Annotated in this window: 48 protein-coding genes and 1 tRNA gene (2 of these 49 running past the window's edge); 27 read left to right on the top strand and 22 right to left on the bottom strand. The window is 62.6% G+C overall.

The features are described from left to right. Both GXH28_RS01010 and GXH28_RS01005 read left to right on the top strand, forming a co-directional pair. On the top strand, positions 1 to 368 hold the 3' portion of the coding sequence (locus GXH28_RS01010) for a Fur family transcriptional regulator (protein ID WP_169237134.1). The gene continues 64 nt to the left of window position 1, outside the view; the window shows 368 of its 432 coding nt (coding positions 65-432); the start codon falls outside the window, past its left edge; its stop codon occupies positions 366 to 368. A gap of 18 nt (positions 369 to 386) precedes the next feature. Further along, positions 387 to 1,325, top strand: a complete 939-nt coding sequence (locus tag GXH28_RS01005; protein ID WP_169237133.1) for an NAD-dependent epimerase/dehydratase family protein — start codon at positions 387 to 389, stop codon at positions 1,323 to 1,325. Between the two features lie 3 nt (positions 1,326 to 1,328). Here GXH28_RS01005 and GXH28_RS01000 read toward each other — a convergent pair whose 3' ends face one another. Further along, positions 1,329 to 1,721 (bottom strand): VOC family protein, encoded by a 393-nt coding sequence (locus GXH28_RS01000; protein WP_169237132.1) that lies wholly within the window; start codon positions 1,719 to 1,721, stop codon positions 1,329 to 1,331. A 96-nt stretch (positions 1,722 to 1,817) separates the two neighbouring features. On the opposite strand from GXH28_RS01000, the gene GXH28_RS00995 reads away from it, so the two are divergent. Further along, entirely contained in the window at positions 1,818 to 2,807 is a 990-nt protein-coding gene (locus tag GXH28_RS00995; protein ID WP_169237131.1) for a Gfo/Idh/MocA family protein, read from the top strand. Between the two features lie 90 nt (positions 2,808 to 2,897). Continuing rightward, a complete protein-coding gene (locus tag GXH28_RS00990) occupies positions 2,898 to 3,290 on the top strand; it encodes a carboxymuconolactone decarboxylase family protein (protein WP_169237130.1) in 393 nt (130 codons plus the stop codon). Between the two features lie 3 nt (positions 3,291 to 3,293). Here GXH28_RS00990 and GXH28_RS00985 read toward each other — a convergent pair whose 3' ends face one another. The 4 genes from GXH28_RS00985 to GXH28_RS00970 form a co-directional block, all read right to left on the bottom strand. Further along, a complete protein-coding gene (locus tag GXH28_RS00985; RefSeq protein ID WP_206156659.1) occupies positions 3,294 to 4,022 on the bottom strand; it encodes an SDR family oxidoreductase in 729 nt (242 codons plus the stop codon). Next, complete coding sequence (locus GXH28_RS00980) at positions 4,019 to 5,875, bottom strand: ABC transporter ATP-binding protein (protein ID WP_169237129.1); 1,857 nt, start codon at positions 5,873 to 5,875, stop codon at positions 4,019 to 4,021. The genes GXH28_RS00985 and GXH28_RS00980 overlap by 4 nt, the downstream gene beginning before the upstream one ends. A gap of 75 nt (positions 5,876 to 5,950) precedes the next feature. Then, positions 5,951 to 7,066: a tetratricopeptide repeat protein gene (locus tag GXH28_RS00975; protein WP_169237128.1), complete on the bottom strand. Its 1,116-nt coding sequence runs from the start codon at positions 7,064 to 7,066 to the stop codon at positions 5,951 to 5,953. 149 nt (positions 7,067 to 7,215) lie between these two features. Further along, on the bottom strand, positions 7,216 to 7,461 hold the full coding sequence (locus GXH28_RS00970; RefSeq protein ID WP_240550097.1) for a hypothetical protein: 246 nt from the start codon (positions 7,459 to 7,461) through the stop codon (positions 7,216 to 7,218). A 365-nt stretch (positions 7,462 to 7,826) separates the two neighbouring features. Between GXH28_RS00970 and GXH28_RS00965 the strand changes: the two genes are divergently transcribed. Both GXH28_RS00965 and GXH28_RS00960 read left to right on the top strand, forming a co-directional pair. After that, positions 7,827 to 8,780, top strand: coding sequence for a phytoene/squalene synthase family protein (locus tag GXH28_RS00965; RefSeq protein WP_169237127.1), 954 nt, complete (start codon positions 7,827 to 7,829; stop codon positions 8,778 to 8,780). Beyond that, positions 8,777 to 9,691 carry a carotenoid biosynthesis protein gene (locus GXH28_RS00960; protein ID WP_169237126.1) on the top strand — a complete coding sequence of 305 codons (915 nt, stop codon included), beginning with the start codon at positions 8,777 to 8,779 and terminating at the stop codon, positions 9,689 to 9,691. Before GXH28_RS00965 ends, GXH28_RS00960 begins: the two co-directional genes overlap by 4 nt. Here GXH28_RS00960 and GXH28_RS00955 read toward each other — a convergent pair. The 10 genes from GXH28_RS00955 to GXH28_RS00910 form a co-directional block, all read right to left on the bottom strand. Next, positions 9,688 to 10,206: a hypothetical protein gene (locus GXH28_RS00955; protein ID WP_169237125.1), complete on the bottom strand. Its 519-nt coding sequence runs from the start codon at positions 10,204 to 10,206 to the stop codon at positions 9,688 to 9,690. The two genes, GXH28_RS00960 and GXH28_RS00955, sit on opposite strands and share 4 nt — an antisense overlap. A gap of 94 nt (positions 10,207 to 10,300) precedes the next feature. Further along, positions 10,301 to 13,033 (bottom strand): leucine--tRNA ligase, encoded by a 2,733-nt coding sequence (gene leuS / locus GXH28_RS00950; protein ID WP_169237124.1) that lies wholly within the window; start codon positions 13,031 to 13,033, stop codon positions 10,301 to 10,303. Between the two features lie 365 nt (positions 13,034 to 13,398). Next, positions 13,399 to 13,471, bottom strand: a tRNA-Ala gene (locus tag GXH28_RS00945). A 310-nt stretch (positions 13,472 to 13,781) separates the two neighbouring features. Continuing rightward, positions 13,782 to 14,417, bottom strand: coding sequence for a DAK2 domain-containing protein (locus GXH28_RS00940; protein WP_169237123.1), 636 nt, complete (start codon positions 14,415 to 14,417; stop codon positions 13,782 to 13,784). Between the two features lie 3 nt (positions 14,418 to 14,420). After that, positions 14,421 to 15,416: a dihydroxyacetone kinase subunit DhaK gene (dhaK, locus tag GXH28_RS00935; RefSeq protein WP_169237122.1), complete on the bottom strand. Its 996-nt coding sequence runs from the start codon at positions 15,414 to 15,416 to the stop codon at positions 14,421 to 14,423. Positions 15,417 to 15,436: 20 nt separating this feature from the next. Beyond that, a complete protein-coding gene (locus GXH28_RS00930; protein ID WP_169237121.1) occupies positions 15,437 to 16,972 on the bottom strand; it encodes an FGGY-family carbohydrate kinase in 1,536 nt (511 codons plus the stop codon). 72 nt (positions 16,973 to 17,044) lie between these two features. Then, entirely contained in the window at positions 17,045 to 18,070 is a 1,026-nt protein-coding gene (locus tag GXH28_RS00925; RefSeq protein WP_169237120.1) for an ABC transporter permease, read from the bottom strand. Beyond that, a complete protein-coding gene (locus tag GXH28_RS00920) occupies positions 18,067 to 19,101 on the bottom strand; it encodes an ABC transporter permease (RefSeq protein WP_169237119.1) in 1,035 nt (344 codons plus the stop codon). The genes GXH28_RS00925 and GXH28_RS00920 overlap by 4 nt, the downstream gene beginning before the upstream one ends. 15 nt (positions 19,102 to 19,116) lie before the next feature. Next, on the bottom strand, positions 19,117 to 20,637 hold the full coding sequence (locus tag GXH28_RS00915) for a sugar ABC transporter ATP-binding protein (protein WP_320447887.1): 1,521 nt from the start codon (positions 20,635 to 20,637) through the stop codon (positions 19,117 to 19,119). Positions 20,638 to 20,680: 43 nt separating this feature from the next. Next, the gene (locus tag GXH28_RS00910; protein WP_240550096.1) at positions 20,681 to 21,790 is read right to left on the bottom strand and encodes an autoinducer 2 ABC transporter substrate-binding protein; all 1,110 of its coding nucleotides are present in this window, start codon (positions 21,788 to 21,790) and stop codon (positions 20,681 to 20,683) included. A gap of 281 nt (positions 21,791 to 22,071) precedes the next feature. Here GXH28_RS00910 and GXH28_RS00905 point away from each other — a divergent pair, with 281 nt between their 5' ends. Further along, on the top strand, positions 22,072 to 23,211 hold the full coding sequence (locus GXH28_RS00905; RefSeq protein ID WP_169237118.1) for a RuBisCO large subunit C-terminal-like domain-containing protein: 1,140 nt from the start codon (positions 22,072 to 22,074) through the stop codon (positions 23,209 to 23,211). Positions 23,212 to 23,230: 19 nt separating this feature from the next. Here GXH28_RS00905 and GXH28_RS00900 read toward each other — a convergent pair whose 3' ends face one another. After that, on the bottom strand, positions 23,231 to 24,448 hold the full coding sequence (locus tag GXH28_RS00900) for an iron-containing alcohol dehydrogenase (protein ID WP_169237117.1): 1,218 nt from the start codon (positions 24,446 to 24,448) through the stop codon (positions 23,231 to 23,233). Positions 24,449 to 24,529: 81 nt separating this feature from the next. Between GXH28_RS00900 and GXH28_RS00895 the strand changes: the two genes are divergently transcribed. From GXH28_RS00895 to GXH28_RS00850, 10 genes are all read left to right on the top strand, one after another. Next, a complete protein-coding gene (locus GXH28_RS00895) occupies positions 24,530 to 25,729 on the top strand; it encodes a DUF4185 domain-containing protein (protein ID WP_169237116.1) in 1,200 nt (399 codons plus the stop codon). A 13-nt stretch (positions 25,730 to 25,742) separates the two neighbouring features. Further along, positions 25,743 to 26,483, top strand: coding sequence for a GntR family transcriptional regulator (locus tag GXH28_RS00890; RefSeq protein ID WP_169237115.1), 741 nt, complete (start codon positions 25,743 to 25,745; stop codon positions 26,481 to 26,483). A 12-nt stretch (positions 26,484 to 26,495) separates the two neighbouring features. Further along, positions 26,496 to 27,650, top strand: coding sequence for a LacI family DNA-binding transcriptional regulator (locus GXH28_RS00885; protein WP_169237114.1), 1,155 nt, complete (start codon positions 26,496 to 26,498; stop codon positions 27,648 to 27,650). A 160-nt stretch (positions 27,651 to 27,810) separates the two neighbouring features. Next, a complete protein-coding gene (locus GXH28_RS00880) occupies positions 27,811 to 28,005 on the top strand; it encodes an ABC transporter permease subunit (protein WP_169237113.1) in 195 nt (64 codons plus the stop codon). Next, positions 28,006 to 28,266, top strand: a complete 261-nt coding sequence (locus GXH28_RS00875) for a hypothetical protein (protein ID WP_169237112.1) — start codon at positions 28,006 to 28,008, stop codon at positions 28,264 to 28,266. 20 nt (positions 28,267 to 28,286) lie between these two features. Beyond that, positions 28,287 to 30,347: a glycoside hydrolase family 31 protein gene (locus GXH28_RS00870; RefSeq protein WP_169237111.1), complete on the top strand. Its 2,061-nt coding sequence runs from the start codon at positions 28,287 to 28,289 to the stop codon at positions 30,345 to 30,347. Further along, positions 30,344 to 31,522: a galactonate dehydratase gene (gene dgoD / locus GXH28_RS00865; protein ID WP_169237110.1), complete on the top strand. Its 1,179-nt coding sequence runs from the start codon at positions 30,344 to 30,346 to the stop codon at positions 31,520 to 31,522. The genes GXH28_RS00870 and dgoD overlap by 4 nt, the downstream gene beginning before the upstream one ends. A 51-nt stretch (positions 31,523 to 31,573) precedes the next feature. Then, positions 31,574 to 33,115 (top strand): SH3 domain-containing protein, encoded by a 1,542-nt coding sequence (locus tag GXH28_RS00860; protein WP_169237109.1) that lies wholly within the window; start codon positions 31,574 to 31,576, stop codon positions 33,113 to 33,115. An 11-nt stretch (positions 33,116 to 33,126) separates the two neighbouring features. Beyond that, a complete protein-coding gene (locus GXH28_RS00855) occupies positions 33,127 to 33,891 on the top strand; it encodes an SDR family NAD(P)-dependent oxidoreductase (RefSeq protein WP_169237108.1) in 765 nt (254 codons plus the stop codon). A gap of 19 nt (positions 33,892 to 33,910) precedes the next feature. Beyond that, complete coding sequence (locus GXH28_RS00850) at positions 33,911 to 34,735, top strand: fumarylacetoacetate hydrolase family protein (RefSeq protein ID WP_169237107.1); 825 nt, start codon at positions 33,911 to 33,913, stop codon at positions 34,733 to 34,735. A gap of 54 nt (positions 34,736 to 34,789) precedes the next feature. Here GXH28_RS00850 and GXH28_RS00845 read toward each other — a convergent pair whose 3' ends face one another. From GXH28_RS00845 to ruvB, 5 genes are read right to left on the bottom strand one after another with little or no spacing between them, the layout of a single operon-like run. Further along, the gene (locus GXH28_RS00845; protein ID WP_169237106.1) at positions 34,790 to 36,208 is read right to left on the bottom strand and encodes a hypothetical protein; all 1,419 of its coding nucleotides are present in this window, start codon (positions 36,206 to 36,208) and stop codon (positions 34,790 to 34,792) included. Between the two features lie 42 nt (positions 36,209 to 36,250). Then, entirely contained in the window at positions 36,251 to 36,919 is a 669-nt protein-coding gene (locus tag GXH28_RS00840; protein ID WP_169237105.1) for a YesL family protein, read from the bottom strand. A 45-nt stretch (positions 36,920 to 36,964) separates the two neighbouring features. Next, on the bottom strand, positions 36,965 to 39,565 hold the full coding sequence (priA, locus tag GXH28_RS00835) for a replication restart helicase PriA (protein ID WP_169237104.1): 2,601 nt from the start codon (positions 39,563 to 39,565) through the stop codon (positions 36,965 to 36,967). A gap of 10 nt (positions 39,566 to 39,575) precedes the next feature. Continuing rightward, positions 39,576 to 40,643: a formylglycine-generating enzyme family protein gene (locus tag GXH28_RS00830; RefSeq protein ID WP_169237103.1), complete on the bottom strand. Its 1,068-nt coding sequence runs from the start codon at positions 40,641 to 40,643 to the stop codon at positions 39,576 to 39,578. 56 nt (positions 40,644 to 40,699) lie between these two features. Beyond that, the gene (gene ruvB / locus GXH28_RS00825) at positions 40,700 to 41,743 is read right to left on the bottom strand and encodes a Holliday junction branch migration DNA helicase RuvB (protein WP_169237102.1); all 1,044 of its coding nucleotides are present in this window, start codon (positions 41,741 to 41,743) and stop codon (positions 40,700 to 40,702) included. Positions 41,744 to 41,853: 110 nt separating this feature from the next. Here ruvB and GXH28_RS00820 point away from each other — a divergent pair, with 110 nt between their 5' ends. The 4 genes from GXH28_RS00820 (at position 41,854) to GXH28_RS00805 (ending at position 46,601) form a co-directional block, all read left to right on the top strand. Then, positions 41,854 to 42,441: an NYN domain-containing protein gene (locus GXH28_RS00820; RefSeq protein ID WP_169237101.1), complete on the top strand. Its 588-nt coding sequence runs from the start codon at positions 41,854 to 41,856 to the stop codon at positions 42,439 to 42,441. 179 nt (positions 42,442 to 42,620) lie between these two features. Further along, a complete protein-coding gene (locus GXH28_RS00815; protein WP_169237100.1) occupies positions 42,621 to 45,281 on the top strand; it encodes a C39 family peptidase in 2,661 nt (886 codons plus the stop codon). Between the two features lie 2 nt (positions 45,282 to 45,283). Beyond that, the gene (locus tag GXH28_RS00810) at positions 45,284 to 45,832 is read left to right on the top strand and encodes a hypothetical protein (protein ID WP_169237099.1); all 549 of its coding nucleotides are present in this window, start codon (positions 45,284 to 45,286) and stop codon (positions 45,830 to 45,832) included. A 67-nt stretch (positions 45,833 to 45,899) separates the two neighbouring features. Then, on the top strand, positions 45,900 to 46,601 hold the full coding sequence (locus tag GXH28_RS00805; RefSeq protein WP_169237098.1) for a hypothetical protein: 702 nt from the start codon (positions 45,900 to 45,902) through the stop codon (positions 46,599 to 46,601). Here the strand turns inward: GXH28_RS00805 and GXH28_RS00800 are convergent. Then, a complete protein-coding gene (locus GXH28_RS00800) occupies positions 46,594 to 47,895 on the bottom strand; it encodes an alpha-glucosidase/alpha-galactosidase (RefSeq protein WP_169237097.1) in 1,302 nt (433 codons plus the stop codon). The two genes, GXH28_RS00805 and GXH28_RS00800, sit on opposite strands and share 8 nt — an antisense overlap. A 100-nt stretch (positions 47,896 to 47,995) precedes the next feature. Between GXH28_RS00800 and thrC the strand changes: the two genes are divergently transcribed. From thrC to GXH28_RS00770, 6 genes are all read left to right on the top strand, one after another. Continuing rightward, positions 47,996 to 49,249: a threonine synthase gene (thrC, locus tag GXH28_RS00795; RefSeq protein ID WP_169237096.1), complete on the top strand. Its 1,254-nt coding sequence runs from the start codon at positions 47,996 to 47,998 to the stop codon at positions 49,247 to 49,249. Beyond that, positions 49,230 to 51,788, top strand: coding sequence for a DUF2298 domain-containing protein (locus tag GXH28_RS00790; protein ID WP_169237095.1), 2,559 nt, complete (start codon positions 49,230 to 49,232; stop codon positions 51,786 to 51,788). Before thrC ends, GXH28_RS00790 begins: the two co-directional genes overlap by 20 nt. Positions 51,789 to 51,907: 119 nt before the next feature. After that, a complete protein-coding gene (locus GXH28_RS00785; protein WP_169237094.1) occupies positions 51,908 to 52,876 on the top strand; it encodes an acetylxylan esterase in 969 nt (322 codons plus the stop codon). A 90-nt stretch (positions 52,877 to 52,966) separates the two neighbouring features. Further along, positions 52,967 to 56,590, top strand: coding sequence for a pyruvate:ferredoxin (flavodoxin) oxidoreductase (gene nifJ / locus GXH28_RS00780; protein ID WP_169237093.1), 3,624 nt, complete (start codon positions 52,967 to 52,969; stop codon positions 56,588 to 56,590). Between the two features lies 1 nt (position 56,591). Continuing rightward, positions 56,592 to 56,741: a flavodoxin domain-containing protein gene (locus GXH28_RS00775; RefSeq protein ID WP_169237092.1), complete on the top strand. Its 150-nt coding sequence runs from the start codon at positions 56,592 to 56,594 to the stop codon at positions 56,739 to 56,741. A 291-nt stretch (positions 56,742 to 57,032) separates the two neighbouring features. Continuing rightward, positions 57,033 to 57,671, top strand: partial view of a glycosyltransferase family 39 protein gene (locus GXH28_RS00770; protein ID WP_169237091.1) — the start only. Its footprint extends 1,014 nt past the window's final position; 639 of the gene's 1,653 nt are visible here — the first part of the coding sequence; the start codon lies at positions 57,033 to 57,035; its stop codon lies beyond the right edge, outside the window.

Here is a 57,671-nt window from a genome sequence, read left to right as displayed (position 1 = left end):
CCCGCCGGGCGGTGATCGAGGCGATCATGCGCGCTCGCCATTCACTCAGCCCAGAGGAAATCCTGGCGCGCGCGCGAAAGATAGAACCCAGCGTTGGCCTAGCCACGGTGTACCGAACGCTGGACATGTTGCATGCGGAGGGTTACCTTGAGCGTGTGCGCATCGGCAACAAAGGGTACACGCTGGCGTGCAAGGAGAAGTCGTTGCACTTCCATCTGATCTGCGAGCGCTGCCGGACGGTGATCGAGCTACAACCCGACCGCTTCTCCCGCGCGCTGTCGGCGCAACTGCGCGCTGCCGGTTTCGAATCGCAGAAGAATGCTGTCGAAATCATCGGCCGATGTGCCAGGTGTCAATTGTCGGAATGAGATACGCGGGGCGGCGCTATGGCTGAACTCCACGCGGTCTTCGGCGCGTCCGGCGCGTTAGGCTCGGCGGTTGTCCATCACCTGATGGAAGCCGAGGGACTGCCAGTCCGCGCCATCGCGCGCGACCCGGCTCAGGCCGCTGACACGCTGCCGGATGGCGTAGAAATCCTCGCCTGTGACGCGACAGATCCAGAGAGCGTCAGCGCAGCCTGCAAGGGCGCAAGCGTGATCTACAACTGCATCTACGCAGGCGATGAGTTAGAGCAGGTCACGCGCAACCTGCTCGCCGGCGCGCGGGCCGCCGGCGCCCGGCTGGTGTATCCAAGTAACGGACTGGTGTACGGCCCGCTGCAGCACATACCGGCCAAGGAAGACCACCCCTTGGCTGCAAACAGCCGCCGCGGATTAATTCGCCGGGTCGCCGAATCATCGGTGATGGAAGCGCACGCCCGAGGCGAAGTGCCCGCTGTGATCGTGCGCTTGGCCACGTTCTATGGCGCGCATCTGCGCGGCACATTCATGAGCATGATCTTCGAGGCAGCCTATTGGGGACAAAAGGCAATGTGGTTCGGCCGGCTCGACGTGCCGCACGATTTGCTCTATTTGCCCGACGCCGCAGCCGCGTGCGTTCTGTTGGCGCTCAACGACGAGGCCTACGGCCAAACCTGGCACGTGCCCGGCGCAGGCCCGCTCACAGGCGAGGAGTTCATCCGCCGCGTCTTTGAGGCTTACGGCAAAACGCCGAAGATCGGCGCGAGAGGGCGCGCCTTCTTTCGATTAGCCGGCCTGGTCGCGCCGCGCATCCGCGAAGTGGCCGAAGTGCTCTACCAGTTTGAGCAACCGTTCGTGCTGGATGGCGCAAAGTTCGCCGCCGCGTATCCCGACTTCGAGTACACGCCGCACGACGTGGCCATCCAAGACACGGTGAACTGGTATCGGGCGTATTTCGGCGCGTGAGCGTCAGCGCAGCATGGGTTGGGCACGCATGACGAGCTGCAACGTCATGCCCCATGGATCGCGCAGGAAGCACAATTTGTCCCCAGCCGGCGTCGTCGTCACCTCGCCTTCGGCTGTCGCGCCGGCGGCGATCAGCCGCGCCCGCGTCGCCTCGATATCATCCACAGCGAAGGCGATGTGAAAGGCCACAGGATGCAAGCGCGCGTAGTCGGCCTCGCCCACTGGTTGCTGGTAGAACTCGAACATCATGTTGCGCCCCTGATCGGCCAAAAAGGTCATGTAGGGCGGCTCGTTCGTCCCGCGCACCACCACGAGGTCGAGGTTGCTGACATACCAAGCGACCACCTGCCGCGCGTCACTCACGTTGATCGCGATGTGTTCAAATCGGATGCTCATCAGTTTGCCTTTGCAGCGTTTCGCGCAAGTCAGTATACTCACGATGCGCGCGTCGCGCATTCCGTATCACACGACCAGCGACGCCCGACGCATCTGATGACCAACCGCATCCTGCGCTGGGGACTGCTCAGCACAGCTCGCATCAACCGCTCCCTGATTCCGCCGCTGCGCGCATCGCCGCGCAATCGGCTGGTCGGCGTCGCCAGCCGCGATCCAGCCAGAGCCGAAGCCTACGCGCGAGAATGGAACATCGAGCGCGCTTTCGGCAGCTACGAGGCCATGCTGGAAAGCCCAGACATTGACGTCGTTTACATCTCCCTGCCCAACAGCCTGCACGCCCAATGGACGATCCAGGCGCTGCGCGCCGGCAAGCACGTGCTATGCGAGAAGCCCCTTGCCACGCGCGTCGAGGACGTGGACGCCATCACGGCAACGGCAGCAGCCGCCGGCCGGGTCGTCGCCGAGGCATTCATGTACCGCCATCATCCGCAAACGCTCCAGGTAAAGTCGCTGATCGAGCGCGGCGCGATCGGCGAGGTGCGCTTGGCGCGCGGCGCGTTCACCTTCACCTTGACCGACCACGCCAACGTTCGCATGAACGCCGGCTTGGACGGCGGCAGCATCTGGGATGTCGGCTGCTACCCGATCAACTATGCGCGCACGATGATCGGCGCCGAGCCGGTGGAGGCGTTCGGCATGCAATTCACCGGCCCAAGCGGTGTGGATGAGACATTCGTCGGGACGCTGCGGTTCGGCGAAGACGTCTACGCGCAGTTCGACTGCGGCTTCCGCGCCCCATTTCGCATGCACATGGAAATCGTCGGCAGCGAAGGGTTGATCGTCGTCCCACGCCCGTTCAAACCCACGGCGCGCGAGACGATCTACATCGGCAAAGCCGGCGACCGGCTCGAGCCGCTCACCATCGAGGGGCCGGAGTGGCTCTACCTCGGCGAAGTCGAAGACATGGCCGACGCCATCTTGGAGGGCGCAGCGCCGCGCGTCAGCCTGAAGGATAGCCGCGGCAACGTCGCTGCGATCCTCGCGCTGTTGCGTTCGGCGCACGCGGGCAGACCGGTCGAGGTGTGAGCCGGCAGTCACCCGTAACTCCCCACTCCCCAACTGAGTCGGACATGAGGAGTTGAAATAGAAACACAAGCCACCGATGGAGATTCAGCCATGAGCAAGATGATCGAATACGGAGACGCCAGCGACGAAGTGCGCGCGGTGTATGACGACATCCGCGCCACGCGCAAGACCGAATACATCAACAACTTCTGGAAGGTCCTCGCGCAACATCCCCCCACCCTGCGCCGCACCTGGCAGATGGTGAAGGAAGTGATGACCAGCCCGGGCGAACTCGACCCCTTGACGCGCGAGCTGATCTACGTGGCCGTGAGCGTGACGAACGGCTGCGAATACTGCATCGCTTCACACACGGCCGCTGCGCGCGCCAAGGGCATGACCGACGCGATGTTCGGCGAGCTGATGGCCATCGTCGGCGCGGCTAATATGACCAACCGGCTGGCCAACGGCTTTCAAGTCGAGGTAGATGAGGTCTTCAAACGCTGACTGCTAGCGCGCCAGCCAGCCACCGTCCACGACCAGCGTATGGCCATGCACATAGCTGGAAGCAGCGCTGGCCAGGAAGATCACCGCGCCGACCAGTTCGCCCGGCTCGCCCAGCCGGCCGGCAGGAATGCGGCTCAGGATGGCCGGCCCGCGATCGGGGTCGTTCATCAACGGCGCGACCATCTCGGTGTTCATGTAGCCCGGCGCGATGGCGTTGACGTTCACCCCCCGGCCTGCCCATTCGTTGGCCAGCGCGCGGACCAGCCCAACCACCGCATGCTTGGCGGCGCTATAGGCCGGCACGGTGATGCCGCCTTGGAAGCCGAGCACGCTGCTGACGAAGATGATCTTGCCGGAGCCGCGCGGCAGCATATAGCGCGCAGCCTGCTGACACAGGTCCATGCCGGCGACGACGTGCAATTGATAGATCTCCTCGAATGTGTCCAGCGGGTACTCGGCAGCCGGCCGGCGATGCTGCTGGCCGGCGCAGTGGACGAGCACGTCAATCGCGCCCAGATCGGCAACGACGCGCTCTATCAATCCCGCGCGCGCATCGGCATTCATCAAGTCACACGGCACAAAGTGCACCCCCTCAACCGGCGGCGCCGTGCGCGCTGCGACAGCGACTTTCGCTCCGGCAAAGAATAGACCTTGGGCGATGGCCAGACCTAACCCGCGCGATCCCCCCGTGACTAGAGCGGCTTTGCCTTCGACGCTGAACAGATCCTTCATGACGCTCCGGCATCCAGCATAGCGAAAGGATTGAAGCCGCGCCGGCGCGGCCGTGGCCCAGGGGCATCTTCGCCGGAGGGCTGAGCCATCACAACCTGCTGCGCCGAATCATCCACTTCCTCGACTTCGAACTGCAAGCTATACAGCTTGTAGTACAAGCCGCGCGCGGCCAGTAGCTCATCGTGCGTGCCCAGCTCCACCAGCCGTCCCTTATCCAGCACAGCGATGCGATGGGCCACCTGCACCGTGCTCAGACGGTGCGCGATGATGATCGTGGTGCGGCCCTGCATCAGCCGCCCCAGCGCCTCTTGCACCAAACCTTCACTTTCGCTGTCCAGCGAGGAAGTGGCCTCGTCGAGCAGCAAGATGCGCGGGTTCCTCAAAACGGCGCGAGCGATAGCGATGCGCTGGCGCTGGCCGCCGCTCAGTTTTATTCCACGCTCGCCGACGAGCGTATCGTATCCTTTGGGCAACGCGAGGATGAAATCGTGCGCGTTGGCCGCCTGAGCTGCAGCGATCATCGCCTCCTCGCTGGCGTTCAGGTCGCCGTACAGGATATTCTCGCGCACAGTGCCGCTAAACAGCATCGTGTCTTGCGGCACCATGGCGATGGTCGAACGAAGGCTCGCAACCTTCAAGCGGCGCAGATCAACGCCATCCAGCAACACCGCCCCTCTGGTCGGGTCGTAGAAGCGCGGAATCAGGTTGAACAAGGTGGATTTGCCGGCGCCGCTCGGTCCGACGAGCGCTAGAATCTCACCGGGGGCGATATCGAGCGAGACATCGCGCAACACCTCGCGATTGTCCTCGTAGGCAAAAGAGACGCCATCAAAGGTGATCTGCCCCCGCACAGCACCGACATCGCGCGCGTCCGGCGCGTCGCGCACCTCAGGCTGTGTGTCGAGAATCTCGAACAACCGGCGCGTTGCCCCAACGGCCTCCTGGAACTGCGCAAAGATGCTCGCCAGCCCAGAGATGCCGCCGGCAATCACCGCGCCATACAGCAGGAAGGCGACTAAGTCGCCGGCGCGCAACCGCCCGGCGCTCACTTCCTGCGAACCCAACCACAGCACGCCAACCAGCGCAAAGAAGAACATCAACCCGATCAACGGGCCGAACGTCGCGCGAATGCGCGAGAGCTTGAGCGAGGCCCGAAAGACCTCCTGCGACGCCTGGTTGAAGCGCTGAACTTCATACAACTCGCGGCCGAAGGCCTTGACCACGCGCACGCCGCTGATAGCTTCCTCGGCAATCGCATTAGCCTCGGCCAAACGATCTTGCGCCTTTGTCGCCAGCGGGCGCAACGAGCGACTGTAGAGCCGCGCCACGATCGTCGCCAGCGGGAAGATCAACAACACAATGCCCGTTAATCGCCAGTTGATGGTGACGACGAGCGCTGCCGAGCCGACCACGGTCAGGACGCTGCTGAGCAGGGTGGCGACGTTGTTCACCAGCGCGACGCGCACGACGGTGACATCGGACGACAAGCGCGAGGTCAACTCGCCTGTGCGCCGGTTGGCGAAGAACCCCAGGCCCAGATGCTGCAGATGGGCATAGACGCTCTGGCGCAAATCGCGCGTGACCGATTCGCCGGCCTCGGCGATCAAAAACTGGGCGCCGATGTCCACCACCGCGCGCGCGACGAAAACGGCGATGAGCATGCCGATGATCTGCCCGACGCTCAGCCCAACGGAAACGCCGGTCACCGCATTGACCAACTGGCCGCTCACCAACGGGAAGGCCAGGTTCAGCGCCGTGCTGATGATAAACAGGACGGCGGCGGCGGTGATCACGGCGCGATAAGGTTTGACGTAGCGTATCAGCCGCCATGTGATGTTGCTTGATTTGAACAACGCGACTCCTCACTTCCGCCCAGGCGCGCACCCCGCTGCGCTATGGCGGGAATGCGCCCGGTGGCCTCTGCACGCTCAGCGGCCGCTGCACGCGGCCAGGCCGGCTTCCACATTGGCGCGGATTTCCTGATCCCCCGGAGCAAGCTCGAGTGACTTAGCCCACATCGCGCGGGCGTTATCGCACTCCTGAATCCAACGATAAGCAAAGCCGTAGTACAGATAGTCTATCGCGCTCAGCGATGTGCCGGACTGCTGCGTGAGGGTGAGCGCGCGCGTGTAATCTTCGACCGCGCCGAAGTAGTTGCGCACCTGAAAGTTGAGCAGGGCGCGTTCGGTCAACGCGCGCAGCCGCGTCGGCTCCAATTCAATCGCCTTGTCCAGCGCCTCGCGCGCTTTCTGGCGCTCGCCGATGAACCGATACACCATCCCCAATTGCTGATATGCCTCCGCATGCTGAGGGTCTATCTCGATGATGCGCTGAAACGTTCGGATCGCATCAGCCGTCCGGCCGGTGACATAGAAGATCCGCCCGATGGCGCTTAACACGTGGGGCATGTTTGGCTCACGCTCCAGCGCCCGTTCGTAGTGATAGCGCGCTATGTCGTAGCGACCGAAGACATCGTAGACATAGCCGAGGTTGCGCAGCGCGTCGGGATTATTCGGCTCTAGGTCCACAGCCCGCTGCGCGGCGGAGCGCGCCGCGTTGAAGTCGCCGCTATCGGCCAGAGCTTCGGCCAAATAAGCGTGACCGGTGGCATAGTTCGGGTCAGCGGCGACGACGGCCTGACACTCGGCCACTGCCTCAGCGATGCGCTTCTGCCAATCCAGCGCCATGCACAGCACCGCGCGCGACGGCAGGTGATTGGGATCGATCTCCAGCGCTCTGCGGATGCGCTGCTCGGCCTTCTCCGGCTGGCCGATGAACACCATCAGGCGAGCAGCGCGGCGATGCAAGTCGGGATCATTAGGCCGGCGGCGACTGGCGCGGTCATAGGCGTCAATCGCCGCGCGATAATCGCCCCGCGCTGCCGCCTCCTCGGCAGCGCGAATCAGAGAGTCCACGCTGCGCGTCGGTGTAGGGGTCAGCGCAGGCGTTGGAGTTCGCGCATCCCGACCAAGCTGAACTCCATCATTGAGCCGGACTTGCACCAGCAAGTAGCCGCCGGCGACGAGGATAACAATAGACCACAAAACCAGCCAAGCGCAACCGTTGCCACTGCGCTGGCGGGGGGGCTGGACATATCTTCGATCGCGCAACCGCACAGCGTGATGTTAGCACGCGCGCGACTTGCGTGAAGCATCCAGGGGGCGCCTAGTAGCGCCCCCATCAGCGCTCTGGGTCAGACCTTCTCCGGCTCGTAGAGCATGCCTTCCAACAAACGCTCCACGGCCATCGTATGGCTGTCTACGCCGTGGTTCTTGAAGTACTCGGAGTTGCAATGCCACCGTCCATGATCGTAGGTGACGAGGTACTCTCCGTTATCCCCGCGCACCATCACCTGGAATGTCAAGAACTGAAATCGGTCACGTTCCTGAGCGTAGCGATGCGCCTTTTCGACCTTGCCGATCAAGCTTGAATCCATCATGTGCTTTGCCTCCTAAGATTGAATGCAAACAAAAAGGCACGCAGTGTAGTCGTATGCGTGCCTTCTTCTCGTTGTTGGGCTTACCAGTGACGACAGCAAACGCGCTTCCCTGTGCACTTCCGCTTCCATTTCTACGGATTTTATTAAAACGCCGGGCGATGTCAACTCGTACACAGCTTAAACAATCGTGAGAAAAGGGCGAGCAACGCCCTCCTAGGCGCCTCCTGAGAGCGCATATACTGTCCTCCAAGCGCGCCAGTCGGTGAAACGCCGTTGACACAGGATTCGTGCTCTGTTACGCTTCAACTCGTCGAACCGGTTGGCGCTATGATTGTTCTAACTGCCAACCGGTTCACCGAACAATGATGATTCGCTCACTGAAGCTGCGCACTCCCTCGCCTGAACCCGAAAGCAAGCTCGACCTCGATCGCGCGTTCGCGCTATGCAGCGAAATCACCCGCGATCACTCCAAGTCGTTCTATTTCAGCACCGCGTTTCTCCCAAAAGACAAGCGACGCGCCATCCGCGCCTTCTACGCCTTCTGCCGCACCACCGATGACACGGTAGATGTGCTGAGCAAGAGCGACGCCGAAGCGCGTCCCTTCCTCGACGAATGGCGCCGTGCGTCGCGCCTCTCACCCAGCGAACAAGTCAATCCGGTGTTAGCGGCTTGGACGTCCATTCGCGATCGCTACGCCGTGCCGCAGGTGTACGTCGAGGAGTTAATTGATGGCTGCGAGATGGATCTGAGCATCAAACGGTATAAAACCTGGCAAGAGTTAGAGCGTTACTGCTACTGCGTCGCCAGCACCGTCGGCCTGATCTCGATGCACATCATCGGCGTGAACGACGACGACCCCCACCTTTTCGAGCGCAGCCGACAGTCGGCGATAGACCTCGGCATTGCGCTTCAATTGACGAACATCCTGCGGGATGTCGGCGAGGACCTGGCCCGCGGGCGAATCTATCTGCCACAGGAAGATTTACGACGTTTCGATTACACGGAAGCGGATCTGCACCATGGCGTGATTGACGATCGGTTTCGCGCATTGATGCGCTTCGAGATTCAGCGAGCGCATGATTACTACGCGCGCAGCATCCCGTCCATCTCTGCGCTGAAGTCAGACGGCCGAGTGGCGGTTGCCGCAGCCGCCATGCTTTACCGCGGCATCCTGGACAAAATCATCGCCAATGATTTCGACGTGTTTAACAAGCGCGCGCACCTCACCTTCTGGGAGAAACTGCAGCACATGCCGGGCATCGTCTGGATGGTGAGGCAACTGCCACGGGAAAGTAAGGAGGGCCGGGCAAGCGCATGAGCAGCGCCCAGACGCAGTCGTTGAGCGGCGCCGACGCTGCGCGCGTGTGGCACCTTTCGCCGATTCTCTTCGCCCTCTACTTGCTCTCCATGCCGGTTTACTGCCTGGTGCGCCTCTCCGGCCAGCAGGCGCTAACCGGGCTAAGCACGGCGTTCACCGCCATCAGCCTGTTTTCCTTCTCGCTGGCGCATTGCAGCGAGACGCGCGGCATCCGGCATTCGTCGCTCATGTTGCTGGCCAGTTTTGCCATCGCGCTGACGATGGAATATCTGGGTAGCACCTACGGCCTAATCTTCGGCAACTACGACTACACCGATAACCTCGGCCCCAAGGCACTCGGCAAGGTGCCGATCATCATTCCGGTGGCCTGGTTCATGATGCTATACCCGGCGTGGAGCGTCGCCGAGGTACTGGTTGCGCGCCGACGCAATGCGCGACACGACACAGCCGCCCGGCATCTCGTCCTGCCTATTGTGCCCATTGGCATCGCCGCGCTGGCGATGACGGCATGGGACCTCAGCCTCGATCCACGCATGGTGGCCGACGGGAACTGGGTGTGGCGCGATGGGGGCGCATATTTCGGCATTCCGCTTAGCAACTACGTCGGCTGGTTCCTCACGTCTGCGCTCATCTACGGCGCTTGGCACGGCATCGAGCGGTCCCTTTTGCGGTGGCCGAAGACCGAGCGCATCGCACAGACTCCGCGTGCCTCCCATCGCTCGCCTCTCGACTTTCGACTGCTGCCGGTATGGGCCTACGTGGTCACTTGGTTGGGCGAAAGCTTAGCCAACGCACTTTTCTGGGGCGGGCCGGCCATCGCCGCAGCAGTGTTCGCAGGGATGGGACTGTTCGGCGGGCCGGCGTTGTGGACGATGCTGCGCATGTCGCGCCGCGTCCCACCGGTCGCCTAGCCAGCCTGGAACTCGTAGCCGGCTGCCTGAGCAGGTTGAGCCAGGCCCACCACTGCGCCGACGGCGCGATTGATCGCCTCGGCCCACTTCTCCGGCGCGTCCATCTGAAAGCCGGTCAGGTCGCCGACCTTGCGCTGGATGATGAGAAAGGGCTTAGCGCCCCGGCGGCCGTTGAAACGTCTGAGCAAGAACGCCCGTTCGACATCGCGCAGGGGGATGACGATCTCGCGCTCCGGCGCGACCTGCGCAAAATGGATAGCCGTGTCGCTCAGCACCAGCGTGCCGTTGCCGCCTACCCCAAACGAGCGCGGCTCGTTCAGGAAGTTCGCCTGCACTGGCCCAAGCGAAAACTGCACGCCGCGCGCCTTCCAATCTTTAATCGCCTGGGCGCGCCGCTTGCGAACGGCCATCGTCACAGATGACACGGCATAGGTGAGCAGGATCAGCGCGATCACTAGGCTACCCGCAAAAATCACGATCGGGTAGATAAGCGGGTTCACACCTGGCGAGTTCATCGTGATGTCATTTTGCACCATCGCCGGCGATGTGACAAATCGCGCTCCGGTGTGTCGGCGCGGGCTCCGGTCCGCGCCCGACTGTCATCAGCCATCAGACGACGATGTTGACGAGTCGCCCTTTCACGTAATGCACCTGTCTAGGCGGTGCGCCGTTGATGAAGCGCCGTGCGCCTTCGCTGGCCAGCGCCGCCTGGGTGATCGCCTCCTCACTGGCGTCCACCGGCACCACAATTCGGTCTCGCACTTTGCCGTTGACCTGGACGACGATGGTGATTTCTTCCGCGCGCGCTGCGGCCTCGTCAACGACGGGGAAGGGCTGGCGATGGATGCTGTAAGGGCGGCCCAGCCTGTGCCACAGCTCTTCGGCCATGTGCGGCGCGATCGGCGCCAGCAGCCGCAACAGGATATCCACCGCCTCGCGCCATTCCGGCGTGCCGGCCAGCCCGGCGTCACGCGCCCGATACAGTGCGTTGGTGAATTCCATCATCGCCGCGACGACCGTGTTGAAGCTGAACGCCTTTAAGTCACGTTCATAGCGCTGGATGGTCCGATGCGCGACGCGGCGCAACTCGCGCGCGCTCATCTGAACAGGCGCGCCTTTATCCTCCTCCGGCGCCAGCACGATGCGCCACACGCGGTCCAGCCAACGCCGTACGCCCGGCACACCTTGCGTGCTCCACGGCACGGTCTGTTCGAAGTCGCTGATGAACATCTCATAGCCTCGCAGGGCGTCTGCGCCGTGCTCGGCGATGACCTCGTCGGGCGTGATCACGTTGCCCTTGGACTTGCTCATCTTCTCGTAGTACTCGCGCCCCTTCTCGTCCACGCGCTTCTGCGGCGAGAGGATCAGCCCCTGGTTGCGCAGGGCGCTGAACGGCTCTTTGAACTTGACCACGCCCAGGTCATACAGCACCTTCGTCCACATGCGCGAATACAGCAGGTGGAGCACCGCGTGCTCGGCGCCGCCGACGTACATATCCACCGGCAACCAGTAATCAATCTCCTTCGGGTCGCCGATGGCCTTGTCGTTGTGCGGGTCGGCGAAGCGGATGTAATACCAGGACGAGCACGCCCAGGTGGCCATCGTGTCGGTCTCGCGCCGGCCGTTCGGCGCGTTGACGAACTCCGGGATGCTCTCCAGCGGCGATTCACCGTTTGGCCCAGGTTGGTATTCCTTCACCTTGGGCAACAGCAACGGCAGCTCATCCTCACGCATGGCGACCGGGCCATCGGGCGTATGCACGATGGGGATCGGCGTGCCCCAGTAGCGCTGGCGGCTAATCAACCAGGGGCGAATCTTGTAATTCACGCGGCGCTTGCCAAAGCCCATGCGCTGGCAGTGCTCGGTCGCCGCGCGGATGCATGCCTTGCCGTCGGGGCCGGTGTGCATGCCGGTGAGCGGACCGCTGTTCACCATCACGCCGGCTTTATCTTCGTAGGCAGCGGTCATGCGCGACTCATACTCGGCAATCAGAGCAGGAGTGATCTGTTGAGCGTCCTGGATCCCCTGTCGCTTCAGTTCTGCTTCGGGGAAAACCACCACCTTGATCGGCAGACCGAACTTGCGGGCGAACTCGAAGTCGCGCTGGTCGTGCGCCGGCACGGCCATAATTGCGCCGGCGCCATAGCTCATCAGCACGTAGTCGGCAATCCAGATCGGGATGCGCGCGTCGTTTACTGGATTGATGGCGTATGCGCCGGTGAACACGCCGGTCTTCTCCTTGTTCTCGGCGGTGCGCTGCTCCTCGGTCTCGCCTTTGGCGAAGGCGATGTAGCGCTCGACCTCGGCGCGCTGCTCCGGCGTGGCGATTTCGGGCGCCAGCGGGTGTTCGGGCGAGAGCACCATGAACGTCGCGCCCCACAGCGTATCCGGCCGCGTGGTGAAGATGGGGATGGGGTGACCGCTGTCGGCGACGCGGAAGACGACCTCGGCGCCTTCGCTCTTGCCGATCCAGTTGCGCTGCATCAGCACAATGCGCTCCGGCCAGTCCACGCTATCCAGATCGTTGATCAGCCGCTCGGCATACGCAGTGATGCGGAAGAACCATTGCTTTAAGGTGCGCTTGATCACCAGCGCCCCGCTGCGCCAGGCGCGCCCATGCTCCACCTCTTCATCGGCCACCACGACTTTATCCACCGGATCCCAATTGACCGTGCTCTCAGCTTGAAAGGCGAGACGGAAGTTGTTCAGGTAGTCATTTTGCTGGCGCCGGCTCATAGCGCGCCACCCTTCCGCCGTGATCACCGGCGCGCCTTTGGTGACGACACCGATGTGCTCTGGGTGCGCGTCAATGTAGTCGAAGATGGCCTGCGAGCCGCGCTCGGCCAGCTCGGCCTCTAACTCGGCAATCGGGCACGCTTTGTCTTTGCGCGGGTCGTACCACGCATTGAACATCTGGATGAAAATCCATTGCGTCCATCGGTAATAATCGGGGTGGGCGCTGTTGATCAGGCGTGACCAGTCGTAGCTCAGCCCCATGAGCTTGTACTGGCGCACGTAGTTGGCGGAGTACTTTTCATTCAGCTCATGGGGATCCACCTTGAGCTTGATCGCAGCGTTCTCGGTCGGCAGGCCGAAGGCGTCAAAACCCATCGGATGTAGCACGTTGTAGCCCTTCATGCGGTAGTAGCGGGCGATCACATCTGTGGGCACATAGTTGCGCGCGTGACCCACCGACATTCCTTCGCCGGAGGGATACGGGTAAAAGTCCAGCACGTAGTATTTCGGCTTATCGCAGGCCGGCTCGGTCTTGTAGAGCTGATCTGTCTCCCAGCGCGCTTGCCATTTCGGCTCGATTTCTTGAGGATTGTATCTATCCACCATACGCGTTCTGCTCTCGCTCCTCAGCATAGCAAAGGCCCACCCGTCCGCTCAGGGACGAGTGGGCCCGTGGTACCACCCTGATTCGTCTGGTTCAGAAGTCAGATGTCGGATAACCAGAATTTAGACTACTATCTGATTTCTGATCTCTGACCTTCTGACTTCTGACACTCAAAGACCTCAATTGCGCGATAACGGGCGCACCCGTGTTGTTCACGCTCGCGGACGAGTTCGGTCTCACGCGCTCCCTGTGGGCGCTGCGCCGGGCTTCCACCTTGCTCCCCCGACTCGCTGCAGGGATGACCTACTACTTCCGGTCGTCGCTTTGTGCGCGAGCAGGCAGTTGACCCAATCGCGCAGGATTGTCATGGACCAGAGGGGACTTGAACCCCTGACCTTCTCAATGCCATTGAGACGCGCTCCCAACTGCGCCACTGGCCCTTGAACGAAAGGGATTATACACGAACGCGCTAGATTGCCGAAGTCCACGATCTGGCTTGTTCGATAACAGGGGGTTGAACGATGATCGAACGCAAGACGCCGGCACGCAGGTTGGCGCACACAGCAACGGCAGAGGCAGTGAAGCGATGGAGCGTTGTGGCCGGTCTCACACAGGCCGCGTGCGCGCCGGCCACCCAACCTGCCGTTCGCATCCCGGAGCAGGCGAGTATGTTCGACGCCATGGCGCGCATTGCGCCATGGGCGCGCCTGGGCAAACGCATCTGGACCCCATCCCACCACAAACGAGCGCTCAGGCGGCAATTAGAGACTCGAGTATCTCGACGCACAACACCGCGCCTGGGTCCGGCCGACCTACAGTGCGCTCACCGACCCAACTTGCACGCCCGACGTTACTGCGCAGCGGCGTAGCCGCATCACAGCCGCGTCGAGCCGCCTCGAGCATCGTTTGGGCAGCACGGTTTAGATCTTCACCCCGCTCAATGGCTGCCGCAAATGCCTCCGCTGCCGGATGCAATGCATCAACGATGGTTTTGTCGCCCGGCTTGGCCTTGCCGCGCTCTTGAATGGCGGTATCAGCAGCAACGATCATCCGCGCCAGCAAGTGCGCGTCAAGCGTCGTCGCGCCTTTGGCCTCTTTGCCCATACGCATGAGCGCTGTGGCCAGCAGTGTGCCCATCGTGCTCGGTGCAGCGCGATTGAGCGCCATTCCGGCATTAGCCAAGTACTTGCCGATGTCATCACCGTCGTTCAGCGGGTTGGCGTCAGCGAATTCCGCAAGCGCCGCACCGCCTTTGCTTATGCTGATGCCGGTATCACCATCGCCCATCGCTGCGTCGAGTTCATTCAACCTGTCACGCAAGGCGACCATCCGCTCGCCTACGCGTCGGAGCGCCTTGCGCACACATGCCGCAGTGAATGTGGACATCGGTCAAACCTGAACGAAGAATGGCGTCCGGGCCGGATGATCCAAAAGGGTCGTCAGTTCATCGTCAAGACGAAAGAGCGTCAACGAACATCCGGCCATCTCCATGCTGGTGGCGTATTCGCCCACGTAAGCGCGGTGGATCTTCACGCCCTCGCCGGTGAGCACGTCGTGTACACGACGATAGACGATGTATAACTCTTCGGGAGGAGTAGCGCCAAGGCCGTTCACCATGACCGCTACGCGATCACCGGCACCAACGGGCATATCGCCCGTGATGGCGCGCAGCATCCGCTCGGCGATTTCGTCGGCTGGTTTCAACGTCTCACGGCTGATGCCTGGTTCGCCGTGGATGCCCATGCCCATCTCCATCTCGTCTTCGCCCAACGTGAAGGTCGGCTTGCCGACCTGCGGGACAATGCAAGGGGTCAGCGCCATGCCCATGGTGCGCACATTGGCCAGGGTTTTGCGCGCAATCGCTTCCACTTCGTCTAGCGAACCGCCCAAGTCAGCCTTGGCGCCGGCGCATTTGAAGGCAAACACCATACCCGCCACGCCGCGCCGCTTTTCGGGGTCGCGATTGGAGGCGACGTCGTCTTTCACGAGCACGGTGCGCACTTCAATATCCTCCATGCCGGCCATCTCAGCCGCCATGTCAAAGTTCATCACATCGCCACCGTAGTTGCCGTAGATATAAAGCACGCCACGCCCGCCATGGATGCGACGCGTCACCTCGAGCATCTGGTCAGCGCTCGGCGACTGGAAGACATCCCCGACAGCGCAACCGTCCAGCATGCCCCGGCCAACATATCCCAGAAACACGGGCAAGTGGCCTGAGCCGCCCCCAGTAGCTAACGCCACCTTGCCGGACACAGGGGCATCGGCGCGAACGATGCAACGCAGGTCATTGGCCGCGTAGCTAAGTTGATCGGCGTGAGCCTTCAACAATCCATCGAGCATTTCAGGCACGAAATTTTTGGGGTCATTCAAGATCTTCTTCATGATCAGCACCTTGGGTTCATCTACAAAGTTTGATGGCGAACCACCGCGTGAATGAGATCTCGCAAGCGCGGATAGGTCTCGATATAGCGATCGGCGTAGAAGCGATAGGCTTCGTGACGCTCTTGGTCCGGTTCGATTCGATCCCGAACGTGCACCATCGCGCCGGAAGCAGCGGGGACATTCGGGTAAAGCCCGCCGGCTACGGCGGCGAGCACTGCCGAGCCGAGGCAGGTTGCATCAGGGACGCGCGTGAGGGTGATCGGGATACCGCTCACGTCAGCGTGAATTTGCATCCACAACCGGCTTTTGGTCGGACCACCCGCGGCGACAATCTCATTGACCACGTAGCCACTGGCGCGGAAGGTGCGGAAGATGTGCTCTGAACCGTAGGCAATGCCCTCGAGGATGGCGCGGAAGATATGCGCGGTGGTATGTCTGAGTGACAGGCCCAAGAATACGCCGCGCGCCAGCGAATCCACATACGGGGTGCGATTGCCTTGGAAGTAGTCCAGGACGATCAACCCTTCCGAGCCAACCGGCACCTGGCCGGCGCTTTCGTTCAACACATCGTAAGTGGAGACGCCGCGTTGCCGCGCGAGTTCTGCTTCGGCGGCACAAAAGTGATCACGGAACCAGCGCACAACCGAGCCGGTAGAAACTTGCCCGCCTTCGACGGTGTATTGGCCGGGTAAGACGGCGTCTGTGTAGGTGCCGAATAAGCCTTTGGCGTGAAAAGGCCGGTCGCTCTGGCCCAACATGAGGTGCGAGGAACCGACAATAAACGCCATCTTGCCCGGCGAGACGACGTTCAAGCCAAACATGGCCACAAACGCATCGGCACCGCCCTGAGCCACGGGGATCCCGGCCGGTAAGCCCAGCGCCTCGGCAACATCGCTGCGAAGTTGCCCGGCCACTTGTCCCATGTCGAGCACGCGCGAAGGGAAGCGCTCGATTAAATCGCCTAAGCCGATCATTTGATAGAACGAGGGCGACCAGCCCCCTTCATTGCGGTCGTAGTACCAGCGAATGCTGACATTGTTGATGCTGGCCGTCCATTCACCGGTAAGGCGATAGGTCACCCAATCAATGAACTCGCCAACATGACGGGAGCGGGCATAGATCTCCGGCTCATTTTCTTTTAGCCACAGCATCTTGCAGGGCATCCACTCTGCGGAGACGTTGCCGAAGCCGTTGTATTTCAGCATCGGGTGGCCCGAAGCAGCGATTCGGTCGGCCTGCGCTGCGGCGCGCACATCCATCCAAATGATGGCCGGGCGCAGTGGCTGAAAGCGCTCGTCCATGACTACGACGGTGCAACTGGTGCAATCCACGCCGATAGCAGCGATAGATGCCGCAGGCACGTTGCCCTCACTTATCGCTCGGCGCGTCGCTTTGACAAACGCCGTCCACCACTGATTAGGGTCTTGCTCTGCCCAACCCACGCGCGGGTAATCGGTCGGATAAGCTTCGGCAGCAAAAGCCACCGGCGTGCCGTCGGGGGTGAAGATACCCACGCGTACCCCCTCTGTGCCGAAATCAACGCCTAAGACAAACATCGCTCTGTGTAACTATATTGCTCGCTCGAGAATTGCGCGGCATCTCGCTACTGATGATCCCGCTCAAGCCTTTCACTTGCGCCGTTCGCTGAAGTAATTGATGACCATGATGATCAGCAGCAACGCCCCCCAGGCAAATTCCTTGAAGAATTGCCCTCCGCTCACCGCCAAGAGCAGCATGTTGAGGCCGGTGGAGACAAATTGCAAGGCCAAGATAGCCAGCACGATCCCCAATAAGCGTCCGGAGCCGCCGGCAGGATTCACGCCAGCCAACACGGCGACGAGAATCGCCTGAAGCACATACGAAGGGGCAAAATCCCATTTGGCGGAATTGTTGCGCCCCAGAAAGATCATGGCGACCACGGCCGCTAGCAGGCCGCTCAACACATACGCCCCAATCAGTGTGCGTGGGACATCAATGCCGGAGAAGCGCGCGGCCTTTTCGTTTGTGCCGATGAGATACAGCTTGAGCCCAAACGCAGTGCGGTTGAGGATCACCGAGAAGACAGCCACTACGACGGCAAAGATCAGCATCGGAATGGGGATGACGCCGAACAGGTAGGTGTTGCCGATAAAGGTCAGACGATTCTCGGCGAACACCGCATTGCCGCGCGTAATGACCACGGTGATACCCGTATAGAGGGTCATCGTCCCCAACGTCGCCAGGATCGGCGTCAAGTTGACGCGCGCGACCAGCAGACCGTTCAACAAGCCGCACAACATGCCGACAGCAAAGGCGATGACCACAGCGCCAATCAGCCCGATGACCACCTGTACATCGGACGCTTCAGCAGGAATGAATGTGCGAATGAAGAGCGCAGCCAAAACGCCGGACAGATTCGCGATACTGACTACCGAGAGATCAATCCCTCCCGTGAGCATTGCGATCATGATGGCAACCGCCAAAACACCTACCTCAGGGAACTGGCTGCCCATCGAGCGGAAGTTCTCCACAGTCGGGAAGACCTCCGGGCGCAGCAGCGTCATGACGACAAAAATCAAGACGCAAGCGATGAACAGCCGCAGCAGATTGCCGTCACGGACGACCAGGCGCACCCAAGGCGCAGCAGATTGGCGGGCAGTCTCCTGAGAGGTCATGTTCGTCCTCCTACCGGCGCCAGGGTCTCAGGTTCCACATTGACCGAGCGGCGTTGTCGGCGGAGTGTGCGCAGCGCAGGCACAGCCGTGCCGATAATGATGATGGCCCCGACGACCACGCGCTGCCAAGTGGCCGGGATGCCCATCAGCACCAGGCTATTGCTCATCACAACGACAAGCATCACGCCGAGCAGCGTACCGATCACGCTGCCCCGCCCCCCCATGATCGAAGCGCCGCCGAGGACGGTCGCCGCGATGACGTCCAGCTCCTGCCCGACGATGTCTTGTGCATTGGCTTGACGATTCAAGCCACCGTAGATCATGCCGGCGATGCCCGCCAATACACCGACGAATGCGTAGATGAACACCTGCGTGCGCGCGATGTTGAAACCCGCACGCTCGGCTGCTTCGCGCGAGCCCCCTAGCGCGTAGATACCGCGCCCAAGCATGGTGTAGCGCAGGATGACGAATGCCAAGATGGCAATTGCGACCAGCCATAGCACAGCGGAGTGCAACCCCACCGTCACGCCGCGATCATCGGTCACGGTAAATAGGAAGGCTTTCGAGTAATCCGCCATGCCGGGGGGAATATCGCGAATGATCTTGCTGCCGATAACGAATAGCAAGAAGCCGCGAAACATGCTTTGCGTCCCCAACGTGACGATCAGCGTTGGCAGACGGAATCGCGCGATGAAGAACGCGTTGATCAGACCTAAACCTAAACCGATGAGCGCAGCGATCACGAAGAACAACCACATCCCACCGGTGTACTGAGCGTCCTTCAACAAAACGGTGGTGGTGTACATGGCGAACACGGCGATCGCGGTAAACGATACGTCAATGCCGCCGGAGATAAGCACGATCAACACCCCGATGGCGAAGATGCCGGTCACCGTCGCGCTGCGCGCCAGGTCGAACCAATTACCCGCCGTCCAGAAGACGGGATTGATGAACCCGATGACGAGACATAGACCGAACAGCGTGAGCGCCACAAGCGTTTCTTGCTTAGCGAAGAGCTTTTTGACCTGCATGCCGCACCTCATGGATCACACCGCCACCAGCCGCTGGGTCAGATCCATCTCCGTAATCTGACGGCGGTCGAAGTGCTCAACGATGCGACCACGGCGCATCAGCAATATGCGATTGCAGGTTTGCATCAACTCGGGCACATCGTCGGAGATGATGATCACCCCTAGGCCTTCACGGGCAAGTTGTTTGATGATCTCGTGCAACTCCATCTTCGACCCTACATCCACGCCCATCGTCGGACCGTTCAAAATCAGAACACGCGGCTTGCTCGCCAACCATTTGGCCAGCACCACGCGCTGCTGATTGCCCCCCGACAGGCTTTTGACGGGCAGCTCGGCGTGCGGCGCCTTGATGCTCAGCCGGCCAATCCATTCTTGCGTCGTCGCTTTCATCAAGGCGCGATCCAGCAATTGACCGGAGCCTTTCAATCCATCCAAAACGCGCGCCAGGATGTTGTTGCCGACCGAGCTTTCCAGAAATAAGCCCTCGGTCAGGCGATCTTCCGGCACATAGCCGATCCTGTGGGTAATCGCATCTTGGATGCTGCGGAGGACAATCGGCTGACCATCGAGGGCGATCTCGCCGGCGTCAATAGGGATTGCCCCGAATAGGGCAAGTGCCAGTTCGGTGCGTCCGCTACCCAACAGACCGGTAACGCCTAGAATCTCACCTGCATGGAGTTGAAATGTCACGTCCTCGAAGTTACCCCGCGAGGAGAGATGGCGCACCTCTAACAACGGAGGCTTGTCAGAATCGCCTTGCCATTCGTACACCGTCTCTTCGATATTGCGGCCGGTCATGTAGTAAGTTAACTTGCTACGATCCAACTCGCGGGCATCCACATCAAGCACGACCTTACCGTTGCGAATGATTAACGCTTTATCGGCAATCTCCAGCACCTCGTCAAGCTTGTGACTCACGAATAACACCGCCACATTCTCACGCTGGACATTGTGAATCACATCAAAGAGCGAGCGGATCTCTCTTTCGGTGAGCGCGGTCGTTGCCTCATCCATGATGATCAACTTGGCGTTCTGCAGCAACGCGCGACAAATAGCAACCAATTGCTTATCCGCTACCGGTATTTCGCTCACGGTCGCATCCAGATCAAGCTGGATATTAATCTTGCGCATTGCTTGCCGTGCAATCTCGCGCACCTCGCGCCAGTTCACCCAGCGCTTCTGCCGAGACAGTTCGTGATTGATGGCGATGTTCTCTGCGACCGTGAGATTGGGGAAGAGAGAGAAGTCCTGGTAGATGACCTGAATCCCCTCGCGGATCGCATCAATGGGATGCAGGCGATGCATGGTCTTGCCGTTGATGACGATCTGTCCGGCATCGGGCTGAACCACTCCGGCGATGATCTTGATCAGCGTGGATTTGCCCGAGCCGTTTTCACCGACCAAGCAGTGAATCTCGCCAGGATAAACGGTCAAGCTGACATCTTCTAGCGCGCGGACGCCAGCATACGACTTGCTGATGTTGGTAAGAGAAAGAAACGGCTGCACAGCCAACGCAAAGGCAATCGGACTGCCCACTCAGGGCAGCCCGATTGCTTCACAACTTCGAGACGGTGCGGCTCTAGAAGGGATACTGGCTAAGGTTCTCTTTGGTTACGTCCACCCAGGCGTTGCCGTAAAGCACCCTATCCCTGGCGATGAGCTTTTCATAGCCGGGCAATCCGAGGTCCATGCCATCACCAATCGGCTCACCCTTGATGTGCATCATGGCCAGCTTGAGCATCGCTTTGCCGGCAATCTTCGGATCCCAGAAGCTGATCATGCTGACGGCGCCGCTCTCGATGAATTTGCCGCTGATCGAGGGCAAGCTGGTACCGGCAACGACGATCTTGCCGACCAGACCGGCTTCCTCGATCGCCTGACCAACGCCAGCAGCATCGGTAGAGGCGCTCGTCTGCACTGCGCGCAAGTTTGGATACGCCTTTAAGAGTTCCTTCATCTTCTGGTAAGCAATCTGCGAATCGTCTTTGGTCTCCTGCTTGTCGCCCACCAGCTTCATGTTGGGATACTTCTCCTTCTGGCGAGCGATGCCGCCGTCCACCCACTCGTTGTGGGTCTTGGAGCCTAGCGAACCGACGAATACCGCATACTCACCCTCGCCGCCGACCTTCTCGGCGATGAAGTCCATCAGGTGAGCACCGTAGGCGGTATTGTCAAACGCCTCGATGTCCCAGTGCATGCTCTTCTGGTTAGACGCTTCGTGGGTAATCACGGCGATACCGGCGTCCATCGCTTTCTTGAGCACAGGATCAAGCACATCTGGATCCATCGGCACTACGCCCAGCGCTGAAACTTTTTGAGCGATCAGGTTCTCGATAATCGGGATCTGCAGCGCAGCGTCGGCTTTCTCCGGACCGGTGAGGAACGCCTGAACGCCATTCTCACTGCCCCACTCCTTCACACCTTCCTCCATGCGGTTGAACCAGTTGATGCCAGCGATCTTTACGACGACGGCATACGTACCTTTCGCATCTGCCGCAGGTTTGGGCGCCTCGGCCGGTTGCTGCGCCGCCGGTTGTTGAGCAGCGGGTTGAGCTGCAGGTGGCGCAGCACATGCCGCTGCCAGTCCGCCAATACCAATCAACGTTGCACCACGCAGTATCTGTCGGCGAGAGAGCTTTCGGCTAGTGAGATTTATGTTAGACATACGTATCCTCCTGGATTTTGACAACGCGCTTACATGAAACTAGCGTTCGAAGAGTCGAGCAAACAGCCACGAAGCGCTCGTCCTTTACTTATCCTTCACATGAAAGTTTAGTTGAATCACAGGATTTGCGCAAGCAGCCATCTGACAATTTCCCCGAAAATTCACACTTGTGAATTCCCGATCCCGTCGGACATGTGGTATATGTCGCTCGTGTTCACGGTTGCGGATTCCGGCTGAATTCGGCGACATGGCCGTTCAAACCCTCTGAGGCAACTTACGATCCGCTATCGCATCCGCACACTGCTATGCCAGCTTCTCTCGAGCTCAGTGGACACCGCTTTCAAGTCATTTACCGCATCTGTGGCACGTCCGACGAAGTCCGTGCCAGAGCGCGCGAAATTTGTATCGAACAAACGGTCGAATTCCCGGAAGCGCTCCTGCCCGACGGCGACATTCGCAATCACATCGTCGGGCACATTGAAGCGATTACTTCTATCGGTGAGTCCCAGCACGAAGTTGCTATTAGCTACGCAATCGAAACCAGCGGTTTCGAGCTCACCCAGCTCATCAACGTCATCTTCGGCAACACCAGCATGCAGCCAGGGGTGCGTGTGGAACGCATCGTCATGCCGGAGACGCTGCTGCAGGCCTTTCCAGGCCCCCGGTTCGGCTGCATGGGAGTACGCACCTATTTGGGCGTGACACGGCGGCCACTCTTATGCACCGCGCTTAAGCCGATGGGGTTGTCTGCCGATGAATTGGCCAACCTGGCCTATACCTTAGCGCTCGGCGGAATTGACATTATCAAAGATGACCATGGCCTGGCCGATCAGCCTTTTGCGCCGTTTGGCGAGCGCGTAGCACGTTGCTCAGAAGCCGTTCAACGTGCTAATCAAATGACCGGCCTCAAGTGTGTCTACGCGCCCAATGTGAGCGGAAGGGGCGACGAGACTTTGCGCAGAGCGCATTTAGCGCGCCAGCTCGGTGCAGGCGCCTTGCTCATTGCTCCGGGCTTGGTCAGCTTCGGGATCATGCAACAACTTGCAACCGACGAAGGCATCGGCTTGCCTATCCTAGGACATCCAGCGCTTCTGGGAAGTTTCGCCGTCCATCCAGACCATGGCATCAGTCATTACGCCATCTTCGGGCAGCTCATGCGTCTCGCCGGCGCCGATGCGACGATCTTTCCGAACTACGGCGGACGCTTTGCCTTTTCAAGAGAAGCGTGCAAAGCGATTGCTCAGGCCGCATCGGAGCCGATGGGCTGCTTGCGACCGATCTTCCCTGCCCCGGCGGGAGGAATGACGCTCGAGCGCGTGCCGGAGATGCGCACCGTTTACGGCGAGGACGTCATTCTGCTCATCGGGGGTGGGCTGCACACACGCGGTCCGGATCTGCTGGCCAATTGCCGCGAGTTCCGCCGGCTTGTCGAGCACGCACTCTGACCGCCAGCGCCCTACCCTATCACCACGCGCTGCGCAGGATCTGCTCCAGCCCGGCAACGTCGAGCGGGCGCGGACTCATGCGCAGCAAGCGCTGATACGTCGCCGCCTGCTCGGCCAGCGACCGGATGCGCTCCTCGCGCACGCCGATGTCACGCAGGCGCATCGGCAGGCCGATGTCTCGCTTCAAACGCTGGATCGCCTCCACGCACAGCTCGCCTGCATCGAATGCACTCATGCCGTCCACGTCTTCGCCCAACCAACCCGCGATTCGAGCAAATGTCTCGGGCGCAGCCGGCAGCAGGTACGCAACGACATACGGCAACAACAGGCCGGTGCCTAGCCCATGGGACGTGTGCGTTTCTGCGCCGACCGGATATTGCAGCGCATGGGCGGCGCCCAGCCCCGCGCTGCTGAACGCCATGCCGGCCAACAGCGCTGCCAGGTGCATGCCTTCCCGCGCCGCGATGTTCTTGGGTTGATAAACCGCGACGCGCAGGTGCTGACCGATCAACCGGATGGCTTGCTCGGCCAGCGCGTCGGTGATCGGCTGTCGGCCGGTGAATTGCGGGCGCGCGTCCGGCGGTAGGTCTAGCGCATCGTAGCCGATCACGGTGTAGGCCTCGACTGCATGCACTAGCGCGTCTATGCCGCTCTCGGCTGTGACTTTGGCCGGACATGACAACGTGAGCAAAGGGTCCACGATCGCCAAGCGCGGGCGCAGAAATGGGCTGGCGACGGCCAATTTGAGATGACGTGACTCATCCTCGATCACGGCCACGGCGGTGACCTCGGAACCTGTGCCGGCGGTCGTGGGCACGGCGAACACAGGGACGGTTGGGCCGGGGACGCGATTTTCGCCGAAGTAATCTCCGGCGCTGCCTCCATGCGTGTAAACCGCAGCGGCTACCTTGGCCACATCCATATTGCTGCCGCCGCCCAGGCCAACGATGAAATCGGGTTTCACGGCGCGCGCGGCATCCGCAGCCGCATTCACGGCCATCGTGCCCGGCTCCGGCGCGCTCCCCTCGAACACGTGACTTTCGACCTGTGACTCATCTAGGCTTCGCCGCACTGCATCCACCAGACCGGCTTTGACCATGTTCGGGTCGGCGACGATGAGCGCGCGGCTGAGATGGCGGTGGCGCGCCTCGACACCAATGCGCTCGGCAGTGCCACAGCCGAACAGGATTTCATCCGAGGTACTGAACCGCCAGGTGGCTCGAAGTGCGTTTGCCATACCCGGCATAGGTTATACCGAAGGCGCGATTTGACAATTCGGAAGGTCATACTACACTCGGTTATTGATTATCAATAATCAATGATGGAAACGCGCTGGCCCTCCACCCCTCCCTCCGACTGCCCATTTCCGCCCTCGGAGCAGTTCGACGGGCTGATCTTCACCGGTCGGGACGCCGAATACACGCATGCCGACACATGGTATCCAAGCTGGGCATCGGACGACAATCTGTATTCGCCGTGGACCGATGGCAATTTTGAATACCCCCGGACACGCCCGTTCCATGAGGCCGGCGCGGTAGAGTGCAGCTCGAAGCTCGACAACCCGGCGAACGCCGGCAAGGGCGACAAGTCCGGCACCGGCCAGGCCAAGATCATCGGCGACGACCCGCTCAATCTCAAACTGGTGAATCTGGGCATCCACTACGCCTCGCCCCTTCCCTATGGCGGGCGCTATCCGTGCGGCAGCCTGGTGTATGACGGCGTGTGGTATTACGGCACATACTGCCTGGATGAAACCGATCGCGGGTTGAATTGGGATGTGCTTGGCCCGTTCGTGGGTTTCCGCATCTCGCGCGACTACGGCCTCACCTGGGAGGAGTGCCCCCACACACCCGCTAGCCCGATCTTCGGCGAATCCGGTAAGAACGGAGCGAAGGTGAAGATCGGCGCACCGCACTTCGTGGATTTCGGCAAAAACATGGCTTATTCGCCAGATGGCAAGGCTTACCTGGTCGGCCACGGCGCAACACGACCAGACGCCGAACTGGCCTGGATCGCCGGCGATCAGGCCTATTTGATTCGCGTGACGCCCGCGCCGGAGAACATGAACGACCCGGCCAAGTACGAATTCTTCGCCGGTCACGATGCTTCGGGCGAACCGATCTGGAGCCTCAATTTCAGCGAGATCAAACCGCTGATCGAGTGGAACGGACGCGTCGGTCACGTGACGATCACCTACAACCCACCTTTGCAAAAATATCTGATGTGCGTCACGGATGGCTGGCCCACCATCAGCACGATGAATACCTTTTTGCTCGAATCCGACGCCATCACTGGCCCATGGCGGCTGATCACATTCATGGAGAAGTTCGGCGAGCAGGGATACTTTGTGAACATCCCCTCGAAGTTCATCGGCGCTGACGGCGAGACGTTTTGGCTATGCTACTCAGCCAATTTCACCAACCAGCCTGGCGTATTCGGCACACGGTTCGAAGCCAACCCGCCAGGCAGCCGCTACGGTATGTGCCTGCAAGAAGTCCGGCTCCAGCGCCGAACATGAAGGATCATAGAAGATGCAACGCCAGACGATGGAAGACCTTCGGCCTGTGAAGAACGACGCAGTCAGCCGCTCGCTGGCTCACCAGATCATGCAACGGCTTCGGACCGAGATCATCCACGGCAAACTAGCACCTGGCGAGCGCCTGGTCGAACTCGATATCGCGCGGCGCATGGGTACCAGTCAAGGGCCAGTGCGTGAGGCGCTGCAAATGCTCGAACGCGACGGCCTGGTTGAGCGACGCGCCCATACCGCCACCTTCGTCGCGCCAATGTCGTTCGACGACATGTACGAGCTGTTCAAGATCCGAAGCTGGGTGGAAAGCTATGCCATCCGACGTGCCGCAAAGCGCATCACCGATACTGATTGCGACATGCTCGATGGGTTGATCGCCGACATGCGCCACGCCGGCCTCCGCGATGACATGGTCGCGCTCGTCGAGCACGACATGGCCTTTCACCGGCACCTGTGCGAATGGTCGGGCAGCCCCACCGTGGTGCAAATGTGGATGCCGCTCTATGCACAGATTCAGCGCTTCATCGCTCAGAACCATCCACTCCATTTCAAGCGGCTGGCCGACATCGCCGACACCCATAATCCGATCGTCGCTGCCTTGCGCAAGCGCAGGCCGGCTGCCGCCGCACGCGCCGTGCGCGAGCACATCATGCTGATCTGGTCCATGATGGAGCGTCGCAATCTCCGAACGAGCAAGGCACATACATGCCGGCCCAAACGCCACGCGAGCGCCCAGTCGTGAAGGGGGTGGGCAATGCGCGCTGCCCGTCTCAAATACGGTGTCGCTTTCACACCATCGCTTGACATCGCCTGCTGGATCATTAAGATCTTCGGCATCGTTGCCGGTAGCGATACCGGCCATAAACCGATGGCTACATCCACCCACCACGTCACGATCGCGGACATCGCCCGCGCCGCCAGCGTGTCAGTCTCGACGGTATCGCGCATCCTCAACAACAAGCCCGATGTGGCCGAAGAAACACGCCAGCGTGTGCAAACCGTCATCGCTGAGCTGGGCTTCACGCCACACGCCCATGCGCAACGACTGGCCGCCGGCCGGAGCCGCGCCATCGCCCTGCTCTTCCCTGATGCGCAGCTCAGCCTGATGCGCGAAGAGTTCATCCTCGGCGCGGCCAAAGCTGCCAGCGACGCCTCATACGCGTTCTACCTGATAACGAGCGCCCCCTCGCGTCACCAACTCGCGGCGCTCTGCCGCAGCGCGCTGACCGATGGCATCATCCTGATGGAGATTCACCTGCGCGATTGGCGCGTGAGCTACCTGAAACGGCTCGGCTTCCCGTTTGTCATGATCGGTCGCTGTGCGAACAACAACGGGATCAGCTTCATTGATATGGACTTCGAGCGCGGCATCGCACAAGCCGTGGAACACCTTGTCAAGCTGGGACACCGCAAGATTGCCCTACTCGCCTCTCCCGACGACGTATACGAGCGTGGCTATGGGCCGGCGGTGCGCAGCCGCGACGGCTATGTGCAAACTTGCGCGCAGCTTGGCCTGCCGGCGATCCTCGCGCCCGCCAACGACACGCAAGCGGAGTTGGCCGAAGCGACGCATATGCTGCTTGATCGTCATCCCGATCTCACGGCGATCGTCTCGATGCACGGCGATACGACGATCGCGGTATATCGCGCACTCGAAGCGCGCAACCTGCGCATCCCAGAAGATGTGTCGGTGATCGCGTTCATCACCCGCCGCGCGGCGGAGCTATTCACGCCGCCGCTGGCCGCCATAGACTTTCCGGCTTACGACTTCGGCTATCAGGCCGGGCGCATGCTCATCGCACAACTCCAGGGCTCCGGCAACGTGGAGCACATCCTCCCTTCACCGCAGCTCATTCTGCGCCGGAGCATCGCCCCGCCGCGCACGTCGAGACCAAACGGCTCGGCCTGACAATCGCACGGATCACAAAGGGAGGGATGCCTATCGAGGATCGCTATTGCTCTTTTGCGCAAGACCCGATGCAAGCGTTCAATTTCAGCTCAAGATTAGACACAGCCCAGTAACCAAGAGGCTGTTACTTCAAAAATCCAGGAGGATTCCATGACTGTTGATGGTCATCTCGGCCGCGTTGGTGTTGGTGATCTGCGTCGTGCTGTTCAATCGCCATAGGCTCGGCGCGCACGTCGCCATCGTCGGCGACAATCCAGAGAGCGCCAAGGAGATGGGCATCAACGTGGCGCGCACCAAGACCCTTACCTACGTCATCGTCGGCCTGTGCGCAGCGTTTGCCGGCGTGTTGTCTTAGTTGATCAACAACACCTGGTGGCCGACGGCCGGCGATGGCTACCTGCTGCGCACGCTGGCCGCGGTGTTCATCGGCGGCACACCCACATGGGGCGGCGTCGGCACGGTCATCGGCGCGGTATTCGGCGCCATGTCGGTCGGCTTCATCGAGACCGGCCTCATCGGTGCAGGCCTGACTGCTTTCTGGACGCAGTTCGCATACGGACTGGTGATCATCCTGGCGCTCATCGGTCATCGCTTCAATCGGGGACGCTATCGCTAATCCTGTTTCCTTGCAGCCAAATGAATATCTTCACCCAGGAAGGTCAAGCGCTAATCGTGCGCTTTGCCGAAGAAACTGTGCGCATCGAACCTTGGGGCGACCATGCCCTGCGCGTGCGCGCTACGCCGAATCCATCCTTCACCGACGATCATCTCTCCGCGCTGTTGCCGCCGATGCGCACATCCGCGGACGTGCGCATCGAGGGCAACCGCGCCCTGGTGCGCAACGGCCGCATCGCCGCCGAAGTCATCGTGCGCAAGCCGCTGGATTGGGTAGATGCCAGCGGCATGGACATCGGCTTGCGCTTCCTCGACGCAGAAACCGGCGCTGAGCTGCTGGCCGAGGAGTCCTACCATCCCTCCTGGCCGCCGCCGCGCTGCTTCCGCTCCGTGGGCGATGATCTGTGGCGGTTGGAAGCGCGCTTCCGCGCCTACGCGGGCGAGCGCTTCTACGGATTGGGCCAGCATCAGCATGCTCTGCTCAACCAAAAGGGCGCAGTGATTGACCTGATCCAGCTCAACGGCGAGGTGAGCATCCCCTTCTTGCTCAGCAATCGTGGCTACGGCTTTCTGTGGAACAACCCGGCTGTGGGACGCGTTGAACTGGGCGCCAACGGCACCCGTTGGACTGCCGAAGCGACGGCGCAACTCGACTATTGGATCACCGCCGGCGCCACTCCCGCCGAGATCGTGCGCAACTACACCGCGGTGACCGGTCGCGCCCCGATGCTGCCGGAATTCGCATCGGGCTTCTGGCAATCCAAGCTGCGCTATCGCACCCAAGATGAGCTGCTCCGCGTGGCCCGCGGCTACCAAGAGCGCGGCTTGCCCCTTTCGGTCATCGTGATTGATTTCTTTCACTGGACCAAATACGGCGACTGGCGGTTCGATCCGAACAATTGGCCCGACCCCGCCGGCATGGTGCGCGAGTTGGAAAGCATGGGCGTCAAAACCATGGTGAGCGTGTGGCCGGCGCTCAACCCCGACAGCGCCAACTTCCACGTCGCCATGCGCGCCGGATGGCTGCTGCGCACCCTGCGCGGCCAACCTGCCCACATGAACTTCCACGACCAATACACCGATGCCCGCGTGTACCTCGCCTACTACGATGCCACCCACCCCGAAGCGCGGCGTTTCATCTGGGAGCAGGTCAAACAAGGCTACTACGACCACGGCATCAAGGTGTACTGGCTGGATGCCTGCGAGCCGGAGATGTATCCGGTGCAATACGACAATCTGCGCTATCACGCCGGCGACGGCCGCGCCGTGGCCAACATTTACCCCTTGCGCCATGCCCAGGGCTTCTACGAGGGGATGCGCGCGCAGGGCGAATCAGAGATCGTCTTTCTCGCACGGTCGGCATGGGCCGGCAGCCAACGCTACGGCGCCGCCGTGTGGAGCGGCGACATTCAATCCACCTGGGAAGCCTTACGGGCGCAGGTGCCCGCCGGCCTCAACATCGGCCTGAGCGGCATCCCGTGGTGGACGACCGACATCGGTGGTTTCTACGGCGGCGACGTGACATCCGACGACTTCCGCGAGCTGATCGTGCGCTGGTTTCAGTATGGGGCGTTTTGCCCGCTCTTTCGCTTGCACGGTTACCGCAAACCGTATGGGCCGATCACCGCCAGCGGCGGCCCCAACGAAGTGTGGGAGTTCGGCGAGCGCGCCTACAGCATCATCCGCGACGTGATGTTCATGCGCCAGCGGCTGCGCCCATACGTGATGCGCCTGATGCGCGAGGCCCACGAGCACGGCGACCCGCCCATGCGGCCGCTGTTCTACGTCTTTCCGGCAGACGCCGACGCTTGGGCCGTGGAGGATGCTTACATGTTCGGCCCGGATCTGCTGGTGGCGCCGGTGCTGCACCCCGGCGCTGTGCAACGCGAGGTATATCTGCCGCAAGGCGCGCACTGGACCGACGCTTGGAGCGGCCAAACGTTCGCCGGCGGCCAAGCGGTCCGCGTTGACGCGCCGCTGGAGCGCATTCCGCTCTTCCTGCGCGACAACGCCCAACTGCCGATTCAAGCATCATCCGTCATCCAGTCACATGATCGAGCCGAGGCGAAAATGCGGCCATGAAAATCACCGCCATCAAAACTTGCGTGGTCAACGCCGAGATGCGCAACTGGGTATTCGTCAAAGTGGAGACCGATCAGCCTGGCCTCTTCGGTTGGGGCGAAGCGTCGCTAGAATGGAAGACGCGCGCGGTCGTCGGCGCCATTGAAGACTTCGCCCCGATGCTGATCGGCGAAGACCCCCAGCGCATCGAGTTCCTTTACCAGAAGATGTATCGTCAGAGCTTCTGGCGCGTCGGCGTGATCGGCCTGAGCGCGATCAGCGGGATCGAGCAGGCGTTGTGGGACATTCGCGGCAAGATGCTCGGCGTGCCGGTCTATCAATTGCTGGGCGGCCGGGTGCGCGACAAGGTGCGCATGTACACCCACCTCGGCGGCGGGGACATGCGCGCCGTGTATGAGACACAATACAGCGCCGACCCCCAACCGTTCATAGACCTGGCCCTGGAAGTCGTGGCGCGCGGCTACACCGCGGTGAAGGTGCTCATCACCCCACCCACCGAGACGCTGAACAGCATCGCCGCCTATCGCTACGCCGAGCGCATGATGGCGGCTATTCGAGAGGCCGTGGGCGAAGGGGTGGACATCATGATTGACTGCCACGGCCGGCACAGCGTGGCCAACGCCATCGAGTTCTGCCGCGTGCTCGCACCGTATCGCCCTCTTTTCATCGAGGAGCCGGTGCCGCCGGAGAACGTGGACGCGTTGGCCGAGGTGCGCCGCGCCTCACCCGTGCCCATCGCCACCGGCGAGCGGCGCGTGACGCGGTTCGAGTTCCGCGAGCTGTTCGAGAAGCAAGCTTGCCACGTTATCCAGCCCGACCTGTGCCATTGCGGCGGGCTATGGGAGGCGAAGAAAATCGCCGCCATGGCCGAGGCTTACTACATGGGCGTCGCGCCGCATAACCCGCTCGGGCCGGTGGCAAATGCTGCCGCGCTTCACTTCGCGCTCAGCACGCCGAACTTCCTGATTCAAGAAGACATGCTCACCGACGTGCCCTGGCGGTTCGACGTGGTGAAGCATACCCTCAAGACGGAGAACGGGTACTGGCTGCCCACCGACGCACCTGGCCTTGGCATTGAGGTTGATGAAACAGCGGCTGAGAAACATCCATTCAAGCAGGAGATCATCCACGCGACCACCGTGCGCGCACACGACGGCGCAATCCTGGACTGGTGATGCGCCGTGCGCGCTTCGCGGGTAGCCCCTGGGCCCGGCGATAATGTGCCCATGCACGAGAGCACAACCGCCCGCCGCTCCGGTCACGCCATGCGCAGGTTGCTTTCCTTTGTTGCAGCGCTGTGCATCATCATCAGCGACGCACCTGCAGCCCAAGGCCAACCCCCGCCCGTTACGCTGGTCGTCACCTCCGCCATCCTCAACGTGCGCAGCGGGCCCGGCACAAACAACCGCATCCTCGGCCAACTCGTTTGCGGCCAAACGGTTATTGCCGAGGCGCGCACAGCTGATGGCGCGTGGTATCGCATCCGCTTCAACGGCGGCTATGGGTTTGTGTCGGCTCAGTTCGCCATCCCCGGTGGCACGTGCACCAGCGCTTCGCCGATCTTGGCAGCCGGCAGCGTCCAAACCGCCACGGTTACGTCGGCGCTGCTCAACGTGCGCAGCGCCCCCCGCCTGGGCAGCGCCGTTGTGGGGCAACTCCAGCGCGGCGACGTGATCACAGTCATCACGCGGACGGCCGACGGCGATTGGCTGGAGATCGCCTACGGCGACGGCAAGGCCTATCTCTTCGCGCAGCACACCTCGCTCGGCCAGCCTCCCACGGTGACCCTCTCCCCCACTTTGCCTGCGCGCGCTGACGCTGCGCCCCGCCTCATCCTGGCCGACTATGTCATGTGGTATACGCCGGATGTGTTCGACGGCAGCAAAACCTTCGACGTGCCCGCCGCCGGCCCTTATCACTCAGACGACCCGGCCCTCATTCAACGCCACGTGCAACTGGCACAGCGCGCCTGCCTTGACGGATTCGCCGCCCACTGGCTCGGCCCCAAGGAGCCACGCACCACCCAGAACTTCAACGCGCTGCTGGCAGCCTCCAGCGGCAGTGGGCTGAAACACGCCGTGGTGCTGCTCGCCAACAGCCTACCCGGCACAACCGAGCAAGACCTGATAGACGCCGTACAATTCGTGCTGACCCAGTGGGCATCGCACCCCAGCTACGTCAAACTCGACGGGCGCCCGGTGATCTTCTTTGAAGGCATGACCCGGCCTTGGGGCGACCTGGCCGCAGCCCGAGCCGGCTGGGAGCGCATCCGCCAGGCCACCGATCCTGATCGGCGCGCTGTGTGGTTTGCCGAAGGCTTATCCACAGCCTTCAACCCGTTGTTCGATGGCCTTTACGTGTATCGGATTGATCACCGCAACAGCCCGCGCAGTTGGCTCAAACAACCCACCTACGCCGCCCGTTTGCGCAACGTCGAGCGGCAATCGGGCATGCGCCTGTATTTCGCCGATACCATTGCGCCTGGCTTCGACGACACCCGTTCACCTCTGGTGAAGTCCACCGACATGCGCATCCCCGCCCCCATCTTCGCCCGCGACCGCGGCAACGGTGATTATTACCGTGAGACATTCAGCGTAACGCCGCGAACCGGCGGTGACTTGCTGTTGGTAAAGAGCTTCAACGAGTGGATCGAAGGCACAGCCATCGAGCCGGGCCGCACGTACGGCGATCTATACCTCAACCTGACCTGTGAGTTGGGGACGGCCTATCGCGCCAACAGCTCCGCCCCAACTTCACGCAATCCCTAACCCGTTATCCCATGAACACGCTCGATCTTTCCGACAAAATCATCTTGATCACCGGCGGCGCCGGCGCAATCGGTCAAGTGATCGTGCGCAGGCTACTGGAGCACGGCGCGGCGGTGGCCGTGAACGATGTACTACCGAAAGAAGAGGTTAAGGCCATCCTGCCCCAGTCTGAGCGCCTGCGCTACTTTCAGGCCGATGCCGCTCACGCCGAGTCGGTGGCGGCGATGTTCGACGCCGTCGAATCGGCGCTGGGTCTACCCAACGTGGCATGTTGTCACGCCGGCATGGTAGCCGCTCATCCGGTCACCGCGTACCCGCTGAGCGAATACGATAAACTGATGGAAGTGAACGTGCGCGCAGCGTTCGTGGTGGCGCAGGAAGCAGCACGACGTTGGATCGCGCGGAGCGTGGCCGGCCACCTGATCTTCACCACGTCGTGGGTGCAAGACGTCCCCTGGCCGGAGATCACGCCCTACACCATGAGCAAAAGCGCCATGAAAGCCATGATGCGCGGCTTCGCGCGCGAACTGGCCGACAAAGGCATCCGCGCCAACGCCATCGCGCCGGGCATCGTCGGCGTGGGCCTGGCCAAGCGACAGTGGGACACCGATCCCAGCTACCGCGCGCGCGCTGCAAAGGCCATTCCGTTGGGCTATTTGCAGACGCCGGAAAGCGTGGCCGATGCGTTCGTCTTCCTATGCTCCGACATGGCCAGTTATATGACCGGCGCGACGCTGCTGGTGGACGGCGGGTGTAGCCTATATCCGATGGATTGAGGACGAATCGAAAATAACGATGAAGAAACTCTCTCGATATGCGACGAGCGCCGGGCCGCGATGGATGCTGGACGGTCAACCGCTCGTTGCGAGCTTTACGCTTGCTGAGCTGCTCCGACAGCCGGCCAGCACACTTTCTGACTGGCTGGCGCGACGACGAGACGACGCCGCTAGCGGCATCCAAGCACAAACGGTGCTCCCCCCCATCGAGCCGCTGCAGGAAGTCTGGGCCAGCGGCGTCACCTATCTACGCAGCCGCGACGCGCGCAAGGCGGAATCGTCGGTCGCCGATGTGTATCAAAAAGTCTACGAAGCCGAGCGGCCCGAATTGTTCATGAAAGCCGTCGGCTGGCGCGTTGTGACCGGCGGGCAACCGGTGCGCATCCGCAAAGACAGCCAGTGGAACGTGCCGGAACCGGAGCTGACCCTGGTCATTAACACGCATGGGGAGATCGTCGGCTATACGGCCGGCAACGACATGTCGTCACGCGACATCGAGGGCGAGAACCCGCTCTACCTGCCGCAGGCCAAAATCTACACCGGGGCGTGCGCGCTGGGGCCGGAGATCGTGTTGGTGGACGCCGAGGCAATGCGGGCGCTGACTGTGACGTTAGAGATTCGGCGGAACGGCGCGGTCGTCTTCAGCGGCGAGACCAACATCGCGCGCATGAAGAGGCGCCTGGAGGAATTGGTGAGCTATCTTTACCGCGAGCTGGATTTCCCCGACGGCACGTTTCTGATGACCGGCACCGGCATCGTGCCGCCGGAGAGCTTCTCGCTTCAACCAGGCGATCAGGTCAAGATCAGCGTCGGCGCGGTGACGTTAGAGAACGACGTCGCTTAACCTCCCAGGCGGCAGACCAGCAGGACTGAGCGCACGCCCGGCCGGCGCGCCATTTCACCACACGCTCAGTTCCAGCAGACGGTCCTCGTAGAACCACAAGATGGCGCGATAGAAATCTTCCTCGTCGGCCTGGGAGAGGAGCAGGTCACAGATGTCCGGTTCAAGCGCGGTCAGTTCATGGATGAGCGCCTTCTTCTGCGCGCCGCTCGGCACCGTGTCACACACGCTAAGCATCGCGCGCCAGTCGTGATCGAAGGCGCCGGCCCACACCATCAGCAGGCGTTGATGATTAAACGTGTAACGCTCTTCCTTGCCGGTGTGGGGATTGACGCGCATGAAGATCAGCTCGCCGCCCAACGGCGGCGGCCGGCGGATCAGGTTGAGCTTGCGCTTGCCGCTCAGCAGGCGCGCGCATGCGCTGCGCACCTCGTCGCGCGTTTCCCTCAGGACGCGCCCGCGCTCGTACAGGCGGTCATACAAGACACACACCAGGTGAATCAGGTTGCGCCGCTCGTCCAGTCTCCAGCGATGCATGTAGCTCATGTCTATGAAGCTGGAAGCCAACTCGCTGATGTGATAATCGCATAGGTCATCGAGCGATTGGATCTCGTGCAAGTGCGTCTCGATGAATACCAGGACGATCGCGAGGCCAAGCCAGGCCATGACGGGATCGAAACCGCGCTGGCTAACATGGCACAGGAAGTCCTCCACATCGCTCTGCGTGAGCGGCAAGTGCAAACCGAGGGCGTCATAATAGTCGCGCGCAGCAGCCATCGCGTCGTTGAGTGCATCTGCCAGCGTCGCCCCATGCCGCGCCAAAGTGGCCTCTTCCTCTGCGTCGGTTGGCATCTCGGAGAGGACGTGCATCAACAAAGCGCGGATATCCTTGGGCACGACGGCCACCTTGAACATCCGTTTACCCGGTTTGCCGTCTTTAACGCGAGAGGTGCGGCCGATGAAGAGCAACGCTCGGCGGCGCAACTCGCCCAGACAAGATGTCGGAGGCTGTTCGTCCCAGAACCAGCCGTCGCCGTCCATCGAACCAAAGTCGCGCGTCAGGTCGGCCAAGCGCATCCACCCGCCGTTGTTGATCACCCGGCGCAGGGCGCTCCGGGCGCGAGGGGGCAATTCGGCCACGCAGCGCCGGAGTTCATTCTCTGAAGTCAGGCGCGCCACCAGGGCCGTGACTTTAGCGCGCCGGCTTCCGTATTGCTCACCGCGCAAGATCAGCCGGTTCGCCTGGCAGGCAGCGTCCAACCATTTGCCGGGGAGCTTGCTGAGCGCGGTCTTGAGGGAGAGGTTGACACAGATCGCTTTGTTCTCTTCCTCGATGCGCCAGCGGTCGCCCCAGTAGCGCACCAGTTCATCCGTCAACTCGCTCGCCAGCCATGCGGCATCGAGGCCGAAATCGTCGGCGTCATCGTGACCGTCGAAGTCGCCACCGTCGAACTCGTCGTTAGACTCGGTGTGCATCAGACTCGCTCCTCCCGCTTGAAGCCCACAACACGTGCGGTTTCAAGCCTCGTGTTTGTGTACTTGCGTTTCAGCGCCAACCGACGCCTGCATTTCCATGCGCCTGCGATAGCGGTTGACGCGGTCGACGACGGCTTCGCTGCCCAACATCGCCCAAGTGGACAGCCCAAGCAATACAAACAATGGCGTCATCGCCAGCGATACGGCCATACACGCCCCGGCGATTGCCAGCAGCGTCAACGTGAACAACGGACTCGCCCCTGCCACCAACGCCGAATTGCGCAAGGCGACCCGCCAGCGCCGATCCTGTTGTTCCACGTAAAAGGCGCCGATGTAGAAATTGATCGCCACCCAGAAGAACATAGCCGCGAGCCATGCGCCCTGCACCCATTGCGCCCACACCGCGCGGTCAAACATCGCGCCATACCACCAAAAGTTGAAGATAAGCAACGCCGTAACCACGAACGCGACGAGCGCATAGAGCCACGCCTTGCGGAAGTGTTCGCGAAATGCGGCGAAATAGTGCTCCCAAGTCACTGCGTAGTCGTTCGCAATGCGGTTGCACACCGCGTATAACGCCATCATCGCCGGCGGCCCAGGGAGGATGACGATGAGGCACAGCAGCGTGAACACGTTCATCAGCACCAGGGTAAACATCTCGCCCCAGATGTCCTTGAACGTCTTCACGGCTACGCGGAAAGCGTCAATCATGCTGATGGGTATTGTAGTGGCGCGTGCCGATTGCGCGACTCGCGCTCAAAGCACGCTCACGGGGTCGACATCCACGATGAAGCCGCGCGGCACGTCCAAACCCGCCAGCAGTTCGCGCGGCGCGAGCGTGCGCGCGAGCATTTGCCAGCGATAGCGATTGTTCCGCTTGGGGAAGTACGCCGGCGCCGGGCCGATCACACCGGACTGATAGGGCGACCGGCGCACCTGGCGCGCCAGCAGCTCACACGCCCGGCGCGCCACGTCGTTGTCGGCGTCTGCGTATTCAAAGCGCACCAGCCGCGTGAACGGCGGCAGGTTCAGCATCCGTCGTTGCGCCAACTCATACGCCACGAAGCCCTGCACATCGTGTCGGGCGGCAAACGCAATCGCCGGATGCTCTGGGTTGTACGTCTGCACAATCACTCTTCCGGGCAGCAAGCCCCGCCCTGCGCGGCCGGCCACTTGTACGAGCAAGTCGAAGACGCGCTCGCCGGCGCGAAAGTCCGGCAAGAACAATCCTACGTCGGCCAGCACCACGCCTACTAGGGTTACCATCGGCAAATCGAGGCTCTTGGCGATCATCTGCGTGCCGACCAACACATCGGCCTGGCGATTGACGAAGCGTTGCAGGATATGGTCACCGCCGCCGCGCCCGGCCGAGTCGCGATCCCAGCGCAGCACCCGCGCTTCGGGAAAGCGCTGCAAGACGGCCTGCTCCACCTTCTGTGTGCCGACGCCGATGAAGCGGATACGCCGGCTGCCGCAGGCCGGACAGCGCGACGGCGTCGGCGCGACGTACTCGCACTGGTGACACTGGAGATGGGGGACCGGCGGGCAAGTGGGCGATATGGGATTGACCGCTTCCGCGTGATACGTGAGGGGTGTATCGTCGTTTGGGCAACGCAGCACATGCCCGCAGTCGCGGCACAGCACGCTGGATGCAGCGCCGCGCCGGTTGAGGAAGAGAATGGCTTGCTCGCCGCGTCGCAACGTCTCGGCCAACGCCTGCATCAGCGCGCCGCTGAACATATCGAGATTGCCGCCGCGCAACTCCGCGCGCATGTCAACGACCTGCACCGCCGGCAGGGGCTGGTAAGCGACAGCCTCGGTCTCCGGCTGCAGCACAGCCGGCACGCCCAAGCGCGCCTGCTGATCGGCGATGCGTCGCGCGTGGCCGCGCACCCGATTCGGCAATTCGAGCAGTTTCAGGCGCCCCTCGCGAACCATCTGCCAGGCTTCCAGCGCGGGCGTGGCGCTGCCGAAGATCAACGTTGCGCCGGTCAATTCGGCATAGCGCATAGCCACGTGCCGAGCATCGTAATACGGCGGAGCGGTCTGCTTGTAGGATGGGTCGTGTGCTTCGTCGAGCACGATCAGCCCGACCTGAGGCAGCGGCGCAAACAGCGCCGAGCGTGCGCCGACGACCACGCGCAGCTCGCCGGCTCGGATGCGCCGCCAGGTATCGTAGCGTTCGCCAGGCTTCAGGCCGCTATGGATGAGCGCAACCTGACCGGGGAAGCGCTCTAGGAAACGCCGAGAGGTCTGCGGCGTGAGCGCGATCTCCGGCACCAGGATCAGCGCGCCGCGCCCCTGCTCGAGGACGGCTTCGGCCGCGCGCAGATAGATCTCGGTCTTGCCGGAACCGGTCACGCCGCGCAGCAGGAACGACGCGCTGCGTGAAACATCCTTGCTCAGCTCGGGGAGCGCGATGCGCGATCGGATAGCGCGCCAGGCCTGCGCCTGATCCTCGGTGAGCGGCGGGGGCGACTTGGCCACGTAGTCCACATCAGCTAACGGATCGCGCCATTGCGCCGCGTCGCCGAGCGCGATATAACCGCGCATGGCCAACCAGCGCAAATCTTCGCGGGTCGCGCCGGTCTCCGCAAAGATCCACTCCGCGGCAGCCAAGCCGTTATGAGAGTGTAGATAGCTCAACACAGCCGCGCGGCGCGCGCGTGTCTCTGGCCTCAACTGCCGATTGGCCTGCAAATTCGCCAGGGCCAACGCCAGGGTATCGTCGCCGACGACGAGCTGCGCCAACGTGGTGCGCCTCGGCTGCGCCCGGGGCGGCTGCAGCGTAGATGCGCGCGACACCAGGCCGGTTTTCACCAGCGCCTTCAACGCGCGACGCCAGTTTGGGATGCCGCGCATCGCGCGCGCCAGCCTCGACTCGACCGACGGGCCGCGCCAATGCAACACTTTGAGCAGCCGTCTGCGCGGGTCGGCTGCGCTTGCGTCCTCGCCGTTCAAGGTCACGGCCCGCTCGCCCTCCTCCGTCAAGCGATACACATAGGCCGACCGCGGCGTGAAACCCGGCGGCGTCATGAGCGCGCAACAGCGACCGAGCGGCGCGTGATATTCGGCAGCGATCCATCGCGCGAGTTCGAGCTGCGCCGGGTTTAAAGCCGGACGCTCGTCAAGCACCGCATGGATCGGCCTGAGTTCGGCTTCGGCGGGCGTGGACGAAGCGCCCCATCCGACGACAATGCCGCTCGTCCAGCGGCGCTGCAACGGCACGACGACCGCCGAGCCGGTTGAAATTTGGCCGCGCAGACCTTCAGGGATGAGATACGTCAGCGGCTCGACGACCGCTTGCGATAGGAGCGCCACCGAGGCGACACATTGCGAGGGAGACGGGTCAGCCATGGCAGCAGGCTCACTTTGCGCAACGAAAGCCTACGTCGCGATGCGAACTGTTCGGATCGTCCTTGATGCGCCGGGTCACCCTTAGGTCGTCAGGCATATTGGTGAAGCTGCCGCCGCGCATCACGCGCTGATCGGCCTGCGGCGGGCCTTGCGGGTTGTCATTTTCGTTCTGTGCGTAGTAGTCGGGACGATACCAGTCGTTCACCCACTCCCAGACGTTGCCGGCCATGTCGTATGCGCCCATTGGGCTGCGATTGCCCAGGTACAAGCCGACAGGCGCGGTGTCCTCGGACGACGCCACGCGGGCCGGGTCGAAGTCGTTGCCCCAGGGATATCGGCGCCCGTCGTTACCCCGGGCTGCGTATTCCCACTCGGCCTCGGTCGGCAAGCGCTTGCCCAGCCAACGGCAATACTTGTCGGCATCCCACCAGGACACGTAACGCACCGGATGATCGAAACGCGAGCCGATGTTATCCACGCGCCACGTTTCGCCGAACGGTTTGCCGGCCATCTCAGCGCTGGTCTGATAATTGGTCGCCTTGACAAACTCGCGGAACTCGCCGACGGTGACTTCATAGCGGTCAATCTGATAGGCCGGCATGTTCACGAGGCGCTCAGGTCGTTCGTCTTCGGCACCGGCGTTGCTGCCCATGAGAAACGCGCCGGCGGGCATTTGTAACATCGAGCCAAGCGGGCCATCTGCGCCGCGCACAGAGAGCACGGCCGGCGGCGTGCGCAGCCGCTGCCCGGCGCGGTCGGTCGCCTGCACTTCGATGCGGAAATCGCCATTGGCCGTCGGCCGCCACCCCAAGACGGCGTTGACGCGCGTCGCGCCGTTGACAGGCCTTTCGGCGACGCGCAAGCCATCGGCGAACAACGCCACGCCGGTGATGCCGTGAGCGCTCGCGGCATATACGGCGAAGTGGAGCACGCGACCGGCCCGGGTCGGCCGCAGCCGACCGCCTTGAATCGCCGGCGACAGCACTTCGACGCCGGGCGAATCGGCTGCCCGCGATGGAGCCGGCGCGCAGGCCGAGGCCGCAACCAGCAACAACACTGCGGCGAACGTCTTGCGCATAGCGCGCATTCTAGCCCTCAGAGGAGGCGCAGCGGATCGCGACTTGGGCTGTCTCGCTACAACAAACTCGGCTGAGCCGGCGGCGCATAGTCGAAGCCGAGGTGCTCGTAGGCGCGCTGCGTCGCAACGCGGCCGCGCGGCGTGCGGTCGAGGAACCCTAGCTGAAGCAGATACGGCTCGACCACATCCATGATTGTGTCGCTCTCCTCGCTGATGCTGGCCCCTAACGTCTCGAGACCGACGGGCCCGCCGTTGAACTTCTCGATGATCGTCCGAAGGACGCGCCGGTCAAGGTCGTCCAGGCCGAGCGGATCCACGTCGAGCAAGTTCAGCGCCGTGCGGGCCAGCGGCGCGGTGATCCGGCCCTGGCCATGCACCTGGGCGTAGTCGCGCACGCGCTTGAGCAGGCGCAACGCCACGCGCGGCGTGCCGCGCGAACGGCGGGCCACTTCGGACAACGCGTCCGCGTCTATCGGTGTGTTGAGCAAGCCGGCTGCGCGCGCCACGATCTTCTCGATGGCCTCGACGGGATAGAAATCCACGCGCAACACGGCGCCAAAGCGCGCGCGCAGCGGCGCCGCCATCAGCGCCAGCCGGGTGGTCGCGCCGATGATCGTGATCGGCGGCAACTTCAAGCGGACGCTGCGCGCGCTCGGGCCTTTGCCGATCACAATGTCAATCGCGTAATCTTCCATGGCGGGATACAGCACCTCTTCGACGGCGCGGTTGAGGCGGTGGATCTCGTCAATGAACAAGATGTCGTTGGCGCGCAGATTGGTGAGGATGGCAGCCAGGTCGCCGGCGCGCTCGATGGCCGGGCCACTGGTGACGCGCACCGTCGCGCCCATCTCATTGCCCACGACGTGGCTGAGCGTCGTCTTGCCGAGGCCCGGCGGGCCGTAGATGAGGATGTGATCCAGCGCGTCGCCCCGCGCTTTGGCCGCTTGGATCATCACGCGTAGGTTTTCGCGCACCTTATCTTGGCCGATTAACTCGTCGAGCGTGCGCGGCCGCAAGGCGCGATCGAGCGCGCCGTCGTCGCTGGATAGGTTACTGCCGGAGACGATGCGCGGCTTTTCGGGCAGGCGGTCGTCAGCCATCGTCAGGATTATAGGACATGTGTTCTAAATCAGACCCGTAGAGGGTAGATTGCGGATCTAGACTTGCGCGCGCAGCGCTCAACGCGCTCGCATGTTTTTATAATCACGCCGTGCCCTTGTTGATTGATGGCCACAACCTGATCGGTCACACTCCCGACCTGTCGCTCAGCGACCCGAACGACGAAGCGAAACTGATCGCCCGCCTCAAGGCCTATAGCGCACGCACGGGCAGAGCGATCACCGTCGTCTTCGACCCCGACCCGGAGGCCGACCCCGCTGGCTTCGACTACAACCGTTTTCGCGACGGTCGGCTGGAAGTGATCTATGCGCAGGCATGGCAAAAGGCCGATGACGTCATCCGCGAGATCGTTGGCGAGGTCAAAGATCGGCGCGGGATCATCTTAGTCACCTCGGATGGCGCACTGGCAAACTTCACGCGGCAGTGCGGTGTGCGCGTGCGTTCGTCAGAAGCATTTGAACGCGAGATGCGCCAGACGCTGCTTGCAACGCCCGAAGAGGACGAGAAGCCGGTCGCCAGCCCGTCGGAGATCAGCCTCTGGGCAGGGGTCTTCCAGGAGCCTAAGCCAGCGCCCCAGCCGCGGCCGGCCACACCTCCGCTCAGCCCCCAGGAGCGCAAACGCCAACGCCGCATGGCGCAGTTAAAGAAGCAAGTGCGCGGCGGCGGCCAACTGCGTTAGCGCGCACAGCGCAGGCCGGCGCGCAGTCCGCAGCTCTTGCAAGCCCACTTGCGTTTATTGCGTCTTCGTATAACCTAGGCGTGTTCTTAGGAACTTGGCTTTGATCGGTGCAGCCAACCAATCGCGCGCTCGTGATCCGCAACGGTCAATTCGAATTTGCATCACTCCCCGCTCCCAAGATGTTCAGAACACGCCCACTTTCACAACGCGATCCGGACTGGAAGAATATCCCGCTCGGCTTCACCCACGAAGGCCGCACCATCGGCTCAGATGGCTGCACGCTCACCTGCCTGACTATGCTGGTCAACGGCTTCGGCTTTCAGGAAACGCCGGCCACGCTCAACGACAAACTCAAGGCGCTCGGCCCGAACCAGGGCTTCTTCGGCGCATTGATCGCCTGGTTCGGCGTACCGCGCGTCCTGCCTGGGTTGAAGCTGAACAAGCTGATCGAATGCCGCCGCGTCCCCGCGCCGATGGCCGAGATTGACGCCGCGCTGGACGCCGGCAAGCCGGTCGTGGTCGAGTTGGACATGTCGCCAAGCCCTGGCTTCCAGAACCACTGGGTTCTGGTCTACGGTCGCCAGGACAACGACTATCTCATCCACGACCCGTGGCCCTGGCCCACGGAGCAGAGCGCCCTGCTTACCCAGCGCTACGGCTTCGTCGGCAAGCCCGCACAGATCATCACCTACTGCGCCTTCTACGACAATCCGAACTTCCGCCCGTCCGACGGCCTGCCCCAGCCGGAAGAGAAAACGATCGTCATCGTCGTCAACGATGCACCGGACATTCATGCCGTCGGCGGCCTGGCGTTGCGCAACCGCCCCGGCGTCATCGGCACACAGATCCTGCAGCGCCTGCCGGCGGGCACGATGCTCACTTTGCTCGAGCCCGCGGAGTCGGCGTGGCAGAAGGTCGGCGTATACAACCAGTGGCTGAACGTGGCCGCGCCGGATGGGACGCGCGGCTGGGTAGCTGCCTGGTATGTGCACGCCCGCGAAGTCACGGTGACGAAATCCCTGCCTGTGCCGGTCAAGCGAGGCCGCCCGCGCGAGCTGGATGTGGACGCCGCCGCGCAGCCGCCGCTGCGCGACAGAGGCTTCGTGCGCGCCAGGAAGATGCGCAAGCGCGTTGCAATCTATGAAACAAACAAACGCACAATGATGAGCTACGTCAAAGGTGGGACGAAGCTCGAAGCGATCGGCGACACCGCGACACTGGCGCACACGCTGCGCGCGCAAAAGACGACGAAGCCGCGCTGGATCAAAGTGCTTACCGGCAAGCGCATCGGCTACGTCCGGGCGCACGACCTGGAGCCGGAGCTAATCTACGCGCCCAAGCCACGCAAGCCACCTGTCGGTAAGTCGCTCGACGAAAGCCTGATCGCTCTGACCGAGCCGGACGCGCGACCTGCGCTGCGCGTGATCGCACAGGCCGGGCTGCGCTTGCGTGACGCGCCTAGTATGGATAGCAACACTAAGATGGTGCTGCCGTATGGGACGTTGGTTTTGTTACGCGAACCTTTGGACGTCGCACTGCCCAAAATCGGCCGTCCCGGCCAATGGCTCGCAGTCTCCACGTTCGACGGCGTGACTGGCTTCGTAGCAGCAGAGTGGGTCGTGCTCGCCGCGACGCTGCCGCCCATCCCAGACGTGCGCGCGCAGGGCGTCGTCCTAGCCAGCATGACGGCGCTGCTGCACGAGCGGCCATCAGCCGGCAGCAGGAGCGAATGGCGGGTGACGGCCGGCACGCCGCTGCGCCTGCTCAGCGATGGCGACTGGGATCGCATCGGCGACGAGACCGCCTTCGTGCAGGTCGAGACGTTCGCGTTCAAGCGTGGCTATATGCGGGGGTCGCACGTGCGCGCGCCGGATTTTGCCGACCGCCGCGTGAAAGTAGAAGACGCGCCCTTGCCCTTCGGGATATGTGCGTGGAACTATGGCCTGCACGATCCGTTCGACCGCAATCTGTTCGCTGACAGCGGAAAGACCGGCTGGGTGCTGTTCACGCATCGCGTGGTAAACGGCGAGGGATGCAATTACGAGGACTGGTCGCGCAGCGGCTACGGGGTGATCGCCCGGCTGAACAACGACTACGGCGGCAGCGGCACCATCCCTACGCCGGAGCACTACGACGCCTTCGCCGACCAGTGTCGCCGTTGGGTGTTGAACTCGCGCGGCAACCTGATCTGGGTGATCGGCAACGAGATGAACAACCCACGTGAGTGGCCGAACCAGGACCCGTGGAATCCGGGGAACAACCCGGCCGACGCCATCACGCCGGAGCGCTACGCTGCTTGTTTCAACAAGGTGCGCGCGGCGATCAAGAGCGTGCAACCGCGGGCAATCGTCGTGCCCGGCGCGATTGACCCATTCCAAGGGCCGCGGCAGAGCTGTCTCGAGTACTTCGAGCAGATGCTGGCTGCGATCACCGACCTCGACGGGATCGCTCTACACTGTTACACGCACGGTTACACGCCTGAATTGGTCACGTCGCTCGACCGGTTCGAGAACGACCCGCTACGCTGGCAGTACTATCATTTCCGCGCTTATACAACGCTGCTCGACGTGATCCCGCCACGGCATCGCTTTAAGCCGGTCTACATCACCGAGACCAACCCGCACGGCGCACAGCCTTGGAGCGGAGGCGAGAACGGCTGGGTACAGGCCGCCTATGCCGAGATCGCGCGATACAACCACCAGCCGCACGCCCAGCAAATTCAATGTCTGTTACTATATCGTTGGTCGCGCGACGACATCTACAGCATCGTGGACAAGCCCGGTGTGCAAAACGACATCCGCGCGACGATCAGGACAACCGATTATCGCTGGAGGGGTTAACGATGAATAACAAAAAGACCGGCAACGATTCGCACTTCGAATCGGCGAACGACGACGCCGTCGCCAAGTCGTCATCCGCGCCATCCCAGTTCGAGGCCAACTCGGCGATGGACGAGCTGCGGGCCATGGTAATACCTTCGAGCAGCCTGGCGGCAATGGGCCTTGAGGCAGCAGCCAAGAAGAACCTGCCATCCGGCCAGACGCTGGGCGACGCGCTCAAGTCGTTCATCCGGCAGCTCACCGACTCGCTCAGCCAGGTTGCCAACGACCTGAGCAGCCTGGAGGTGCGCACCTTCAGCTCCGACGACATGAGCCAGGTGCACTACGATCTCAACTCAGGAAAGTTCATCGGGCCGGTCAAACCGCGCGCGCTCACGCGAATCAGCCTGGACGGCGACACGGATATCGTTGTGCCGGAGAAAGGCGACGAACTGGACGAAACGCTGTGGGCAGCGCACGTTTCGATGGTCAAAGAAGCGCAGGCCACGCGCGCCCAGTTCATCGGCTCGATGGCTGAGATGGCGACCCGGCTGATCGCGCTGTTCAGCTGACCGTAGCGGTCAGGCACCGAGACTCTTACGGCCGTTTGCGCCCGAAGCGTGGAAGACGCAACAGCAAATGGATGCCGTTCAAGCGCTGCTTGGTGCATGGATGACCGGAGCGCATGAAACACAACGCTTCGACATAGCTCCGGTCTGGCGCTGGGAAACGCCATCCCACCCACGCACGGCTTGGCAAAGACAGCGCCTGGAGATGGATCAAGGCCAGGCACACATCGAGCAAGCAATCGCCCGGTTGAATCACTTCGCCGATGGATGGATGCCGGGCGAGGGTCCACGAGCGAAATCACTCGACACACCGGCCAAATCACCCGAAGATGCGCTGGTCGAGGCGCTCGAACGCATCAACGCACCGCAGGCTAAGGGCCTACTCGATCCGCTGCAAAGCTCCCGCGAAGAGTTCGATGCGTTCGTCCGCCGTGTGCGCGAACTTGTGTCATATTACGCAGTGATCGAAACCACGTCCGATGGCGCAGTGATTGCTCGCACCCTCGTCGGTTGGACAGGTGATTTCAAGTCGCTTTGGCGCAGGGATCTCACGCCGGAGCAGGTTCGACTGCATGAGCGCAATGTGCGAGCTGCGCTGGCGCGCCGCGCCGTGCTCATCCGGCTGATGAGCGTGATCAGCGCGAGCGCAGCAAAAATCGCTTTGCGGCTGGCGACGCCCGGCGCACAGCTCCTCGTCTTGCCTGCCCTGTGGCAGTTCATCCGAGACGTGATCGAGGAGCTGCGGCGCGCGGAGGCGCAGGGCGCTAGGTGAAACGCGGCAACAGGCCGGTCGCTTCGTGCGCAGCGATGAGATCATCCACCAGCGCGTGAATCTGATTCAGGTCAAGCTCGGCGGCGGTATGCGGGTCGAGATAGGCGGCGTGGTAAATGTATTCGCGCTTGCCGGTGAGCGCCGCCTCAACGGTCAGCTCCTGCACGTTGATGTTGGTGCGCATCAGCGCGGCGAGGTGCGGCGGCAGCCTGCCGATCTTGGTCGGCTGTAGGCCGTTCTTATCCACCAGCACCGGCACCTCCACGCAGCAGCCCTGCGGCAAATTGTCAATCAACCCCTCGTTCGGCACATTGCCGTAGATCACGCGCGGCTGGCCGGTCTCCATACTGTGGATGATGAGCGCGCCGTATTCGTGGCTGCGACGCACCTCGATGTCCTCGCCGGCTTCCAGCCGAGCGCGCATGGCCTGCCAGCCGGCGATCTGCGCCTCGCAGCGGCGGACGTACTCATCGAGCGGAATGTTGAACCGCTCGATGAGATCGGGGCGGTCGCGCTTGATGAACCACGGCACATATTCGCTGAAGTGCTCGCTGGACTCGGTGACAAAGTAGCCAAAGTGCCTGAATACTTCGTAGCGCACCAGGTTCCACGTCGGTTGCTTGCCTTCCTCCAGCACCTTGCGGATGCGCGGGTAAAGGTCCTCGCCGTTGCGCTCGAACTTCAGGTAGAAGGCCATGTGATTGATGCCGGCGCACACGTAGTTGATCTCCTCGATCGGCACGCCGATGTCCCAAGCCAACTGTTCCGCCGTGCCTTGTACGCTATGGCACAGGCCCACGGTCCTGATCTTCGTCGCCCGGCTGATGGCCCAGCAATTCATCGCCATCGGGTTGACGTATTGCAGGAAGGTCACGTGCGGGCACAGCGCTTCCATATCGCGGCAGATGTCGAGGAAGACCGGGATGGTGCGCAACGCGCGCATGATGCCGCCCACGCCCAGCGTGTCGGCAATGGTCTGGCGCAGGCCATACTTCTTGGGCACTTCAAAGTCAATCACCGTGCTGGGCTTATAGCCGCCGATCTGGAACATGCTGATGGCGTAATCCGCGCCGTCAAGGGCGCAGCGCCGATCCTGGGTTGCTTCGATCCTGGGCTTTGCACCCAGCTTTTCGGCCACTTTCCGGGCCACGATCTCCGAAGTGCGCAGACGCTCCGGGTCAATGTCGAACAAACTGATGTGCGCGTCGGCCAATTCGGGGAAGCTCAGAATATCGCCGAGGAGATTCTTGGCAAACACCGTGCTGCCGGCGCCGATCAACGTAATCTTTGGCATACTAGGGATGGAACCGTGATTCTTGGAATTTCGTTTGCTCCCAATCGTAAACGGTAATCCGCACATCGCAAAATCGCTCTTTCCCTGATCTCAAACCAGCATGAACCCCTACCTCATCGGCCTTCGGTGCTCACTTTGCGGCACAACACACGCTCCCGACGAAGTCACCTACACCTGCCCAAAAGATAACGGCAACCTAGACGCAATTTACGACTATGCGCACCTGGCGCGGTATCTCGATCCGCGCGCCATCACGCACAACCCCGATCGCTCGCTCTGGCGCTACGCTCCACTCTTGCCCGTCGTCCCTCCGGCAGCGCCGCATACGCCGCTTGCTGCGCTCGGCGGGTCGCCGCTGTACCGCGCGCCGGCGCTCGAGCGCGCGCTGGGCATACGCGCCGTGTGGATGAAGGACGATTCGCGCTTGCCCAGCTCATCGTTCAAAGACCGCGCCAGCGCGATGGTGATTGCGCGCGCGATGGAAATGGGCATCAAGACGATCTGTGTCGCTTCCACCGGCAACGCTGCCGCGGCGCTGGCCGCGCTGTGCGCCGGCACCGACCTGCAGGCCGTGATCTTCGTGCCGGAAAGCACGCCCGAAGCCAAGCTGGCCGGCATCCTCATCCACGGCGCGCGGGTGTACACCGTGCGCGGCTCGTATAACGACGCCGTCGCACTGGCCGAAGCAGCCTGCCGCGAGTTCGGCTGGTACAACCGCAGCACCGGCTTCAATCCCTACACGCGCGAGGGCAAAAAGACCGCCGGCTTCGAGATCGCGGAACAGCTCGCCCGGCAAGACGCGCGCAGAGCCGATAGCGGCTTTCGCGCGCCGGACGTGGTCATCGTGCCGGTCGGCGACGGCAACATCATCAGCGGCGTGCACAAGGGGTTCCGAGAGCTTCACATGCTCGGTTGGATCGAGCACATGCCGCGCTTCATCGGCGTCACGGCAGCGCTGGCGCCTTCTTTCTACCGCGCCTGGCAATCGGGCGGCGAGCAGTTCGAGACGATCCCGTCGCAGACGATCGCCAGCGGCATCGGCACCGACCGACCCTGCGACGGCGTAATGGCGTTGCGCGCCATTCGCAGCACCGGCGGCGCCGTCGTCGAAGCGACCGACGAAGAGATGCTGGACGCCATGCGCAAGCTCGCGACCCGAGCCGGCGTCTTCGTCGAGCCGGCCTGCGCGGCGGCCTACGTCGGCCTGGTCAAGGGTCGGCACATAGGGGTAATCGGCAACGACGACGAAGTGGTGCTCCAGCTCACCGGCAGCGGCTTCAAAGACGTGCGTTCAGCGCTGCGCGCTGCCGACAAGCCGATCCGCGTAGAATCGCTTGCCGACGTTCAACCATGATATGCGCGATGCGCTGTGGTGGTACCTGTGGCTGCAAGCCTTCGCCTTCGGCGGCTGGCTGATCGCGTCGCGCTGGCTGGTGCGCCTGCCCGACCGAGGCTACGGCGTTAGCAAGGCGCTGGGGCTAACCCTCGGCGGCTTTTGCTACTGGGCCGCCGTCACCTCCGGCCTTTCGACGAATCATGTCGGCGCCGCGCTGCTGGCGCTGGCCGGCGTATGGGGCGTCGGCCTCTGGCTGCGCTATAGCGCGCGCGACGCCAATCGCGCGACGCAAGCCCCAATCCCCCTGGCGGCTTTGGCCATCACTACCGAAGCGCTCTTCGCGCTGGCCTTCGCGGGCTGGGCCATCGTGCGCGCCTACAGCCCGGACATCATGAGCGCCGGCGGCGAGAAGTTCATGGAGTCCATGATGATCAACGCCATCCTGCGCAGCCCGGCCTTCCCGCCGAACGACGCCTGGTTCTCCGGCTTCAGCATCAGCTACTACTACTTCGGCTACATCATCTTCGCCATGCTGATCTTATTGAGCGGCGTCGCGCCGGCAGTTGGCTTCAACCTCGGCGGGGCGATGATCTTCGCGCTCACGCTCATCGGCGGATTCAGCATCGGATACAACCTTTGGGGCCAGGGGGCTGAGGCCAGGGGTCAGGGATCGGAGTTTGGGGAGTCGGGAGTCGGTATTCGGAAGTCATCCCTCCTCATGTTTAATCCTCAATTCCTCACGGGTCTGTTGACCGCGCTCATGCTGGCGCTGATGGGCAACCTGGGCGGGCTGATGGGCGCGCTCAAATGCAGCGATGCTCTGCCGCAATCGTTCTGGGAATGGTTGGACGTGCGCGACACGGCAACCCAGACGTATGCCTGCAACGGCCTGGCACCGAGCGAGTTCTACGGCTGGTGGTGGGATTGGTCGCGCGTGGTGAAAGACACGACGCCAACCGGCCAATACCAGGAGACGATCACCGAAATCCCCATCTTCAGCTTCGTGCTCGGCGACAACCACCCGCACGTGATGGCGCTGCCGCTTGCACTGCTGGCGCTCACCCTGGCGCTGGGCAACTTCGCTGGCGAAGCCGGCAACGGGCAAGATGCAAAATGCGACGCGCGCGATTTGCCTTCCGCATCACGCCCCCCGTTCGACCTCCCCCGAATCACCACTTCCTTCGTCTTGCCGGCCATCATCTTCGGCGGATTGGCGTTCATGAACACCTGGGACTTCCCAATCTACGGGGCGATCTTCATCGCCGCGTCGCTGCTCGGGCGATGGCTGCGCCGCGAGCCGCTGTTGCCGGCGCTTCTGCATGGCGCCGGCGTGATGATGCTGGGGTATTTACTCTATTTGCCTTGGCACGTGACATTCGCCTCACAGGCGCGCGGGATTGGGATCAACTTGTTCAATGGCACGCGTTTCGTGCATTTCTTCCTTATCTACGCGCCGTTTTTGATCGCCGGGGCCGGCTTCATCGCTTCGACCACGCGCGCGGCAGGCATGTCGGCGCGTGCAATTGTGGGGCGCGCCGCCGGCCTGACGGCCGCAACCCTCATTGCCAGCTTCGTTGTGGCGTTAGCGGTCGGACTCGCCTCGCCGCAGGGACGCGCCATAGCCCAGGAACTCAGCGGCGCCGGCCCAGTGATGGGCATGCCGCGCGAGCAGGTATCGCAACGGCTGGTGGAGCGCATCACCAACCCCTGGACGGCGCTGGCGCTGAGCGGGGGCGCAGCCGCGTGCGCTGCGCTCATCCTGGCCTATCGCGCGCCGAAATCGGCATCGCATCCGTCGGCGACGGCGGATGCCCCCACCCCACCGGCGCCGTTCATCCTGCTGCTCTTCGGTGCCGGCGCGTTGCTCACCCTGCTCGTTGAATTCGTCTTCCTGCGCGACCTGTTCGGCACGCGCATGAACACGGTGTTCAAACTCTACTACCAGGCCTGGACGCTATGGTCAGTCGCTGGTGGATTCGCCATTGTCAGCCTGATCGCTGCGCGCCAGGCTGCGGCGAAGTGCGTCGGTGGGGTCGCGTTGGCTTTCGTCGCGCTGGGGCTGATCTATCCGATCATGGCTATCCCCGCGCGCGCAAACAACTTTCGCGGCGAGCCAACGCTGGACGGCGCCGCTTACCTGCGCCGCATCCATCCAGAAGATGCAGCGATGATCGCCTGGCTGAACGCCAACGTCGCCGGCGCCCCGCACATCATCGAAGCGCCGCCAAGCAACGCTTTCGGCGCATACGCTTACGAAGGACGCATCTCGACGTTCACCGGCCTGCCGACTGCGCTCGGCTGGGGCGGCCACGAGCATCAATGGCGCGGCACCACCGACGAACAGGCGCGGCGCTTTCCGCTGATCGAACAGCTCTACAACACAACCGACCTCGCAGAAGCGCGCGCGCTGCTGCGCGAGTTTGGCGCGCGGTATGTGATCATCGGAGAGACAGAGCGCCAGCGTTTCTCATCCGAAGGGCTGGCCAAGTTCGAGTCGCTCTGCGCGCCGGCGTTTCAATCGGGCGCCAGCGTCATCTATCACTGCGGCGGCCCATAAACCTTGATGATGTGCACAGGCTGAGGCGGCGCGCGTCCGCCTGCCGGGCGCGAGGTGACCTTTACGCACCATGGCCGGCGTCTTTTGCGCCCGCGCGACTTCGTGGTTCAATTCCTCGCATGGCTTTCTTCGACCTTCCACTCGACCAGCTCAAAACTTATCGCCCCGACCGCAATGAGCCAACTGACTTCGATGCCTTCTGGCGTCGCACGCTGGACGAGGCGCGCGCACATCCGCTCGCGCCGCGCTTCGAGCCGGCGGACTTCGGGCTGCGCAACGTAGAGACGTTCGACGTCACTTTCAACGGCTATGGCGGCCAGCCGATCAAGGGCTGGCTCATCCTCCCCCGGCATCGTGCTGGAAAGCTGCCGTGCGTCGTCGAGTTCATTGGCTATGGCGGCGGGCGCAGCTATCCCACAAGCTGGCTGCTGTGGAGCGCAGCCGGCTATGCCCACCTGGTTATGGACACGCGCGGCCAGGGCAGCACGTGGAGCCACGGCGACACGCCCGACCCCGAACCCGAGGGCAGCAACCCGCACCACCCCGGCTTCATGACCCGCGGCGTGCTCAAGCCGGAGACGTATTACTACCGGCGCGTGTTCACCGACGGCTGCCGCGCCGTCGAGGCCGCCCAGGCGCATGATGCCATAGACCCCGACCGCATCGCGGCCACCGGCGGCAGCCAAGGCGGCGGCATCACCATCGCCGTCGCCGGGCTGATGCCCGCCGTCCAGGTCGCCATGCCGGATGTGCCGTTCCTGTGCCACTTCCGGCGCGCTGCGACGCTGATAGACAGCAGTCCGTATATCGAATTGCAACGCTTCCTCGTCGCCCAACGTGACAAAGTGGAGCAGGTCTTCGCCACGCTGAGCTACTTCGACGGCATGAACTTCGCCGCCCGCGCGCGCGCAAAGGCCTTGTTCTCCGTCGGTCTGATGGACGACATCTGCCCACCCTCAACCGTGTTTGCCGCCTATAACCACTGGGCCGGCGAGAAGGAAATCCGCATCTACGAGTTCAACCGGCACGAAGGGGGCGGCGAATACCAGACGGTGGAGAAAGTGAAGTTCCTGCGCGCAATCTGGTAAAGCGGTCAAACTAGCCGCTTGACCAGCCGCTAACCCGTCGAACGAAGGACGCACCGGCGCGCCAATCCGATTACAAAGGCCGGCATGCCTATGCCTGCGTCACGAGAACTCGTCACGATTGATGGCAACGAGGCCGCCGCTTATGTGGCCTACAAGACCAACGAAGTGATTGCCATCTACCCGATCACCCCCTCTTCGCCGATGAGCGAGCTGGCCGACCAGTGGAGCTCGGCCGGCGAGCGCAACGTGTGGGGCAGCGTGCCGATCGTTCAGGAGATGCAATCCGAGGGCGGCGCGGCCGGCGCAATTCACGGCGCGCTGCAGGCCGGCGCGCTGGCCACCACGTTCACCTCCAGCCAAGGCCTGCTGCTGATGATCCCGAATATGTACAAGATCGCCGGTGAGCTGACCAGCACTGTATTTCACATCGCGGCGCGCAGCCTGGCGACTCATGCACTGTCCATCTTCGGCGACCACAGCGACGTGATGGCGACGCGCTCGACCGGCTGGGCGATGCTGTTCGCCAACTCGGTGCAGGAGGTGATGGATTTTGCGCTGATCGCCCAGGCCAGCACGCTGGCGGCGCGCATACCGTTCTTGCACGTGTTCGACGGCTTCCGCACGTCGCACGAGATCATGAAGATCGAGCGCCTCTCCGAGGGCGACATCCGCGCAATGATTGACGACGAGCTGGTGCAGGCGCACCGGCGGCGGGCGCTCTCGCCCGATCACCCGTTCATTCGCGGCACAGCGCACAATCCCGACACCTACTTTCAAGCTCGCGAGGCGGTCAACCCCTTCTACCGGGCCGTGCCGGAGATCGTGCAACGCACGATGGACAAGTTCGCGGCGCGGGTCGGCCGACAATACCGCCTGTTCGACTACGTTGGCGCGCCGGACGCGGAGCGCGTGATCGTGATGATGGGGTCGGGCTGCGAGACAACCGAGGCCACGGTGAACTACCTGGTCGAGCGCGGCGAGAAGGTCGGTTTGGTGAAGGTGCGGCTGTATCGCCCGTTCTCCGCCGAACACTTCGTCGCCGCGCTGCCGCCAACGGTCAGGGCCATCGCCGTGCTCGACCGCACCAAGGAGCCGGGCGCAATCGGCGAGCCGCTGTATCAAGACGTCCTGGGCGCGTTGGCGGAGCAACGCTTCGGCGCCGATGGCGGCGCGCGCGCTTGGCCGGTCGTCATCGGCGGGCGCTACGGCCTATCGTCGAAGGAGTTCACGCCGGCCATGGCGAAGGCGGTCTTCGACGAATTGGCTCGGCCGCAGCCGAAGAACCACTTCACCATCGGCATTCACGACGATGTGACGTTCAGCAGCTTGGACTACGACCCGACGTTCGACATCGAGCCGGAGGACACGGTGCGCGCCATCTTCTGGGGGCTGGGCGCAGACGGCACCGTGGGCGCAAACAAGAACTCGATCAAGATCATCGGCGAGGAGACGGACAACTACGCGCAAGGCTACTTCGTGTACGACTCGAAGAAATCCGGCGCGCGCACGATCTCGCACCTGCGCTTCGGCCCGCGGCCCATCCACGCGCCCTACCTGATCTCGCGGGCGAACTTCATCGCCGTGCACCAGTTCGGCTTTCTAGACCGTTACGACGTGCTCGAACAGGCCATCCCCGGCGCGACGCTGCTGCTGAACAGTCCGTTCCCGGCAGAAGAAACTTGGGATCACCTGCCGCGCGCCGTGCAAGAGCAAATCCTGGCCAAGCGGCTGAAGGTGTGGGGGATTGACGCCTACACGGTGGCGCGCGAGGCCGGCATGGGCAACCGCATCAACACGGTGATGCAGGTGTGCTTCTTCGCCGTCAGCGGCGTGCTGCCGCGCGAAGAAGCCATCGCCAAGATCAAAGAGGCCATCCGCAAGACCTACGGCAAGCGCGGCGAGGCCGTGGTGCAGCGCAACTTCGCCGCAGTGGACGCAACGCTGGAGCATTTGTACAAGATGCCCATCCCCGAACCGGCGCGGTTGAGCGAGGTGACCCCGCCGCCGATCGTGCCGCCGCAGGCGCCGGAATTCGTGCAGCAGGTGACGGCGATGATGATCGCCGGCCGGGGCGACCAATTGCCGGTGAGCGCCTTCCCGGTGGACGGCACATATCCCAGCGGCACGGCGCAATGGGAAAAGCGCAACATCGCGCTGGAGGTGCCAGTGTGGGACCCGGACATCTGCATCCAGTGCGGCAAGTGCGTTTACGTTTGTCCACACGCCGTGATCCGCGCGAAGGTCGTTGAGCCGGAGCGGTTGACGAACGCGCCGCCCACCCTCAAATCTGCCGATGCGCGCTGGAAGGAGCTGCCCGGCAAGAAGTATGTGCTCCAGGTCGCCGTGGAAGACTGCACCGGCTGCGCCCTATGCGTGGAAGCCTGCCCGGTGAAGGACAAGCGCCAGACCGGCCGCAAGGCCATCAACATGGCCCCGCAGTTGCCGATCCGCGAGTCCGAGGCGGCCAATTGGGAGTTCTTCAAGCGCCTGCCGGACTACCCGCGCACCGACGGCATCCACTTCAACAATGTCAAGAACGTGCAACTGCTGCAACCGCTGTTCGAGTTCAGCGGCGCGTGCGCCGGCTGCGGCGAGACGCCGTATCTGTCGTTGCTAACGCGCCTGTTCGGCGACCGGCTCTACATCGCCAACGCGACCGGCTGCTCCAGCATCTACGGCGGCAACCTGCCCACCACCCCATGGACGTATGACGCGCACGGGCGCGGTCCGGCGTGGAGCAACTCGCTGTTCGAGGACAACGCCGAGTTCGGCCTGGGCATGCGGCTGGCCTTGGACAAGCAGACCCATGCCGCCAGGGAACTGGTCGCTGCACTGCGCGATGTCATCGGGCCGGACCTGGCCGATGCGCTGCTGAACGCCGACCAATCCACCGAGCGCGGCATCGCCGAGCAACGCGCCCGCGTGGACGAGTTGCGCCGCCGGCTGGAGCAGCTGAGCCCGACATCACCCGATCTCCAATCTCAAATCGCCAATCTCTTGAGCCTCGCCAATATGCTGGTGAAGAAATCGGTGTGGATCGTCGGCGGCGACGGCTGGGCCTATGATATCGGCTATGGCGGCCTCGACCACGTGTTGGCCAGCGGACAAAACGTGAAGCTGCTGGTGTTAGACACCGAGGTGTATTCCAACACCGGCGGCCAGGCATCCAAAGCCACGCCGCTGGGTGCCGTGGCCAAATTCGCCGCCGCCGGCAAGCACACGCGCAAGAAAGACCTGGGCATGATGGCGATGAGCTACGGCAACGTCTACGTGGCACAGGTCGCCATGGGCGCCAACGATGCGCAGACCATCAAAGCCTTCCTGGAGGCCGAAGCCTACGACGGGCCGGCGCTCATCATCGCCTACAGCCACTGCATCGCGCACGGCATAGACATGGCCAAGGGCTTGCATCAACAAAAGCTGGCCGCCGAGTCGGGTTATTGGCCGCTGTATCGTTACGACCCCCGGCTGCGCGCCGAGGGCAAGAACCCACTGCAGCTCGACAGCAGCGCGCCGAAGATCCCTTTCAAGGACTACGCTTACAACGAGACGCGCTATCGCATGCTGCAACAGAGCCATCCTGAAGAGGCCGAGGCGCTGATACGTGCAGCGCAAGAAGTGATCAACGAGCACTGGCGCCGCTACGAGGCGCTGGCGCTGTCGGAGAGCCCGACGGCGCGCACAAAGCCGGAGAAGGCACACGTCGAGATGTGACATGAATAGAAGCAACAAAGTGCTTGTGGCTTACGCGAGCAAATACGGTTCGACGACCGAGATCGCCGAGCGAATCGGTCAGGTGCTCGCACACGCCGGGCTAGATGTGGACGTGTTGCCCGCCGAGCAAATCGGCGAGAGCGAGCGCTAGGTGTTGCATAAAGCAGGCTGCTTAAGCAGCAAGGCACGCGCAGGCAAACAGGAGAAAGCGCAAAGGCGCCGGCCGTGGCCGGCACCTTTCGCAGCGCGCTGCTTGGCCATTTGACCAAACGCCTCACGGTTCGCGCGCGCCCGAACCGGAATTCAGCGAGGAAGACCGGGCAGCCACCCGTGCGTGAGCCGGTGATGCTGCGCCGTCGTTAGGAGAAATCGCTCCGCCGTTCGGCGGCGATGGACAACCAGCGACGGCAACCGACGAGCGAATACTGGTAGCATCATCCCCGTGCTCGATCCGAACCAGTCTGTTTCTCCCGTTGGCCGGCGCTGGCTGCGCATTGCGGCAGTTGGGATCGGCGCGCTGTTGCTCGGCGCACTGGCGACGCCGCACCTCATTTACCCTTTCGGCCACGACCAGGGCATCTACTCGGCGTGCGGCGATGTGATCCGTCGCGGCGGTGTGCCGATCCGCGATTGCTTCGAGAGCAAAGGGCCGGGGGTAATGGTGCTGTATGCCATTGCGCTCTCGATCTCATTCAGCACGGTGGCGGTGCACGCCTTCACGTTGGCCTGGCAGGCGGTCACGGCGGCGCTGGTGGGCTGGACGGCGCGCGCGATGTTCCATCCGGCCGCGGCGCTGCCCGCTGCTGCGTTCTATTGGCTGATCTACGCCGGCATCAACTACTGGTCCATGAACCAGGCCGAGACGTTCTCGAACCTGTTCATCGTGCTGGCGTTGTATTTGGCATGGCGCGGCGTAGGCGATCACACGCGAACGGTGCCAAACCTGCGATTGCTGCTCATCAGCGGCGCCGGCGCGGGCATCCTGATGTGGTTCAAGTACACCTTCGGCCTGCTGATCGCGGTAATCGGCGCGGGGCTGTTGTTGCATGCCTGGCTGCGCACGCGCGCGCTGCCCACAACG

Origin of the sequence: Candidatus Roseilinea sp. NK_OTU-006, from assembly GCF_012931985.1 — a bacterium.
Lineage (GTDB): Bacteria > Chloroflexota > Anaerolineae > J036 > Brachytrichaceae > JAAFGM01.
This window is presented reverse-complemented; position numbering and strand designations above follow the sequence as displayed.

Bases quoted from the DNA above. Each gene is read 5' to 3' on its own strand.
- GXH28_RS01005 (WP_169237133.1), top strand. From the start codon at position 387: ATGGCTGAACTCCACGCGGTCTTCGGCGCGTCCGGCGCGTTAGGCTCG.
- GXH28_RS01000 (WP_169237132.1), bottom strand. From the start codon at position 1,721: ATGAGCATCCGATTTGAACACATCGCGATCAACGTGAGTGACGCGCGG.
- GXH28_RS00995 (WP_169237131.1), top strand. From the start codon at position 1,818: ATGACCAACCGCATCCTGCGCTGGGGACTGCTCAGCACAGCTCGCATC.
- GXH28_RS00990 (WP_169237130.1), top strand. From the start codon at position 2,898: ATGAGCAAGATGATCGAATACGGAGACGCCAGCGACGAAGTGCGCGCG.
- GXH28_RS00985 (WP_206156659.1), bottom strand. From the start codon at position 4,022: ATGAAGGATCTGTTCAGCGTCGAAGGCAAAGCCGCTCTAGTCACGGGG.
- GXH28_RS00970 (WP_240550097.1), bottom strand. From the start codon at position 7,461: ATGATGGATTCAAGCTTGATCGGCAAGGTCGAAAAGGCGCATCGCTAC.
- GXH28_RS00965 (WP_169237127.1), top strand. From the start codon at position 7,827: ATGATTCGCTCACTGAAGCTGCGCACTCCCTCGCCTGAACCCGAAAGC.
- GXH28_RS00960 (WP_169237126.1), top strand. From the start codon at position 8,777: ATGAGCAGCGCCCAGACGCAGTCGTTGAGCGGCGCCGACGCTGCGCGC.
- GXH28_RS00955 (WP_169237125.1), bottom strand. From the start codon at position 10,206: ATGAACTCGCCAGGTGTGAACCCGCTTATCTACCCGATCGTGATTTTT.
- leuS (WP_169237124.1), bottom strand. From the start codon at position 13,033: ATGGTGGATAGATACAATCCTCAAGAAATCGAGCCGAAATGGCAAGCG.
- GXH28_RS00940 (WP_169237123.1), bottom strand. From the start codon at position 14,417: ATGTCCACATTCACTGCGGCATGTGTGCGCAAGGCGCTCCGACGCGTA.
- dhaK (WP_169237122.1), bottom strand. From the start codon at position 15,416: ATGAAGAAGATCTTGAATGACCCCAAAAATTTCGTGCCTGAAATGCTC.
- GXH28_RS00930 (WP_169237121.1), bottom strand. From the start codon at position 16,972: ATGTTTGTCTTAGGCGTTGATTTCGGCACAGAGGGGGTACGCGTGGGT.
- GXH28_RS00925 (WP_169237120.1), bottom strand. From the start codon at position 18,070: ATGACCTCTCAGGAGACTGCCCGCCAATCTGCTGCGCCTTGGGTGCGC.
- GXH28_RS00920 (WP_169237119.1), bottom strand. From the start codon at position 19,101: ATGCAGGTCAAAAAGCTCTTCGCTAAGCAAGAAACGCTTGTGGCGCTC.
- GXH28_RS00905 (WP_169237118.1), top strand. From the start codon at position 22,072: ATGCCAGCTTCTCTCGAGCTCAGTGGACACCGCTTTCAAGTCATTTAC.
- GXH28_RS00900 (WP_169237117.1), bottom strand. From the start codon at position 24,448: ATGGCAAACGCACTTCGAGCCACCTGGCGGTTCAGTACCTCGGATGAA.
- GXH28_RS00895 (WP_169237116.1), top strand. From the start codon at position 24,530: ATGATGGAAACGCGCTGGCCCTCCACCCCTCCCTCCGACTGCCCATTT.
- GXH28_RS00890 (WP_169237115.1), top strand. From the start codon at position 25,743: ATGCAACGCCAGACGATGGAAGACCTTCGGCCTGTGAAGAACGACGCA.
- GXH28_RS00885 (WP_169237114.1), top strand. From the start codon at position 26,496: ATGCGCGCTGCCCGTCTCAAATACGGTGTCGCTTTCACACCATCGCTT.
- GXH28_RS00880 (WP_169237113.1), top strand. From the start codon at position 27,811: ATGGTCATCTCGGCCGCGTTGGTGTTGGTGATCTGCGTCGTGCTGTTC.
- GXH28_RS00870 (WP_169237111.1), top strand. From the start codon at position 28,287: ATGAATATCTTCACCCAGGAAGGTCAAGCGCTAATCGTGCGCTTTGCC.
- dgoD (WP_169237110.1), top strand. From the start codon at position 30,344: ATGAAAATCACCGCCATCAAAACTTGCGTGGTCAACGCCGAGATGCGC.
- GXH28_RS00860 (WP_169237109.1), top strand. From the start codon at position 31,574: ATGCACGAGAGCACAACCGCCCGCCGCTCCGGTCACGCCATGCGCAGG.
- GXH28_RS00855 (WP_169237108.1), top strand. From the start codon at position 33,127: ATGAACACGCTCGATCTTTCCGACAAAATCATCTTGATCACCGGCGGC.
- GXH28_RS00850 (WP_169237107.1), top strand. From the start codon at position 33,911: ATGAAGAAACTCTCTCGATATGCGACGAGCGCCGGGCCGCGATGGATG.
- GXH28_RS00845 (WP_169237106.1), bottom strand. From the start codon at position 36,208: ATGCACACCGAGTCTAACGACGAGTTCGACGGTGGCGACTTCGACGGT.
- GXH28_RS00840 (WP_169237105.1), bottom strand. From the start codon at position 36,919: ATGATTGACGCTTTCCGCGTAGCCGTGAAGACGTTCAAGGACATCTGG.
- priA (WP_169237104.1), bottom strand. From the start codon at position 39,565: ATGGCTGACCCGTCTCCCTCGCAATGTGTCGCCTCGGTGGCGCTCCTA.
- GXH28_RS00830 (WP_169237103.1), bottom strand. From the start codon at position 40,643: ATGCGCAAGACGTTCGCCGCAGTGTTGTTGCTGGTTGCGGCCTCGGCC.
- ruvB (WP_169237102.1), bottom strand. From the start codon at position 41,743: ATGGCTGACGACCGCCTGCCCGAAAAGCCGCGCATCGTCTCCGGCAGT.
- GXH28_RS00815 (WP_169237100.1), top strand. From the start codon at position 42,621: ATGTTCAGAACACGCCCACTTTCACAACGCGATCCGGACTGGAAGAAT.
- GXH28_RS00810 (WP_169237099.1), top strand. From the start codon at position 45,284: ATGAATAACAAAAAGACCGGCAACGATTCGCACTTCGAATCGGCGAAC.
- GXH28_RS00805 (WP_169237098.1), top strand. From the start codon at position 45,900: ATGGATGCCGTTCAAGCGCTGCTTGGTGCATGGATGACCGGAGCGCAT.
- GXH28_RS00800 (WP_169237097.1), bottom strand. From the start codon at position 47,895: ATGCCAAAGATTACGTTGATCGGCGCCGGCAGCACGGTGTTTGCCAAG.
- thrC (WP_169237096.1), top strand. From the start codon at position 47,996: ATGAACCCCTACCTCATCGGCCTTCGGTGCTCACTTTGCGGCACAACA.
- GXH28_RS00785 (WP_169237094.1), top strand. From the start codon at position 51,908: ATGGCTTTCTTCGACCTTCCACTCGACCAGCTCAAAACTTATCGCCCC.
- nifJ (WP_169237093.1), top strand. From the start codon at position 52,967: ATGCCTGCGTCACGAGAACTCGTCACGATTGATGGCAACGAGGCCGCC.
- GXH28_RS00775 (WP_169237092.1), top strand. From the start codon at position 56,592: ATGAATAGAAGCAACAAAGTGCTTGTGGCTTACGCGAGCAAATACGGT.